Raw genomic sequence first — 56,475 nt, forward strand, 5'->3', positions numbered from 1 at the left:
GTGACCGCGTTGCGGCGTTCACGGATCCGCCGATGCAGCCCGGCCACCGTGGCATCGACATCGTGGCGCGGGGGTTCGGCGCCGAGGAGGTCTCAGTGGCCGACGTCGTGGTCGCCCGCTTCCACGAGGCCGCTCTCGTAGGCGAAGATCACGATCTGGATGCGGTCGCGCAGCCCGAACTTGGTGAGGATGCTCGACACATGTGACTTGACGGTGGCGGCACCGATGACGAACTGCTCGGCGATTTCCGCATTGCTCGCGCCGCGGGCGACGGCGGTCATGATCTCGCGTTCGCGGCCGGTGAGCCGTTCCAGGCGGGCCGCGACGGCGGTGTTGGGGATACGGCGCTCGGCGAACCGGTCGATGAAGCGGCGGGTGATCGAGGGCGCCAGCAGCGTCCCGCCCTCGGCCACCGTGCGGACGGCGGTGGCCAGTTGTTCGGGGGGAATGTCCTTGAGCACGAAGCCACTGGCGCCGGAGCGCAGCGCCTTGTACACGTACTCGTCCGGATCGAACGTGGTCAGGATCAGCACCCGAGGACCCCAGTCGGCCTCCTGAAGGATCCGGGAGGTCGCTTCGAGGCCGTCCATCTCGGGCATGCGGATGTCCATGAGGATCACGTCCGGGCGGTGCCGGCGTGCCGCCTCGATCGCCTCGAGGCCGGTGCCCGCCTCGGCCACGACCTCGATGTCGTGGTGGACCCGGAGAATCATGGCGAAGCCCCGGCGTACCAGTGCCTGGTCGTCGGCCACGACGACGCGGATGCTCACGTGGGCTCCCCCGTGACGGGCAGACACGCGGTGAGCCGGAATCCGCCGCCGGGGCACGGCTGAGCGTTGAGGCTTCCGCCGAGCAGGTGAGCGCGTTCCCGCATGCCGACGATGCCGTGGCCCGGTGGGCCCTTGTGTGCGGCCGGCAGGGCCTGGAAGGCGGCGCCGGGGCCGTCGTCGAGGACCTCGATGGTGATGCCGTCGCTTGCGTCGCGCAGGTGCACCTGGGTGCGGGTGCGCGGTCCGCTGTGCTTGAGGACGTTGGTCAGGGCCTCCTGGACGATGCGGTACGCCGAGAGATCCACGCGGGCCGGGAGAGGCGTGCGGATGTTGTTGGTGAACGAGACGTCCAGGCCCGCCTCGCAGATCTCGGCCACGAGCCGGGGCAGATCGGCCAGACCCGGCTGGGGCCCCAGACCGTCGCGCTCGGCGTCCGGCCGCAACACCCCCAGCAGGTGCCGCAGTTCGTCCAGCGCCTGGCGTCCCGCCTCCTCCACCGCCGCCATCGCCTCCAGCGCACCCTGCGGATCCTCGGCGGCCACCATCCGGGCCGCACCCGCCTGCACCGTCATCATGCTCACCCGGTGGGCGACCACGTCGTGCAGTTCACGGGCGATGTGAGTGCGTTCCTCGGTCACGATCCGCCGCGCCTCGGCGGCCTGCTCCTGGCGGAGCCGGGCTGCACGCCCGGCGCGCAGCCGCAGGCGCCGACCGAGGTACCAGACCCCGGACATGACGAAGGCGCCGAAGGCGATGTCCCCCCAGGGGACGGAATTCAGCATGCCGTCGACCGTGAGGGCGGCGACGGCCGCGACGACGCCGAAGGGGCCCCACCGGTTGTCCTCGGCGTGCCGCCCGACGCTGTACAGCGCGACGATCACGATGGGACCAAGCGTGGAGTAGCTGCTTCCCAGCGTCGGGGCCCATGCGAGAAGCGCCACGCACAGGACCGCGACCGGCGTGCGCCGACGCCAGTAGAGCGCCACGCCGGCCACCGCGAAAAGCAGGAGAACGGGCTGGAGGATGCCGGTGACCGGGCGGACGGCCATCGCGTCGCCCGGGGCTTCCTCCAGCAGAACGGCCGGCAGGAACATCGCCGCCGCGAGGACGGCGTCCGCGGTCCGCGGCCAGCGCGTGAACGGGCCGCGGAACCTGCGCGGCACGCTGCGGCCCGGCGGCTGGTCCTGCGGCGCCCTGCGGTTCATCGTCGCTCCATCAAAAGGCGTCCGGTGCCCTGGTGCAGGTCGCCGGGACGCACCGGCACGTCATCGTAAGTGCAGCTCGGCGGCATCGTCACCCGCCTGCCGACGGATCCGGACCTCCGCCGCCAGCAGGAGGCGCCGCCCTGTTCTCCCCCGCCGCGCGCGGGAGGGCCGAACCCGCCGCGTGGCGGGAGACGGCACCTGTCCCAGCGCCCACGCTGGGACAGCTCACTCCCGCTGCCGCCGAACACCCACCAGGTGCGGTCGGCCGGCAGCCAGCCCGAGGAGCCCGACCGGCCCTTGCCGTCCGTGGCCACCCGTCCCACAGGAGCCCACCATCATGAACCGACTCACGCGCCGTATCGGCGACGCGAGCGCCCGCCGGCCATGGGTGACCATCGCCGCCTGGCTGGCCGCCCTGGCCCTCGTGCTGCCCCTGGCCGGCCTGGCCGGTACTTCATTCGTCGACGACCTCGTCGCACCCGGCAGCCAGAGCGAACAGGCGATGGAACTGCTCGAAGAGCGCTTCCCCGAAGCGTCCGGCGGCAGCGCCATGGCGGTGTTCGCCGCCCCAGAAGGACAGCGGATCGATCGCCACCGGCCCGCCATCAAGGCCGCCGTAGCTCGGATCGCCGCAGTGGAACACATCGCCACGGCCACCGATCCCTTCACCGCCGGCACGATCTCGCCCGACGGACGGATCGGCTTCGCCACCATCACCTTCGACATACCGGCCATGGACGTGCACCCCGCGCAGATCGAAGCCCTCAGCGGCGCGGTAGCACCCGTACGCGGCAACGGTGTGGTCGCCGAACTCGGCGGCGACACCGTCTTCATCAACGCCGAAACGCCGACATCGGGCGCAGAAGCGGCGGGCCTGCTGGCCGCCCTGGTCATCCTGGTGGTCGCGTTCGGCACGATCGTGGCCGCGCTGGTCCCCATCGCGCTCGCCCTGGTCGCCGTCGCCACCTCCCTGGGCGGCATCACGCTGCTGGCCCATGCGATGGACGTCTCCACCGCCGCCCCCACGATCGGCGCGATGATCGGCCTGGGCGTCGGCATCGACTACGCCCTGTTCATCGTGGCCCGATACCGCGAAAACCACGCCGCCGGCCAGGACAACCCGACCGCGCTGTCCAACGCCATGGGATCGTCGGGCGCGGCCATCCTGTTCGCCGGCGGCACGGTCGTCGTCGCGATGGCCGCGCTCGCCCTGACCGGCCTGGGCTTTTTGACCTCGATCGGTCTGAGCACCTCGCTGGTAGTCCTGTGCGCCGCAGCGACCGCTCTGACCCTGCTGCCCGCGCTGCTGACCCTGCTGGGCGACCGCATCCATCCCCGACGCCGCCGGAACTCCCGTACCCGCCGGGTGAAAAGTCATAACAACCCCGACATCCCCGACAACCGCCAGGACCACGGCAGCCCCCAGAACACGGCATGGTGGCGCTTCGCCCATCGCGTCTCCCGCCGGCCGTGGCCCTACCTGCTGGCCGCGTCCGTAGTGCTGCTGGCGCTCGCCGTCCCGGCGCTGCGCATGGAGACCGGCTTCCCCGACGCAGGCAACGACGCCACTACCACCACGCACCGCCGTGCCTACGACCTCCTGGCGGAGGGCTTCGGCCCCGGCTTCAACGCCCCCCTGCTGATCGTCGCCGACCTGCGCAGCCCCGGCGTGGACGCGAAGGGCATCCCCGAACTGTCCCGCCGCCTCGCCAACGATCCCGGCATCGCGTCCGTCGGCGCCTCCCGGACCTCCGCAGCCGGGGACACCGTCGTCCTGCCCGCGATCCCCAACACCGCACCCGCCGACGCCGCGACCTCCCACACCCTCGACCGCATCCGCGACAGCGTCCCCGACAACGTCGCCGTCTCGGGCCTGACCGCCATGACCGACGACCTCACCCGGCAACTCGCCGACACTCTCCCGCTCTTCATCACCGCGATCATCCTGGTGTCGTTCCTGCTGCTGATGCTGGTGTTCCGCTCCATCACCCTGCCGCTGAAAGCCGCCGTGATGAACCTGCTGTCCATCGGCGGCGCCTACGGCGTTGTGGTCGCCGTCTTCCAGTGGGGCTGGCTCGGTGGACTCTTCAACGTCGACGAAACCCTGCCGATCGCCTCCCCCCTGCCGACGATCTTCTTCGCGGTCCTTTTCGGCCTGTCCATGGACTACGAGGTATTCCTCCTCTCCCGCGTCCGCGAGGAGTACGAAGCCACCGGAGACACCAAGGAATCGGTGGCCCGCGGCATGGCCGTCACCGGCCGCGTCATCACCTGTGCCGCGCTGATCATGACGGTGGTCTTCCTCAGCTTCGTCCTCAACCCATCGCCCCTCGTCAAAATGATGGGTCTGGGCCTGGCGACAGCCATCGTCCTCGACGCCACCATTGTCCGGATGGTGCTCGTACCCGCCGCCATGGCGCTGCTGGGCCGCGCCACCTGGTGGCTGCCCCGAACCCTCGACCGCCGCCTCCCCCGCATCACCACGCACGGCACCGGCACCCCAACCCGACCCACGCCCACACCCGCACCGGCCCCGGCACGTCCATAGCCACGCCACCCCACCGCACAACAAGCCGTCTGCAGGCCTTCGGGAACATCACGCGCGCACCCGTGTCACACAAGGACGGAGCAACGGGAAGACCGTCCTCGTGAAAGGACTTCTGCACACTGGTCTTCCAGGTGGTGCGCCCAGCCAGTTCTGGGCGCACCTGAACTGGATTTCCCCAACCTGGTTGGCACAGCGCGGATCGGCAAGAACGGGAACACCCTGCTCGATGGCATCAGTTCAGTTGGCAGGCACGTCAGCTATCGAAGGCAGCCTTACGCCGAGGGCGACCTGGCACATTCGACTCCGAACAAGCCGTACCCTCAACTGCCGTAACAGGTCCCAAGGTCGTTAGTCGCGCCCCTGGAGGGCGTGGCGCAGAGGTTCGTCGAGGGCGCGCGAGGGGACGCCCACTTGCGCTGCTCCCGTAGCGCGTCGGCGACGCCCATGCCCTCCGGCTCGCGGGGCAGCGCCGTCGTCGTCCACGAACTCTCGTACGGGCCGATGTCGATGCCGCTCGCCTGAAGCGTCTCCCGCCTCTCGCGCTCCCACAGCAGACGGCTCCGCTCCGCCGCACGGTCCATCCAGATCAGCCCCTCGAAGTACCCGCGGGCGAGCTCGAGTTCCTCGTCGTCGAGCACCGCGCGGTGTGTGATGAGAAAGCCGTTCAGCTCGGGGCTCGCGAGCCCTTGTGTCGAGCCCACCTCCATTCCAGCGCGACTCCAGCTCCATCTCCTTCAGCAACTGCGTCAGCCCCCGCAGCGCCGAGATCCGCTCATCCCGCCAGGCAGCCCGCGCTGCGCGCAACCGCTCGTCCTCGGCCAGCCTGAGATTCGCCGACTCGTGCTGCGCCTGCCGCCTGGCGGGACGGGCCGGGCACCGCTCGGTAGCAGGACTGGCCGCAACCACACGACCGTCGCATGATCAGCCGGACAGGCCTTGGGCCTTGTCGAGTTGGTCGGCCAGGTCAGCCAAGTCGTCGGCGCGCAGATCGAACCGGTCCGAGGAGGCGGGCGGGTCGCCGACGGGGCGGGCGACGTAGGCGGTTCGCAAGCCGAGGCTCTGCGCACCGCGCAAGTCCCAGGCGTGAGCGGCGACCATCAGCAGCCGCTCCGGCGGCCGTCCGGAGACGGTGACGGCCAGCCGGTAGACCGCTGCGTCCGGCTTGTAGGTCCGGGCGTCTTCGGCGGACAGGGCCTGGTGCCAGCGCAGTCCGGCGTGGGCGTTGAGTTGCAGCAGCGCCGTCCTGCTCGCGTTGGAGAGTCCGATCAGCGGGAACCGTTCGGCGAGTCGGGCGAGCCCTGCCACGGTGTCGGGCCACGGCGGGAGCCGGCGGCCTGACAGGGCCAGCGCCGCTACGGCACCCGGGTCGCCGACTCCGGCGGCGTCGGCGACGAGCCGGGCGGCTTCCCGGTCGAGGACGTCGCTGGTGACGTAGGGCCGGCCGCCGTCGAGGATGCGACGCTGCTCGCGGTCGATGTGCTGCTGCCACAGCGACAACAGCTCCTCGATCCTAGGATCGTCGAGCGACGGGGCGAGTTCACGAATGCCTGCGCGGATACCGGCGGGTTCGTCGACGAGCGTGCCGAGCACGTCGAACACGACGGCATCAATCTCCAGCTCTGACATGCGACAGGGTCTCCTGGACGAAACGGGGGCGTGACAGTGGCTGTTGGCCGAACGCAGCGGCAAGCCATCCTCATTCCCGACCCCGACCCGACCCGACCCGAACTACACCTACATCACTGACTGGGGCAACGCACGTGTTCGTACGGGACCCGCGCGCCTGGCATTGGGCACCGGAGCTCGCAACCTTCACTCAGTAGCGGACGGTGCTCTGCAGCAGCGGCGGGTACACAGCGGACGCTTCGCCGTCGACCGTGGCGCCCGCGAACTGAAGCATCGCGCGCTGCGCGCCGTGCATCGGGGCCGGGTAGTCCAGGGTCGGGGCTGATACCTCGTCGAGCCCTTGCAGCTGCTCGGGGGTCAGAGTCACCTCCAGGGCGACGAGGTTGATCTCCAGGTGCTCCCGGCGGCGGGCGCCGACGATGGGCACGACGGTGCCCTGGCGGGCGCGCAGCCAGGCGAGGGAGACCGCGGCGGACGTGGTCCCGAGTTCGTCAGCGATGGCGGCGACAGCATCGATGACGACGTACTCGTCGTCGGTGGGGCCGCCGACGTAAGCGGCGCGGGCGGAGTCGGTCACTTGGGCGTCGCGGCGGTACTTGCCGGACAGGAAGCCGTTCTTCAGGGGGCTCCACGGAACCAGCGAAATGCCCTGGTCGCGCGCGAACGGTGCGAGTTCGCCCTCGACGGTACGAGCCAGCAGCGAGTACTCGACCTGCAGCGCAATGAGCGGGGTCCAGCCCTTCAGCAGAGCCATGGTCTGCGCCTGGGCGGTGACCCACGCCGGCGTGTTGGAGAAGCCGATGTAGCGAATCTTGCCCGCGCGCACCAGGTCGTCCAGGGTGCGCATGGTTTCCTCGATCGGGGTGCTGCGGTCCCAATTGTGCAACCAGTACAGATCCAGGTACTCGGTCTGCAGGCGGCGCAGGGTCTCGTCGAGCTGGGCGATGATCGACGAGCGGCCGGCACCGCCGCCGTTGGGGTCGCCGGGGAACATGTTGCCGAAAAACTTCGACGCGAGCACGACGTGCTGGCGCCGTCCGGGATGGGCGGCGAAAAAGTCGCCGAGGATTTTCTCCGAGTGGCCGTTGCTGTAGAAATTCGCAGTGTCGACGAAGTTCCCGCCGCGATCCAGGTAGGCCGCCAGGATCTTCTCCGACTCCTCGACGCTGCACCCGGCGCTGCCCGGGTCCTCGCCGAAGGTCATCGCGCCGAGGGCGAACGGACTGACTCGCAGACCTGAGCGGCCGAGGGTGACGTAGTGATCGAGCATCATGACGAGGGCTCCAATGTGTGCCGGAATGGTCCTTCAATGCAACCGCCCGGCAAGCTTCACGCGGTAGACCGATCCTCGCGACCTCTTGCACAATCCTGTCAACTTCGCCACGATTGGGCTTGCATGATCGCCTCGCCGGTGCTTCCGTGAAGGGGTGCGCACCCTGGACGAGATCCGCGGCCTCATCACGACCCATGCCCGATCGGACCAGCAGACGTCGATCGACGGGCTGCTGTTGTCCAAAGTGGAGACCGACGCGCCGCACTATTCGCTGACCGAGCCCTTGCTCGTCCTGATGGCGCAGGGCGGCAAGCAACTCCTGCTCGGCGACCAGATCTTCGAGTACCGCTCCGGCCAGTACCTCGTGGTCACCACCGACCTGCCGGTCACCGGCCATTTCGTCGAAGCCAGCCCGCAGACTCCGTCGCTGGGCATCGGGCTGGTGCTGCGTCCATCCGTTGTCGCGCCGCTCGTACTCGAAGCCCCAGCCGGACGGCGGTCCCGCACAACGAACGGCCCGCCCGGGCTCGCCATCGGAGAGGCCGCCCCCGAACTACTGGACGCGTTCGCTCGCATGCTGCGGCTCCTCGACAACCCGGCGGATGCGCCCGTGCTCGCCCCGATGATCGAGCGGGAGATCCTCTGGCGGGTGCTCACCGGCCCGCACGGCGGCATGATCCGCCAGATCGGCCTGGCTGACAGCGGCCTGACTCACATCAACCGGGTGATCCGGTGGATCCGCGGCAACTACGCCGAACCAATGCGGATCGAGGACCTCGCCCGCCTGGCCGGAATGAGCCCATCGGCCTTCCACCGGCAATTCCGCGCCGTGACGACCATGAGCCCGCTGCAGTTCCAAAAACGCATCCGTCTGCAGGAAGCCCGCTCACTGCTGGTCGCCCGACCTCATGACGTCGCAGGCGTCGGTCACCTCGTTGGCTACGACAGCCCGTCCCAGTTCAACCGCGAATACCGACGCCTGTTCGGCGCCCCGCCGGGCCACGACGCCGCGCGCCTCCGCGAGGAGACCCAGCCACAGGGCGTCCGCCACCTGCCCTAGCCCTCGAGTCTGACTTCGCAAGCTTGCCGGGGCTGTAGCGCCTCAGCTGGCGTGAAGTCTCGTGCTGCACGTATATCGCGTTGTGGGTCCCGGGGCACCGCCACAGTTCACCGGCATGTCTCTGCGTCTTCGTATGCGTCAAGCACTGCCGGAAGCGATGCGGGCCACTGACAAGGCCGCGGTGAGCGCTCTGCGCGCAACGCTTGCCGCGCTGGACAACGCTGAGGCGGTGCCCGTGGACGAAGCCGATCTCCGCGGCGTGGCCCATGAGCAGTCGCCTTTTGGTGCCGGCGCCACCGAAGCAGCGCGGCGTGAGCTGAGCGAGCGCGGTGTGGTGGATGTCGTGCGCGCCGAGGCCGCCGAGCGGCTGGAGGTTGCAGCGCAGTTGACTGCGCTCGCGCACGCTGACCGAGCCGGGCGGCTCCGCGCGGAGGCCGCCGTGCTGCTTCCCTTCCTCGACGGTCCCGGCACCGCGTAGGACACGGACGTGGCGTCGCATCGCGCCCCTGAGCGACGCAGGAGCAGGTCTGGGAACAGGTACGGCGACCGCGGGATCATCGATGCGTGACCACACGTGGCGCCGATTCGCCAGCTCACTGAGCGGGGTGCACGTCGAAGGGGCCGTGGAAGATGGTGACGAAGAGGCAGTCCTCGTCGCGCGTCGGCCCGTGGTGCATGACCAGTCCCGCCGGGAAGTGGCAGTACGAACCCGGGCCCAGGATCTGCCCGTTGGCCTGCAGCCTGCCTTCCAGCACGATGATCGTGTGGGAGGCGGTGTGGGTGTGGGGTTGCGCGGCCGTCCGCGCGGAATAGCGCACGAGGTAGTGCTCGGCCCCAGTCGCGGGGTCCTGGAACAACAGCCTCAGCCCGATGGGGCGGTCGTAGATGGCGGGCTGCGACTGTTCCAGGGCCATCTGGGCCAGCGCCGGAAGAATCACGGCGCCCTGGCTCACCGACCCGGTCCCGGCCACACCCACCACATCCCTTCCGCGTCGTCCACCAGCACGGCCACGTACGCGCCGATCGACGGCACGGCCTCGCCCTCCAGCTCACCCAAGTCTTCCATCCGTCAGGACAGGGTGCGCATGGGCGACCAGCAGAAGACCCCGATTACCGGCCGCCGGGTACCCCGTACGACGCCGCCCCGGAGTGACTCGTCACCGCTGTGCGCACGTCCAGGCATCCATACCCTGCTGGGCAGCGAGTCTCCTGGCCGTGGCAATCTGCTCACTTCTCGTCGCCAGATCAGCCCGGGGCGCGTACTTCAGGCCACCGGCCGCCACCCAGCTCGACTGGCTGAACTGCAGACCTCCGTAGTGGCCGTTCCCCGTGTTGGCGCGCCAGTTCCCGGAGGACTCACACTCGGCGATGGCATCCCAGTCGACGCCCGCACCGGCCCAGGGCGCGGACGCCTGGGCCGATCCGGTGCCCAGCAGCAGGACCGGGGCAGAGGTCAGGGCCACCGCCAGCATCCTGACGGTCAGTCTGTACTGACGGGTCTTCGGGTGACGAGTCATCAGCAACGCCTTCGCTCGCGGGCCCGGCCGCGGACGCGGCAGAGCACTACCGAACGTAAACGGACCGCGTCGTTCCGGCACACGGTGTGCGTCCATCAGCGTCACACAAGCCCAGGCACGCAGCCCCGTCCCGACATGCCGCTCTTCGGCCCGCCCCCGCTCACCGGCACCGTATGAAGCGGCCGTCACCGGGGTGGTGGTAGGAGGACGCCGTACTGGGCGTGGCGTTGTGGGTCGGGCCGTACGCCTTGAGGGCTCTGCTACAGCGGTATGCGGACGTCAAGGACTGGCCCGGGGGTGCGGGTGCGCGGTGCGTCCAGACTCTCCAGGACGTGCAGCATCGGTGTGTTGCCCGCGGCGACTGCGGCGGTCAGGGTGTGGTGGCCGGCGCTGCGAGCCACATCGGCCGCGTGTGCGGCCAGCGCGGTTCCCAGTCCCTTGGACTGCCACTCGTCCTCGACCAGGACGGCGAGTTCGCCCACCCCCGGCCGGTCGGTGCGCATGACGTTGGTCATGGCGATGATGCGGTCCATGCACTCGGCGGTGGTGGTCACCAAGGTGGTACCGCGCTCCGGGTCGGACAGCAGCCGCCAGCCGGCCGCGGACAGCTCGGGCTTACCCGCGTGGTAGCGCAAGGCTCGGCTGCCCTGCGAACAACGGTGGTGCAGCGCCTGGATCGGTCCGAGGTCATCGGGCGTCACCTTCCGCGTCCGAGTGGTAGTCCCGTCGGTCAGAGTGATCGGGTGTGCGGCGTATCGAGGCCCGGACTCGGCCATTCGGCAGTCTCCCCACATCGCGAACCTGACTGATGTGCCACGGAGTAGACCGGAGCGCCGGCCCGCCGTTGGCACAAGGGAATTCTTTTGCCACTCCCCCGCCGCCTCAAGTGGGGTTCACGCCATACTGATTACACACAGCGCATTCCACGTTACGGAACGCAGTGGAAGCGCGTGAGACCACCGCGGCGACCAGACCCTGGCCGGATCGTACTGACCTCCTACCGCAGTGCCCAAGGGCGGGAATTCGACGCTTTCGTCCTGCACTACGGCTCGGCGGCACCGCACTCGCCGTATCGGTCCTGCTGATGATCCCGCGTGACGACAAACCCCCCACCCCAGCAAAGGAGTTGGCGGTCTTCCACGGACCGAAACGCGCAGGCCACGGACGCCGGCACGACTTGGCACGACGCAAAGGTCCGGGAGTACAGCGGCAGTTGGAAGGCCACCGTGCGGGGGCTGACACAAGGCGGGTCTCGCTGAAGGTGACGGGCGAGGACCGCGGGGGCGCTTCGCTGACCGAGACGCTCACCAACGCCTATCTGGGTCGGCTGCCCCGAGTACTGGTGCGAGTACGCACCTGAGGGGCCGCACTGGCCCGCAGGCTGATCCGCAGCGCTCACCGGACAGGGGCAGGCCGGGACTTGAGAGGTCTCGGCCTGCCCCTGGCCGGTCAGGCGGCGGGGGGCTCGGCCCTGACTGTGTCTGGAAGGGGCAGGCTGCGAGTGGAAGCACCGCCGTCGAATGGGGTACCGCCGATCCCGTCGGCGCCGCCGGGAACCAGCCCGACCCGGTACTGGCCCCAGCGCCTCCCGTGCGCAAACTGGGTGATGTCGCGGCGCTGATCTCGTGGGACTGCTCGTGGGGCGAGCGGGCGACGAGCGGACCCGCCCGAACAAGCTGGGAGCCTTTGCGTGCCGCTTCATGGGCTGCGGCATGCCCTCTGAAGTAGTTACGGAAAGTGCCCAACTTGCTGGTCATCGAGCTGTTGAGCCAAAGCATCGATCGTCCCCTGTGGAACGTCCCCGATTCCTTGTGCAGTCGGGCTCTGTGCGAGTCCGTTAGCCGCCTGGAACGATGTGAGAGCGTCACGCGTATCATTCCCGAAAACGCCGTCAAGTCCGTTCGGACTGAAGCCGAGCACCTCCAGCGCTGTCTGCAATCCGATCGCCAGGTTCAACGGAATGGGAAGGTTTCCCGATCTCATATTGGCATCGAGTTTCTGCCTGGGATCGAAGACGAGTTGCGCGAAATCACCTGGTGGCGGCGCGGCCATCCAGCCCGCGAGCGTGAAGAGCAGCCCGTTGCGGACATTCCGCGGCCTGACCCCTGGGTTGCCGGCCTCAGTCATCCGGCATTCGCGCGCCATGGTCAGCCAGTCCTCGACTGCCGCCGCGGCCTGGAACAACGGGAAGCGGAAATTGGGGCCCATGGCCCACGCCATACTGAAGAGGGCCATCTGCCCATCGGCAGGCCAGCTGTCCAGAGCGGCGAAAGGAGCCCGAGCCTTGAGCGAAGTCTCAAAGCTTTCCAACTTGCCCATGACCAGCTCGTCGATTGCCTGATCGGTGATCCGCAGGCGCGTAATCGCCTCTTTCTCCGCCAGCGACGCGAATGCCGTCCCGCTGAATTTCACTGTGTGATACTCGTCCTTGATTTGCTCACGGCTCGCCACCGAACCCGAACTGTTGTCGAACCAGTTCAAGGAGAAAATATCAGGGAGCGGTTGTGGGTTACTCCCAAATTGGCTGGGATCGTCAGCGTCGAGCAGATTCCCAACGCCCGTGGACACCAGGCTCTTGACGTCTAGATACATGAACCGCACACGGCCTTCCAACGGCTCATTGAACGGGATGAAGGCGTCCCGAATGCTGTCGTGCATCTCTGGCTCCGCTCTTTACGGCTCCGACCCGCGCCCGCCGGTTGCTGGCCCGCCGCGTGCTCAGAAGTGGACTTTGGGGAAGTAGCCGGCCCAGGGCCCGTTCAGATCGTGCGGTCGATGGGCGGTGCCTGCTGCGGCATCTGCAGTGCCGTCAGCCCGGACCTGACCTCATTCCGCTCAGTCGACGCAATCGTGATCATTCTCCTCTCACCTTGCCGCCCGGTCAGCGGGATTCGACCGCAGTCACGCATGGTTTGGCTGCGCGTCGGCATCGTGGCCGCGCCCCGGGCCGCGCTCGGGGGGCACCAGCAAGGGCGCCGTAGTCACCGCGAGGCTGAGAAAGGTCTCGCGGAGCCGAGCCGACGGTCCATCCGACGCTCCCTCCCGTCCTGCGTCAGGCATGGGCCGCCGAATCAGATCAACACCAGACTCCCCCACCGCCGTCGGACCGGCGTTCCCCGGATTGTTCAAACCACGTCCCGCAAACGTCGCTCGCTCATCTCCCCCGCGTTGTTCCTGGCCAAGGCGGGTGAAGAGCTGCTCGGCAAGCACGATCAGCAGGTGCGCGAGGCACATACCGGCTGCACAGTGGGGGATGTGTCGTGGAATAGCGCGTGCCTCGAGGTACTGAGTTCTTTCGAATTCACCAATGCCGGCGGCAGGATCGCCCTCCCCAAGGGAGCGCAGCGGCTGCTGGCGTTTTTGGCGCTGCAGAATGACGGCGCGCACCGAGCTGCGGCAGCCGAGCAACTGTGGCCCGACTGCACGTCCTTCCGAGCAGCAGCCAACCTACGGTCGGCCCTGTGCCAGGGCAGGCGTGTCGGGTCCGTGACCGCCATCGACTGTGTCGGCCAGCGCCTGGTGCTCTCCCCCTCAATACGCGTCGATCTGCACGGGGTGTGGGAGTCGGCGCGTCAGGTCGTTGAAGGGCAGGCACCGTTGCCATCCAAGTGGGACCGGCTTGTCGGCGACCTGAGCCGGGAACTGCTGCCGGGCTGGACGGAAGACTGGCTGCTGATGGAGCGTGAGCGCTGGGACCAGATGCGGGTGTACGCATTGGAGGGCCTGGCCCAACAGTTCCAGACCGCGGAGCAGTACCTTCCTGCGCTCCAGGCAGCGCTGGCTGTCATCGCCATCGACCCGATTCGAGAAACCGCGCACCGCATCGTCATAGGGGTGCACCTCGCCGAAGGCAATGTCGCTAGTGCGCTCAGGCGATATCGGGACTACCGAGCGTTCCTGCAGAGAGAGCTCAGAGTGGCACCATCGCCGCGGATGACTGAACTGGTACAGAATCTGACGCCCACGTAGCCGCAGGCTGGCACCACCAGAAGTCCGATTGCTGCTGCCCCGCCGTCGCCTGTACTTACGACCCCTATTCTCCTGTCGGGCCATCAGAAGGACGCAGGACGGGGCAGTTGGACCGTATATCCGCAGGTACTCAATGCAGATGTGCTGAGTACCGGCGGTCAGAGACGACGTGGTACTCCCCAGACAGGCGGCGCGGGCGGACGACGGCGAGCCGAAATGTGGGAGTGCTCGGTCTTGCGACCCTTGATGGCCGGGGGCGCGCATGCGGGGGTCGACAGCCTCCCCGGCGCACCGGCGAGGCCCAGTGCGCGCCGTAGTTCGGTAGTGCTTGAGATGCCGTACCACTGCCATCGGCAGGTACCCCAGGCACCGGATGTTCCTCTCGGTCGAAGTGCTCCGCACGCTCACCCTGACCAGGGAAAAGGCCAGTGCGAGAACAAGATTCGACACTTCCGCAACGCGTCCCCGACAGTCCCGGGAACACCGTCGCGACATGCCGGGGGGAGGCTCGTATCGATGGCTGTCCGTCTAATCCGGGAGAGGGAGAGGATGCTGAATGAACGTCCGGTCGATCCTTCGCAATCTTCCCGCTCAGGAGGAGATTCTCGGCGACCCCGAGGTGTGCGTTGCCGTGCTCGACGGACCGGTGGACCTTTCCCATCCCTGCTTTGCGGGCGCCGACGTCACAAGGATCCAAACTCTGGTGCAGGAACCTGCCGGCCAAGGACCGATGTCGGTGCACGGTACGCACGTGGCGAGTCTTCTCTTCGGACAGCCGGGAAGCTCAGTCGTTGGTATTGCACCCCGGTGCCGCGGCCTGGTCCTCCCCATATTCCGAGACGGTCAGGAAGGGCGGGTGTCCCAGCTTGATTTGGCGCGTGCCGTTGAGCGGGCCGTGGAGGAAGGGGCGCACGTCATCAACATCAGCGGCGGCGAACGCTCCGCGGACGGTCGCGCCGAGAGCATGCTGGACCGGGCTCTGCGACGGTGCGCCGACAACGGAGTTCTCGTGGTCGCGGCTGTCGGAAACGACGGGTGCGACTGCTTGCAGGCCCCCGCTGCCGCGCCGTCGGTGCTCGCCGTCGGCGCGACAGACACCAGCGGCAAGCCGCTGGACACCAACAACTGGGGTGTCGCCTACAGCACGAACGGTGTACTGGCTCCAGGACAGGAAATCGAGGGCGCCACACCCGGCGGAGGACGGCTGGCCCTGAGCGGCAGCAGCTTCGCCACCCCTGCGGTATCCGGTGTTGCCGCACTCCTCGTGGCGGCACAGCTCCGGGAGGGACGCAAGGCCGACCCGATCGCAGCAGGCAGGGCAATCCTCGAAGCCGCAACTGTCCCGCCGTGCTCCCCCAGCGAAGCCCCTGAGTGCCGTCGACACCTGGTCGGCCATCTGAACACCGCTCGGGCCTACGACCTGATCAGCCGAGAGAGCACCTCCGTAGACGATCTCGACTTGGCCACGGTCCCATCCCGGCCTGCGACACCAAGGGAACGGCAATCCGTGACCATCTCCTCCACGTCAGGGGTCAACGCCGCCGGCGAATCCTCATTGCTGCGGACATCTCACTCCGAATCGAACGAGGGAGCCAACGCCATGGACACCGATGACGCGCTCGTCACAGCGAGCGAAGCAGCAGCCGACGCCACAGGCGAGACGGCAGAGAACGCGGAGGCAGCTCCGCCCTCCTCCCCACATGCCCAGCCCATAGGCCAGCAAGCGGAGTCCGTTTCACCCGACCCGGGGGTGTACGCCGCCGGCGAACCCTCGCCGCTCGAAGCCAACCACTCTGAACCGAACGAGGGAACCCACGCCATGGAAGCGCACCACGCCCACGCCAGTGCACACGAGGGAGCCAGCATCACCGGAACGGAGCCAGGGGCTGCGCCACCTGTGTCTCCGTCAGGGCTGGCGACGCCCAGCGGCAGTGCCCACTTGCCTGGCGTACGACCCGCCTGCGGGTGCGGAGGGAGTGAATCGTCCGGCTGTCAGTGCGGGGGCAGCGGCTCAGGCCGCTCACTGATCTACGCGATCGGCACCATCGGGTTCGACTTCCAGACCGAGGCCCGCAGGGACAGTTTCCGCCAGCAGATGCCCTACGCCTTCATACCGGCGGACCAGTCGCCGGACGGCGTGGAGAGGGAAGTCCAGCCGAACATATACGACCCGGCTCAGCTGCACGCCTACCTGTCGAAGAACCCGTGGGCGTCCGACAAGCTGACCTGGACGCTGACCATGGACGCCACGCCGATCTATGCCCTGGAGGCCGAGATGCCGGCGGGCATGGACTGGCACCGGCCGATCATCAGCGACCGGAGAGCGACGACGGAACAGGTCAGGCAGGCCGCAGGAAGCGCTGCAGGTGCGGAAGACCGACTCGCTGAGCTCCTGGAGACGCTTTCGTACCCGCCGGTGTCCACGGTCTACAGGACCTTCCGGGACGCCATCCTGGGCCAGATTCAGGACACGGCAGATCCGAACTATGTCTCGCGCGTGTCGGTCCCGGGAGTACTGACGGACCGAACTGTTCGGCTGTACTCCGGGCAAGTCGTCCCCGTGGTCGAGGTCAAGAGCCGCGGTCTCTACACCTGGAACGAGGCCCTGCTGGTCGAATCTGTGGTGCGGGAGGTCACAGACGACTTCACGATTCGCAAGCTCACACTCGAAGAGGAAAGGCTTGACAAGCTCCGCACGACGATCCGTGCGCTCCTCGACAAGATCTACTGGCAGTTCCGCAACCTCGGGCAGAGTTCCGCCGACCGGGCACTGAACGCTGCCGGAACCAACGCATTCCTGGTCGGAAGCGAGATCAAGGACGGTGTCCTTTCCGCAAAGCACGTCCCGGGGAAGGACGACAACTTCTACACCTTGGACACCGTCAAGGTCTCCAAGAGTCCCTTCTGCCGCCCCGGTTCGGACTGCCAAGAGGTCATCCTCGACTTCTTCGACCCGGAGAACGAGCGACGAGCACGGGTGTCCTACCTGTTCACCTTCGACGTGAGTGACGAGCTTCCCGTCAGCCTCGCACCGGTCCACAAGTTCATCGGCGGCCTGTGAGCGCTCTACAACCGAGGAGATCAGCCATGAGTACCCCAGGAAGCCACGCGAACTTCAACGCTCCGGTCCAGGCACCGCCCGTGGATCGAGACAACTGGTCAGCGCCGGCAGACCGACACACAGCCGACGGCGTGGAAGCAGCCAGGTCAGGCTGCGGCCACCTGCCGGGTCCGGCTCGGCAGATGTGCTACGCGATGCGCAGCACCCCCGTGTGAGACAAGAGTCCGCCTGGGCGCTGCTACAGGCGGCTTCGTTCCCACCGCTTCCGGTAGGAACCGTCCTGCTGAAGGCGAAACGGTGAAAGGAGAACACCATGATCGACCAGACCACGCGAGACGAGTCCCGTCCGGTGTTTGCTTCCCTGCAGATGCCGCAGCAGGCCCCGCCGATCGACCGAACCTCAGCCAGGCCCGCAGGCACCAACGGTGACACCTCAGGCGTCGAGGCCAACGGCCTGTTCGACCTGATCGCCAAGGGCATCGGCGGCCTGATCGGCTGAGCCCCTACGCGTCGGCGACAGCGGTGCGCCCCAGTCGCCGACGCCCACTCGGCAGTCAGAAACCGAAGGGAGAACACAATGATCGACCAGACCACGCGAGACGAGTCCCGTCCGGTGTTTGCTTCCCTGCAGATGCCACAGCAGGCCCCGCCGATCGACCGAACCTCAGCCAGGCCCGCAGGCACCAACGGTGACACCTCAGGCGTCGAGGCCAACGGCCTGTTCGACCTCCTCGCCCAGGGCGTCGGAAGCCTGCTTGGCTGAGCCCCTACGCGTCGGCGACAGCGGTGCGCCCCAGTCGCCGACGCCCACTCGGCAGACATGAGCCGAAGGGAGAACACAATGAACGACCAGACCACACGAGACGAGTCCCGTCCGGTGTTTGCTTCCCTGCAGATGCCACAGCAGGCCCCGCCGATCGACCGAACCCCGGCCGGCCCCGCAGGCACCAACGGTGACACCTCAGGCGTCGAGGCCAACTTCCTCCCCCTGATCCCCCTGGTTGCGAGCCTGTTCGCCTGAGGCCCGCCCGTGCCGGGCGATGGTTCTACCGATTCGCCCGGCACGCCCGCCCCAGGCTCCTGAAGTTAGGACGCCGGGCAGACTGCGTCTCAGACGCTCACCCATTCAGACAATGGGAGCAACCATGCGACTCAACATGCCGGTTCAGGGAACGATCGAGCGCCGCTGGGATCTCTACCAGCCCTACTTGGAAGTGGTGGCCACCTACAAGACTCAAGAAAACCCCGAGATACTCGGCAATCGGGTGGAACAGCCCCTGCCGGCATCCAATTACGGTTCGGATGTTGGGGACCCTGGCCCTGCAGCGGGTGCCGACTCCCGCGGCTGGCACTGCCAGCCGGTGTCGGGCTGCGCGTGGAGTGGCCTGGTCTGAGCCCGGACAGTGGCATTCATCGCCGCACGTCCCTCCAACTGGGCGAGCCAAATCCCGCCCAGCAGCCGGAGCCAGCCGAACAGGTGTCATCGAACCCAGCCAAGGCACCCAAGGCCATCGTCAGCGTGCGGCTGAGCGCCATGCCCAACTGGTCCCCGATATCGACTGAACGGGCAAGAGCGCGCCGCCCCACGTCAGCCTCGAAACGAGGCACCGCGTCGGGCGGGGGCCCTCGTCAGGAAGGGAGTGTTCATCGTGGTGGCTCTCAAAACGGCAGTCGCGTGGCCGAATGACAAGGTGTATCTCTTCTTCGACGACGACACCTATCACCGTTACAACGCGGTCACTGGCGCCTTCGAACAAGGCGGCCTGAATGTCGTTGATAACTGGCCGGGGCTCACAGCCTCGCCTGACGCGTTCGTGTGGTGGGGTGCCAGCAAGGCCTACGCCTTCATCGGCTCCACGTATGTGCGCTACGACCTGGTAGCGGACGGTGTCGATCCGGAGTACCTGCCGCCCAACGCCCCGTTCGCTCTGGCGGGCAACTGGCCGGGGCTCCCCGACGGCTCCAGCGGTGGCATGAATTGGCAGGCGGGCATCGACGCCGCAGTGAACTGGGGTACAGGCAAACTGTTCCTTTTCAAAGGCGACTCGTACGTGCGCTACGACATCACCGCGGACCGGGTCGACCCCGGCTATCCCGTAAAGATCGCCGGCCGCTGGCCCGGGTTGTTCACCCAAAACCTCGGCGCTGCCGTCTACTCCGGTGGACGGTACGCCTACTTCTTCCGCGGCAACGACTACCAGCGCTTCGACGTGGACACTGACCAAGTCGACCAGACCGGCACGTTGTCCCCCTCGGTCCCATTCGAACCGACACCACCCGGTGCGCTGGTTCCAGCCCGCTTGCTGCAACTGACGCAGGCCAACCAGCTGATGGCTGATCTGATCAGGCGAGGCAAACTCAGTCTGAAGAGCCCTGCCTTCGTCGACGGGCCGGGCGGGATCGTGTCCCCCACCCCCAGCCAGCGTGTGGCCGTCCAGCCCGCCACCATCGACGGAATCAGGTACACCAACGCTCTGAACCCCACTGCCGACTTCTTCACCAACGTCGACCAGCGCATGCTCATCGCCCTGTACCGGCTGACCAGGTGGATCAACTCCTCGGCTCCCGACGTGAGGGAACTGCGCCACCTCGGCATCGGGCAAGGCTCCGGCCCGCCGAACGACTGCCACAACCAGGGGCGCGCACTCGATCTGTCCGGTATCGCCGGGGCGGACGGGGGTACCGCCTTCCTCAAGTCGATCCTCAGTAACTGGGGAAATCTCCCGGCGCTTGTGGGGAGCAACGTCCGCATCGACCCGTCCGTCGACCCACTGGCGTTCGCACTGTTCAGCACAGCCTTCCGCTGCGCGACGTACGAATGCGAAGCCAACGGAATCGGCACCGGCAACAAATGGCCCATGCCCAAACTCGGTGGAAGCGGCTTCGTCATCTATCCCGACTACGGCGGCGACCCCGCGCTGCGAGCCGCCCACCAGGACCACATCCACTTGCAGGTTGGCAAGACCCGGATCTGAAAGGCTGTCACTTCGCAGGCGCAGGCGCCTCCTGGAGCAGCCCCCGACCGGTGACAAACGCCGGCCGCCCGCACTCACGCATTCGCGGCCCGCCTCAACTGAGCGCAGACGAAGCGCTCGGGTTCTCTCCCTCCTCCGGCTGTGCCGGGATGCTGGACTCACCAGCCGGCGGCAGCGATGCTTTTGCCCTGATCATGTCCGCACGCGCCTGCACAAGTAGCGCGTATGCCTTGAGGATGGAAGCAATCCCTGCCCCGACAGCAGTAGCCAAGGCACTAACCGCAGTGACCATCTGGGCCGTGTCGGACGGCTGAAACCCTTGGCCGGGGACTCGCTCGAAGAGGCCCCGGGCCACAAAGTAAGCAATCGCGTAGCCAACAACGGCCAGCAGGGCCAGTCCTATGACATCCCGGGCCTCAGCCCGTCGGGCCTGACTGCGCACTTGATAGAACCTGTCCCAAGTCTCCTTATGTTCGGGACGTCTGACCACGCTCGCCTCAGGCAAGCGGTGCGCCTCGGACCGTTCCCGTTCGAGCGCCTTCCCCGCTTCAACAAGCTGAAGGGCAGCTTCGAACTGCACTCGCCCGTCGAACGACTCTCCCTCTCCACCGCTCATGGTCAAACATCCTGCCGCTTTGACCACTTCGACGGGTCTCACTCACACAGAACAACCTTCAACTATGCGCAGCTCATGGCTACCGCACTCTCCCGTCCCCAGGAGGCAGCCTCACGGCGATCACCCTCGCCGACGCCAGGTCAGTCAGGCAGTGCCGCGTTCTTCACCACGAAGGGTGGACACAGAGCTTCAACAAGCTGGAGAACCGGATGTCGTCGGCTGCGTCGCACTGAGTTCGCTCCGGCTCTGGATCAGCGTGCACCGATCCTCGGCGCAGGCCGGTCGCCGCGTCACGCACCGCGTCCACCGGCACCGTCACCCCTGCGGCACAGCCGCTGCCCCGTGCCGTCGTCGGCCGACGGAGGGCAGTGCCCGGGTGACGCGTGCCGCCACCGTGGCGTACGCGACGCCGAAGGCGACGGAGGCGAGCAGGGCCAGCCAGCCGGAGAAGTCCTCGATGTGCGGGAAGACCTGCCAGTGGGTCAGGTAGATGTACAGCGAGCTGCCAGCCAGAACGCCTGCCACGCGGTTGACCGGGCCGAGGCTCGGCACGCTCGGCACCCACACCAGCAGGACGAAGCCGGCCATGATCAGCCCTTCGCGCGCCGGCTCGCCGGGGAAGAAGCCGGGGACGGTGACCAGTGCGGCCGCCGTGACAAGCAGGCGTTGGCGCACGGTGCTCGCCTTCGCCGCGGCCCAGCCCAGGGCGAACAGCCACGGCACGACGACAGCCGATGGCAAGTGCATCCGTTCGCGGAGGCCGAACACGTCGTATCGGCTGAGCAACCCGATGGCCATGAGGGTCATGGGCAGGCCGAACGGGAAGCGTCGCTCCAGGCGGTCGACGACCCGCAGGCCCAGCAGGGCGACGACGGCGATCAGGATGCAGACGAGGGCCTCGATGAACCAGTAGGGCGCCACGTGCCCGTCGCGCGGGGTGAGGAAGCTCTCGAACAGGAAGAGCGTGGAGAGTCCGTAGTCGTCGGTGACGATGAGCAGCAGGGCGATCCAGGCCAGGCTCGGTACGACGATGCGCGCGATGCTGTGCCAGCCGTGGCGGATGCGCTCCCGGCGTTCGGCGGACGTGAGATGAAAACGCGCCAGGTTGAAGCCCGCGACGGTCAGCAGCAGGTGGGCGCCTCCCTTGATGTGGAAGACGTGGATGTGCGAGCCGACGATGAAGACGATCGCGAGGGCACGCAGGGCGATGCTGGTTTCCAGGGTGCGCCGACGGGCGGTTGCCCACTGGCGGGCCTTCGTCGGCGGTGGCTGGAGCAGATCGCGGATCGGAAGGGTGTGCCAGTTGGGCGGCAGGTGGCCGAGGACCTGCTCGAGGTTGAGGGACATCTCGACGTACGACAGTGAGTCGCCGCCGAGACTGACAAAGCTGCTGTCCTCGGTGACGTCGGGCCTGTCGAGGATCTCGGCGTAGAGAAGGCACAGGTCCGCCGGGCCGACCGGCCCCGGCTGGGCTGCGGCACGGGATGGGGATGCGGCATGGGATGGGGCGGCCGACTTGGCACGACCGTCGACGGGCGTGCCTATCAGGTCCCGTACAGCCTGGTAGTCAGGCTTTCCACTGGCCAGCCGGGGAAGTTCGGGCAGGACGTGGACATGCACTGCCCTCGGCGGCAGCCCGCACTCGCCCGCCACCAGCCGCCGGACGCGCTTGGCATCCGCGCCGCTGTCCCCGCCAAGGTCACCGCCGATGTCCCTGCCCGTGTCCGTGGATCGGGCGACAGCCACCACGAGTTGGTCGTCGGCGGCCGCGCACTGAGCGATGACGCCGTGTGCCGCCAGCATCGACTCGATCCGCTGGGGATCGATCCTGAGGCCGAGGATCTTCGCGAACCTGCTGACGCGGCTCACCACTTCGTACAGGCCGTCCTGCGTGGCGCGTGCGATGTCCCCGGTGTGCAGTTCGTCGACAGTGCGGCCGAGACCGAGGTCCGAGGGGGCCTCGGCGTAGCCGAGCATGACGTTCGGCCCCGAGTAGACGAGTTCGCCGGTGTCCGGCTCGGGCCAGTCGGGATGGGGCCGCAGGCGGAAGGACCCGCCGGGGATCGGGACGCCGATTGCCTCGGGCCGATCTGCCGCCCGGTTCGGAGGCAGGTACGCCATCCGGGCCGTCGCCTCCGTCTGCCCGTACATGACGAAGAGCTGCCAGCCGTCGCGCTCGCCGAGGGCGGCGTACTGCGCGACCCGCTCGGGCGCCAGCCGTCCTCCGGCCTGGGTGACATACCGCAGGTGGGGAAGGTCCATGGCGTCGAAGCCGACTCGGTCGAGCAGGTCGAAGGTGTACGGGACACCGGCGAACGTCGTGCCACGGCCTTCGCGGAACAGGTCCCAGAAGCAGCTGTCGGCCACCGAGAGGTCGGTCAGGATCAGCCCGGCGCCGCTCAGCAGGTTGCTGTTGATGACGGACAGGCCGTAGCAGTAGTGCATCGGCAGGGTGGTGGCCGCCCGGTCGCCGTCGCGAATACCCAGGTACGCGGCAATGGACTCGGCGTTGGCCTGCAGGTTCTCGTGCGAGAGGCGCACCAGCTTGGGCGAGCCCGTGGAGCCTGAGGTGCTCAGGAGCAGGGCGAGTTCGGGGTGCAGAGTGTGTGCCGACACGGCTCGCCGCTCATCGAGTACCCACTCCCCCGCTCGGTCCGGCCCGGCTACGACGTCGGGGTCGTACGCGGCGGTCAGCGACCGCACGGCTTCGCCGTTGTCACCCGGTACCAGCAGGACGGGGTGGCCGGCGGCGAGCGCCGCGAGATAGGTGACGACCGCGTCGACGGTGTTGGCGCCGGCCAGCAGCACCAGACGCCGTTCCCGGCCGAGGCGCGCGGCGGTCTCCGCCACCCGCGCGGCGAGCTGACGGTACGACAGTTCGCCGTCGCGGGTCAGCAGAGCGGTCCGGTCGCCGAACTCCGCGAGGCGGCGGGCGAACGGGACAGTCGTGGTGGCCGAAAGCAGGTCAGGGGTGATGAGCACTTGGCGCATCTTAGGCATGCCTTACCTCATTGGAAAGGCACAGAAATGTCACAGACCGAGCGACCCCGACCCTTGCGAACCTCGCGTAGTCCGTTATCACGCCGTTGTTGACGGTGAGGTTAGCTTTACCTTATCTATTAGTGGTTCACAGGTTCGCCGCTCTCCCTCACCGACATCGCCCGGCCAGGCGTGGGGGCGGGCATTGTCAGGAAGGCACCACAATGCGACGCCCCTTGGCCCGCCGTCTCGCCTCGCTCGTCGCGGCAGGCATGCTTGTGCCAGCTCTTGCCGCCTGCGGCAGCGACGAACCCGCCGGACTCGTGATCTACTCCGGCCGCAACGAGAAGCTCGTCAAGCCGCTGATCGAGAAGCTGGAGAAGTCGCTCAAGACGAGGGTCGAGGTCCGCTACGGCGACAGCGCCGAACTCTCCGCCCAGATCCTGGAGGAGGGCGACAAGACCGAGGCGGGTCTGTTCCTCTCGCAGGACGCCGGCGCCCTCGGCGCCCTGTCCAAGGAAGGGCGCCTGGCGCCGCTGCCCAAGGCGACGCTGGACAAGGTCGCCCCCGCGTACCGCGGCACCGCCGGTGACTGGGCCGGCGTCAGTGGCCGCGTCCGCGTCATCGCGTACAACCCCGAGAAGGTCCCGACGCCGCCGGACACCGTGCACGACCTGGTGAAGCCCGAGTGGAAGGGCAAGGTCGGATACGCCCCGACCAACGCCTCCTTCCAGGCGTTCGTCACCGGCATGCGGGTCCTGGAGGGCGACGACGCCACCCGGACCTGGCTCAAGGGCCTGAAAGCCAACGGCGTGAAGGCGTACGACAACAACCTCAACGTCCTGGACGCCGTGGACTCCGGCGAGGTCTCGCTCGGCCTGCTCAACCACTACTACTGGTACGAGAAGGTCACCGAGGAGGGCGAGGGCAAGATCGACGCCAAGGTCCACTTCCTGCCCAAGGGCGACCCGGGCGGCCTGGTCAACGTGGCCGGAGTGGGCAAGCTGAAGGGCGCCGACGCCAAGCAGAACGCGTACGCCCAGCAGGCGGTCGACTTCCTGCTCTCCTCCGAGGCGCAGACGTACTTCGCCGACGAGACCAAGGAGTACCCGCTGGCCGCCGGAGTCAAGACCACCACCAAGGGCCTGCCGCCGCTCGACTCCCTCCAGGCACCCGCGATCGACCTCGGCAAGCTCGACTCGCTCAAGGAAACCCTGGCCATGCTCCAGGACGTCGGAATGGTCTGACCCTCGTGACCACACCGGATTCTCCCGTCCGGACGCGTCATGACCCCCGCCCGGCAGGCGCCCCCGCGCCCGCCGGGCGTCGGCGCGCCGGAGGCCGCCCGTCGTGGGTCCTGATCGTCCCCGCCTGCCTGGCCGCTGCCCTCGCCGTGCTACCGCTCGGCTACTTGGCGATCCGCGCACTGGAGCGGGGCCCCGGCTACGCGTGGGACATCGTCGCCGACGACCGCACCGCCGTCCTGCTCGGCCGCAGCCTCGGCCTCACCGCCGTCGTCGTGGCGGCCTGCCTGGCCCTCGGTGTTTCCCTGGCGTGGCTGGTCGTACGGACCGCGCTGCCCGGCGCGCGGGCCTGGTCGGTGCTGGTGACACTGCCGCTGGCCGTGCCCAGCTACGTGGCCGCGTTCGCCTGGCTGTCCGCCGCACCGGAGTTGGCGGGCTTCACCGGGTCCGCCCTGGCGCTGACCCTGGTGAGTTTCCCGTACGTGTATCTGCCGGTCGCCGCCGCGCTGCGCGGCATCGACCCGGCCCAGGAGGAGGTGTCCCGCTCACTCGGGCACGGCCCGATGCGCACCTTCTTCCGGGTCACGCTTCCGCAGTTGCGTCCCGCCGCGGCCGGCGGCGGGCTGCTGGTCGCGCTGTACGTCCTGTCCGACTTCGGCGCGGTGTCGCTGATGCGGTACGACACGTTCACCCGCGGCATCTACACGTCGTACCGGGCGAGTTTCGACCGTACTCCGGCCGCGGCGCTCAGCGCGGTCCTCGTCCTCATGACCATTGCCCTGGTCGCGGGCGAGGCACGCACCCGCGGTCGCGCCGGCCACTCGAGGACCGGCACCGGCACCGCACGCCCGGCCGTCCCCGCGTCCCTGGGACGGTTCCGCGCACCCGCGCTCGCGTGGTGCGCCGCAGTCACCGCGGCCGCCGTCGCCTTCCCGCTGGCCACGCTGGGCTACTGGCTAGCCGTCGGCAACTCCGCGACCTGGGACCCCGGCACGCTGGCCGACACGGCGCTCACCACTCTCGGCATCGCCGCGGCGGGCGCCGCCCTCACGACCCTGCTCGCCGTTCCGGTCGGCGTCATCGCCGCACGCCACCGAGGTCACGCCGCCCGCCTGTTGGAACAGGCCGCCTACGCGGGCCACGCGGTGCCCGGCATCACCGTCGCGCTCTCGCTCGTCTTCTTCGCCGTGCGCTACGCCCATCCTCTGTACCAGGAAACGCCGCTGCTGATCGGTGCGTACGCCGTGCTGTTCCTGCCGGTCGCGGTCGCGGCCACGCGCGCAGCGGTCATCCAGGCTCCTCCCCTGCTGGAGGATGTCGCGCGCTCGCTCGGCCGCTCGCCGCTGCGGGTCCTGCGCGAGGTGACTGTGCCGCTGGCCGCTCCCGGCGTCGCCGCCGGTGCGGCGCTGACGTTCGTGGTCTGCATGAAGGAACTTCCCGCCACCCTGCTGCTCCGCCCCACCGGCATGGACACTCTCGCCACCCGGCTGTGGACAGAGACAGGCGCAGGTTCGTTCGCCGCGGCGGCCCCCTACGCCGCCGCACTGATCCTCCTCGCCGCAATCCCCTCGTACCTCCTCGGGAGGCATCGCACATGAACGACCTTCGGATCGAGGCGCTGACCAAGGCGTACGGGCCGGACGCAACCGTCCTCAACAGCCTTGAACTCACCGTGCCCGGCGGCTCGTTCGCCGCCGTACTCGGCCCTTCCGGCTGCGGCAAGACGACCCTGCTGCGGATCATCGCCGGCTTCCTCCGCGCCGACGCGGGAACAGTGACCGTCGGCGGGCACACGCTCAGCGGCCCCGGCCTGCACCTCCCCCCGGAACGCCGCCGCATCGGCATCGTCCCCCAAGAAGGCGCGCTCTTCCCTCACTTGAGCGTCGCCCGCAACGTCTCCTTCGGCCTCACCGGCCTCGACCGCGGCGCACGAAGGCGCCGCACGGACGAGATGCTCGAGCTGGTGGGACTCGCCGGATACGGCAACCGCATGCCGCACGAACTCTCTGGCGGCCAGCAGCAGCGCATCGCCGTGGCCCGCGCCCTGGCCCCCAAGCCCCAACTGGTGCTGCTCGACGAGCCGTTCAATGCACTGGACAGTGCCCTGCGCGCCGGAGTCCGCGCCGATGTCCGGGCCGCTCTGCGGGCCAGCGGTGCCACAGCTGTCCTCGTCACACACGACCAGCAGGAGGCCCTCTCCACGGCCGACCTCGTCGCGGTCGTACGGGACGGCCGCGTAGCCCAGTGCGACACCCCGCAGGAGGTCTACGGCCGCCCGACGAACCCCTGGGTAGCCAGCTTCGTCGGTGACGCCGTCCTCCTCCCGGCCTCGGCGCAGGACGCCACGGCCACCACCCCACTCGGCAAGGTCGCGCTCGCCGGACCCGCCGGCACCCACGCCGGCACGGTGCTGCTGCGGCCGGAACAACTCCGCCTGACCGAGCCCGCTTCGCCGGCCGCGCGCGGCACGGTCGTCGACGTGTGCTTCTACGGCCACGACGCCATGATCACCGTTGATGTGGAGGGTCTGGACATGCCGGTCGACGTCCGCACGGCCGGACCGGTCGCCGTTCGTCCCGGCGAGCAGGTCGGCATCCGCGTCACCGGCGAAGCGACGATGCATCCTTAGCCGGGCGGAGAAGTCGGCCGGAGTCGTCAGCCGCCGCGGCGGCGATCAGCTGACGTGGGCGGCGATGTTTCGCGCGCACTGCAGGGACTCGGTGCGCGTCGTGTCCACCTCCACGTCGTAGAACACCCCCTCGTGAACCACATCCGCCTGCAACGCGGCCATCCCCTGGACGCGATCTCCTCGCGCGACCTCACGGCCCGCGGCGACCGCACGCTCACACCTGACGCCGACCCACAACACGGCCAGTCCGCCAAGGGCCTTCTGCCATCGCTGCTGGGACGCCGCTCCGCCAAGGAAGACGTCATCGATGATGACCCTGGCGCCTGCACGGGCCATTGCCACGACGCCCTCCATCCACGCCGCCTCCAGCGCCCGGAAGTCCGCCCCGACGCTCACTCCGCCCTCCGCAGCGAACGTGATCCCCTCGTCCGCCGCCTGCATCTTCGCGGGCATGGCGTCGACGAACGAGTCGCACCCGAACACCAGCCACGGATCCGGCAGTACGGCCTGCAGGCACCGTACGATCCCGGACTTCCCCGAACTGGAACCGCCGTTGAGAATGATCATCTGAGTCGTCACCGCGCCACACTAGGGCGCTTCCCACACGGCACGAAACGACTTTCGGCACACGCTGCTCCGCTGCCGCAACCCGGTGAACGTTCCTGGCCACGGCACGTGCCGTGACCAGGAGACCCCGCCGGGGGGCCGACGCTCAGGCCGCCGCGACTGCTTCGATCTCCAGCAGCCAGGCTTCGTCGTAGATGCCCGTGATGATGACAGTCATAGCGGGACTGTGGTCGCCGAGGACTTCGTGGCGGATCCGGGCGTTGGCCTCCCGGTAGCGCCGGTCGGACCGGAAGACGGTGACCTTCGCAAGATTGCGCACGGTCACGTCTGCTGCTTCCAGCACGGACAGTACGTTGCGCCAAGCCAGCCGGCACTGGCCGTCGAAGTCATCCGGGACGCGTCCGTCGTTGTCCTCCGGGACCTGGCCGCTGATGAACACCAGCCTCGCGACATCGGTGACCAACGCGCCTTGGCCGTAGGACCGTGGCTGAGGATCCAGTGTGGTGATCTGCACGGCAGGCACGATAGGCGGTTCGGCTGCATGGGGAGGACCGGTTTCCGTGCCGCCGCTACGACCCGACGTGGGGCCGGCACAAGGCGCGCACCAAGCCGGCGCCGGACAACCACGACTACAACACCCCGGCGCCACCGGCTACTTCGGGTGAACCCGTGAGGCCAGCTCGACACCGCCCGCGCCTACGGCACTTCGTCGCCGGTATGGGCGGCGCCGGCCACTACAGCTTCGGCACCATCCTGCCCAACAGCCAAGCCCGCAACAGCGACACCCATGGCATGGCGTGGTGAAGTTCACGGTGCACACCAACAGCTACGACTGGGCGTCGTGCAGAGTGCTCCGAACGCAGCCCGGTCGGCGAGCCGTTGACCCGGTGACGCGGCATGAGTACGCGGAACAGCCTCGAACAGTGGTCGCGCCGCACACCCTCACATGACATCGCTGAGCGTGTCCGCCAGCCTGCGTCGGGATGCGCGCGCGGCCGGCAAGGTTGAGACTGCGATCGCCCCGGCGACGGCGGCTCCGCCGAGCAGGAGCAGCACTGCCGGGGAGGGAGGCTGGGCAACGCCCGCGCCGAGCCCGCTCGATCTCCCCTGCAGGTCGATCAGCCACGTCGACGCGCGGACGCCCAGGAGGGTTCCTGTCAGGGCTGCTGCCGCCGCGATGAGCCCCGTGCTTGTGACGATTACTGCGGTGATCTGACGGGGGGTGAGCCCGATGGCTTTGAGGGCGAGAAGGTCGCGGCCATGTTCGCGAAGTCCGGCGGCGATGACGGTGGACAGTTCCGCCAGACCGATGAAGGCGAGCACTCCGACGAGTCCGATGATCACCCCGCGGGCGGCGGAGAGTTGGTCGGTGGGATTGGTGTTCTTCCGGACCTCAAACCCACCGTCGGAGGACTCGGCCAGGGCGGTGCTCACCGCATCGGGATCAGCCGCACGTGTCAGGACCAGGTTGTAGAACTCGGGCCGCAGCGAGGCGTCTCCCTCCCGAAGCGTGTCGACGGTCGTGGAGATCACCCGGCCGCCGTCCTGTGGCTCGATACTGCGGCCTACGATGTGGAGGACTTGCGGGCTGCCTCCGACGGTCATGCGGACCCAGTCACCGACCTGCGCTCCCATGAGGTCAAGAAGCCCCTGGCCCGCCACTGCTTCGTCCGAGTTCTGGATGGTGCGGCCCTCAGCGATGGTGAAGGGGTAGGGGTGCTCCGGGGTGCCCAAGCCGCGGAGCGTGATCGTCCTGGTCTGGCCAGGGACCAGCGCCGCGACTTCTACACCCGGGTGGGCCGCTGTGACGCCCGGTTGATCGGCCAGCAGCCTGCGTGCAGTCGCATCGTCGATGCCCTCCGGCTTGGCGCGAAGTTCTGCGGCGAGTCCCACGTCCTCGGGCCGGCTTTCAAAGCGGTCGAGGGTCGACCAGGCCCCCAGAGCGATCGTGATCATCAGCAGCGGGAGCGCGAGCCGCCCCACGGCCGCAGCGGCGCGCGCCGGCCGGTGGAAAGCGCCGCGCCAGCCGAGTACGAGTGCGGGCGGTGTTCTCAGCTGCAGAGCGAATCTGGCAGTTCTTGACAGCCGGCGGCCGCTCTTGACGGCTCCTCGGGCGACGGGAACAGGTGAGACGCGACCAGCACGCCAGGCGGCCAGGCCGGTCGCTGTTGCGATGACGAGAACCGCCCCGAGTGATGTGGCGAGGAGTCTCCAGGCATGCTCGGGCAGGTCGCGCCACAGCACCATCGCGTCCCCGATGCGGCCGGGAATCCGGGGGCCCAGCATCTCCGTGACAATCGCCCCGAAGGCAACTCCGATGAGCGCGAAGGCCACATGCTCGACCAAGAATGCGCGCACGACCTGACCGGGTGTGAACCCGATGGCCTTCAGGACGGAGATGTCCCGCAGATGGCCGCGAACGCGGGTACTGATTGCTCCGGTCACCGCGAGAGCGGCAGCCAGCAATGCCCCCAGACCGAAGGAGCCGAGCAGCAGTCCCAGGAGGCGGTTGTCGCCCTCAGCTTCGGACCGCGCCTCGTCCCACGTGGACACCCTGGCAACCTGGTCGGCACCGATCAACGTAACCGCCTGCTGCACGGCGAAATCGGTGTCCTGGGGATCGGCCAGCCGGAGTCCGACCGTCTGCCCGACACGACGGGTGTCGGGTTCGACCCGGTGAAGCTGTGAGGGCAGCAGCCAGGCGACGCCGGGCCGCACCCCACGGACGAACCGCGGTTCCGCGCTGTCCGCCACCCCCACGACCCGAAGAGTCGTATATCTGCTGTCGCTGCCGCGGACCCGCAGAGCGTCACCTGGCTTGGCCCACAGCGCATCGGCGGCCGACCGCTCGAGAACGATCCCATTGGGGACGCCGGCTTCCAGCCAGTGTCCGGAGTCAACCAGTGGGCGAGCCGCATCGGGGGGTTCGGGTTCGGCACCGCGCAGCTCCAGTGACACCCTCGTGCCGCGGATTTCGGCGGTGGCCGGGGCAGTTGGGAAGGGTCCGGAGAAGGCTGCGACACCGTCGATGTCAGTCAGCTTCTCGGTGCGCTCGTTTGCCCTGGTGTGGATCCATACGTGTGCGCCGGAGGACTCGGTGAAGACGCGCTGCCATGGGTTGGCCGCATATTGCAGGAGCGCGCCCGCCAGCAAGAGGGCGGCGATGATCCCTGCGGTAGCCAGGACGATGAAAAGTGCCTCGCCGCGGTTGGCACGAAGGTCGGCGTGTGCCCACCGCAGTGTGGCCCGCATTGGTCAACCCTTGATTCTCAAGACGTCGGCGACACTCCTCGGCACATGCTCAGGCCCGCCGAGGACCGCGTCGTCGACTACTTGGCCGTCGAAGAAACTGATCACTCGGTCCGCCGTGCTGGCAGCCCTCGCGTCGTGGGTGACCAGCAGGATGGTTTGGCCGCGCTGGTGGAAGCGGGTGAGCAGTCGCAGGACATCGCGGCCTCCCTTGCTGTCCAGGCTGCCGGTCGGCTCGTCGGCGAGGAGCAGGCGCGGGTGGTTGACCAGGGCACGAGCCAGCGCCACCCGCTGCTGCTCGCCTCCAGACAGCTCGCCGGGCATGCTGCGCATCTTGCCTTCCAGGCTCAGCTCGGCGAGCAACTCCTCGCAGCTCGCCCTCGCCTGTCGTGGACTCTTGCCGGCCAGCAGTGCCGGGAGTTCGATGTTGTCGGCCACGGTCATGTTGGAGACCAGGTTGAAGAACTGGAAGACGATGCCGATGCTGCGTCGGCGCAGCACTGCCCAGCGAGCCTCGCTCAGCGAGTCGACTTGTTGACCGTCCAGCCAGATTTTCCCACTGTCCGGGCGGTCCAAGCCACCCAGCAAATGCAGCAGCGTGGACTTACCCGCTCCAGAGGGCCCGGTGACGGCAACGAATTCGCCTGGCTCTATATGCAGATCGACGCCACGCACGGCTTGCGCCTCGACGCCTTCCGCCCTGTACGTCTTGACCAGACCCTGCGCCTTCACCATCGACTGAGGAACAGGGGCAGCAGACGAGGCGTCGCGGCTCATTCCAGCTCCTCCTGACAGCGTTCCAGCCAGTCGAGGTCAGCCTGTAGGTGCAGCATTGCACCCTCGATCAGCAAATGCGAGATGCGCTTGTCACGGTCTTCCGAGGCCGCGAGCTTGGACAGGTCACGCATGGCATTCAGGCAGTAACGACGCTGTTTGTTGATCAACCCGATCTGGTCGGCCGCGCCCGTCTCGTGGGCGAGCGCGAGCTTCATGAAGAAGTTGTCCCTCACCTTTGGCTCGGCCGGCTCCTCAAACCAGTCGGCCACTGCCTCTCGCCCGGCTTCGGTGAGCTCGTAAATGCGCTTGTTCGGCCGACTGGACTGAGCGACGTCCTTTCCCTGGATCAGGCCTGCGTTCTCGAGGCGACTGAGGGTGACATAAACCTGTCCGATGTTGGGCTGAGAGTAAGCTGCACCCATGAGCTTCTCGAGAGCTTGCTTGAGCTCATAGCCATGAGCTGGTCCCTTGAACAAGAGCACCAGCAGGGCGAGACGCACTCCGCATCTTCCCCTCGCCGCGGACCGCGGAGGCGATTTTGACTTCCTCCGGCTTTGTATCCCTTTTCTGCCAGCTCTGGTATCCGTAATGGCTAACAGGTATGCATAGAGCATACGCCGGGAGAGCGACGAACGCGTCACACGAAGGAGGCATCCATGCGGTGGGCGCGAGCCGCTGCTGGAGGGCTCGCCGTCGGAGCCCTACTGCTCGCAGGTTGCACCGGGGATGGCGGCAGCGCACAACGGCCCCCTGAGACCGGTCCGATGACGTTCGTGACTGGCGGTGACCTGACCGATTACCTGCGCAACGTGCTGAGCGAGTGGAACCGCTCGCATCCTGCCGAGAAGGTGAAGGTCATCGAGCTGCCGGAAGCCGCGGACGAGGTGCGCGCACAAATGGCAACCGGCCTGCGTTCAGGCAGCGGCCGTTTCGACGTGCTCAACATCGATGTCACGTGGACCTCGGAATTCGCCGCCGCCGGCTGGATCACCCCGCTCGACGCCGAACGGTTCCCGCTGGACGATTTCCTGCCTCCCGTTGTGGACACCGCCACCTTCCAGGGGGAGCTCTACGCCGTCCCCTACGTCACCAACGCGGGACTGCTCTATTACCGCAAGGATCTACTCCAGCGAGAGGGCCAGCAGCCGCCACGCACCTGGCGCGAACTCGAGAGTCAGGCGAAGTCGATCGCGCCGAAATACGGCCTCGACGGCTATGCCGGCCAATACCTTCCCTATGAGGGACTGACCGTCAACATCGCCGAGGTCATCCAATCTGCCGGGGGCCAGATCCTCAGCAACGAGGGCACACGGGCCACCGTCGACTCCCCCGCCGCCCGCGAGGGCCTGGACTTCCTCGCCCGCGGCGTTCGCGACGGCTGGATACCCAGGGACGCCCTTACGTTCAAGGAAGAAGAATCCCGGCGCGCCTTCCAGAACGGCGACCTGCTCTTTCTGCGCAACTGGCCATATGTGTATGACCTGGCCAACGAGAAAGGCTCCGAGATCGCCGGCAAGGTCGGCGCCGTCCCGCTACCCGGACCGAACGGCCAAGGCTCGAGCATCCTCGGAGGCTCCAACCTCGCCATCAACGCCGACTCACGGCATCAGAAGTCAGCAACCGAGCTGATCGCCTACCTCACCAGCGAGCGCGTCCAGCGCCAGGTGCTCACGCAAGGGTCACTGCCACCGGTACGGGCGGCCTTGTACTCAGACCCCGCTCTGGTGAACAGGTTCCCCTATCTGCCAACGCTGAAGCAGAGCGTCCTGACGGCCAAACCTCGCCCCAAGAGCCCGCGCTACGAGCAGGTGAGTCTGGCCGTCCAGGCGATCGCACACGATGCCCTTGCAGGTCGCCAGACCTCCGATGAAGCCGTCGCCCGCCTGGCACGAGAGCTGCAGGCCATCGTCCACCGTGGCTGAGCCCCCACAAGGGCGGCCGGCGGCACACGCGCTCCTGTCGGCAGCGCCGGCCGGTTACAGTGCCCGACATTGCCGGACATAACACCTTGATCCTTCCCGTGAAGTCATTGACACACCCCCCACACACCTACTTAACATGTATGCATAACTCCAGTCAGCGGCGAAAGAGGTTCCCCTCCACCGCCGACGCCCCACAGTCGCAGCCTCGCTCCTCTCCGCGGGACATCAGGCCGATCCCAATCCATCACTCCAGTCCGACACAAGTCAGGACGGTCACTGGAAATGAATACAACCCAGGTTCAAAGTGGCCGCGCAGACGGTGTGGTGGCGCCCGAGTCCCTGATCCAGGTCCTCAGCGCCCCCCAGTTCCGCTACGAAATGACTTTCCAGACCGACGCGCATTCGGTCCCCGCTACGCGTCGCGCGGCCAAAGCCATCCTCGTAGGGGGCACTCCGGGCATGGAGGAGGACTGCCTCGACCGTGCACTGCTGATCATCACCGAACTGGTGGCCAACACGGTCAAGCACGCTGCCCGGCTGTCCCCCCGCGCCGAGCTCACGCTGGTGACCGACGACCGCTCTCTGACGATTGCCGTCCACGACCGCGACCCGGGTCTCCCCCGTGTACTGCCCCCCGCGCACCCCGATGCCATCGGCGGGCGAGGCCTGCGGCTGGTCCACGACCTCGCTACCGAGGTCGATGGCACCCTCGAAGTCCGCTCCGACCCTGATCGACGGGGCAAGGCCGTGCGCGTCTCGCTTCCCCTCTGACCCGCCTCTCCTCAAAAGCCGTTACGACGGCACACCGCTGTCGTACGTCCTCTGCTTCGGCGTCACGCAGGACGAGCCCGGACGGCAGGGGCCGCCAGGGCCCCGTTCGGGACCGTACGGCCCATGCCGCACCGGTCGGCGTCCCCTCAGCCGACAGTCGCCTCAGCTGATGTGCGGGAGCGGCTCGCCGAGAGCACGGGTCCACCGAGGTTCAGGCCGATCCCTTGGAAGCCCACGTGACCGGATGGTCGGTGGTCTCAGGCGGCCGACCGGCCCCAGGACTGGACTGATCGGCCCCTGTGCCAGGAGTGGCACCGGACGCAGGGTCGAGGTGAGGGAACTGGGCCACGGAGGAGTGAGCATCATGCAGCATCGGACCGTCCACGACATGATGACGAAAGAGGTCGTCACCGCGCGGCCGACGACGTCCTTCAAAGAAGTGGTCGGGCTGTTCCACCGCTACGACATCACCGCGGTTCCGGTCGTCGACAACCGGAACCGCCCGCTCGGAATGGTCTCCGAGGCCGACCTCCTCCGCAAGGAAGCCGTCCTGCCGGACCCCGAGGGACACCACCCCGAACAGACGATGCCCGGCTCCGACCGCGGACGTGCCGAGGCGGAAACCGCGGGCGGGCTGATGACGAGCCCCGCGATCACCGCGCGAGCCGGCTGGAGCATCCCGGAGACAGCCCGCGTCATGTACAAGCAGCGGGTCAAGCGCCTTCCGGTCGTCGATGACGTCGGCAGGCTCGTCGGCATCGTCAGCCGCCGCGATCTGCTCCAGGTCTTCCTGCGGAACGACCGTGCCATCCACGACGAGGTCGCGCACGACGTGCTCCGGCAGACACTCCGGCTTGCTCCGCAGGACGTGAATGTCATCGTCCACGCAGGAGTCGTGACGCTGACCGGACGGGTCCCGCAGAAGAGCACGATCGCGATCGCGGAGAAGCTCTGCCGGTCGGTGGACGGCGTTGTGTCGGTCCATCAGATCCTCGACTTCACGGAGGACGACACCGACCTCGAACTGGAACAGCCCACGGCCACGGGACCCGGAGCTGATCGAGGTTCCGGAGCCGCTGGTGTTGGCACGAGGAGGTACTGAAGATGAAGCACAGCAGCGTGGGACACCTGATGGTGGGCGAGGTCGTCTCGGTCACGCCGTCGACGCCGTTCAAGGACGTCGCCAAGCTCCTCGCCGAGCACGACATCACCGGCATGCCGGTCCTCGACGAAGAAGACCGGGTGCTCGGCGTGATCTCCGAGAGTGACCTTCTGGTCCGGCAGGCCTCCGACGGGAGCTCCGGTCCTGAGGACCAGAGGCGCGGTGCAGGCGGAGGGGCGGGCGCCGTCAAGCGGGACGCCCTCACGGCCGCACAGCTGATGTCCGCACCCGCCGTCTGCGTACATGCGCATGACACCGTCGCCGAAGCCGCCCGGACGATGCTCGGGCGCAGGGTGCAACGGCTGCCCGTGGTCGACGAGGAGGACCGTCTGGTCGGCATCATCACCCGCCGCGACCTCCTCCAGGTCTTCCTCCGCCCTGACCAGGAAATCCGGCGTCGGGTGATCGAGGAAGTGGTCGTGGACGCGATGGGGTCGACGCCGACCGCCGTCGAAGTCCACGTGGTCGACGGGGTGGTGACTCTGGAGGGAGTGCTGGAGAGGCGCAGCGAGATCGCGGTCGCGCTGCGACTGACGCAGCAGCTGGACGGAGTGGTGTCGGTGGTAGACCGTCTCACCTCGCGCGTCGACGACTCGCGGCTGACACCGCCCGAACGGACGCCGCACGCCCTGCCCTGGTGACGGCCACGTCCGCGGTACAGCGGTTCGCCGACCTCTTCCGCTGCCCCGGCCACAGCGCGCCTCGGACCCGTGCTCGGCTGTCACACGTCGGTGTCCGGGCGGACGATGACCACCGGGCACGTTGCATGCTGGGCACACTGCTGGCTCACCGAGCCGAGCAGTGCGCTGACAAAACCGCCCCGGCCCCGGCTGCCCACCACAAGTGCATCTGCGCCGTTCGCCGCGGCCAGCAGCACTTCTGTCGGGTTGCCACGCACCAGGCGCTTTTGCAATTCGACAGGAGTCTGCTCGCCGAGCACCGTTCGGATCTCCTCGCCGAATCTGTCCCGGGCGACTTCTTCGTCGAGGTCTGCGTCCGCCGCGGGGGCCGACCATCCGTACATGCCCGGAAGCTCCCACGCGCAGACCGCTTCCACGGATCCACCGATCAGTGCGGCGTGCCGTACCGCCCAGCGCAGGGCCGCCTGTGACGACGGTGAACCGCCGACGCCGACCACGACACGGTGAGCCGAATCGCTGCTGGCCATCCCGCTAGCCTCTCTCTCGGTCCCCCCGTCCCGGCAGGCCCCCGCAGTCCACGCTGCACGCCCCGAGGACAGTCCGCCGGGCGAGGGCTTCCACACGATGCCGTCGGCCCGAAGGGGTACGTAGCCCCGCCGTTGGAGAGGGCCATACGGGCCCAGCCTGTTGCCCCTTGCAGCCCTGTGCCGGTCCCCGCGTTCGGCCGGAAGCTGAGTGAGTCGAGCGAATGAGGCAGGCGGTCGACGGCATGGACACACGGCATGGACACCGTCGCCGACGACTCACCGCGCCGGATCTGACGAGGACGTGATCACCATGACACGTACGGCACTTGTCGCCTACGGAACCAAGAACGGCTCGACGGCGGAGATCGCCGACCACATCGCCACCGTCCTGCGCGGCATCGGTCTTGACGCCGATGTGCGGCCGGCGGCAGAGGTCAGCGATGTCGGCCCGTACGACGTCGTCGTGCTCGGCGGCGCGCTCTACATGGGGCGCTGGCACCGGGACGCGCGGCGCTTCGCCCGGCGCCACTGCCGTGCTCTGGCCGACCGTCCGGTGTGGCTGTTCAGCAGCGGGCCGCTCGACCCGTCGGCATCGGAGCGCGACATACCTCCGGTGCCGGGTGCCCGGCGCGCTGAGCAGCGGCTGGGCGCCGAGGGACATGTCACCTTCGGCGGCCGGCTGGAGGCCGGAGCACGGGGACGGATCGCCCGCGCGATCCTGAAGCAGGGGCGCGGAGGAGACTTCCGCGATTTCGACCGTATCGCCGCCTGGGCCACAGGCATCGCAGCCGGTCTGGCGGCCGAAGCGGAACGGCGCTGAGCCGATGAGTCCCACCCGACGAGGACAGCGGCCGCGGGCCTGGCCGCAGGCTGGTCGGCGTACGCGCACGACAAGGCGGCGGCCGTCGAACAGGCGGCGTCGAGAAGTACCGGGTCCCGGTTCGCTGGGCCACCGCCGGAACCGGCATCCGCACCGGCGTCGACCTGGTGGACGCGGGCCTGGAGCGAGGAGACCGTACGAACGTCTGGCTGGAGGGCCGGGTCGCCTCGCCGCCCAAGCCGGACGCCGACATCTGGCTGGCCGCCGTCGTCATCGTGCGGCTGGCCGTCCGCCGGACAGCCGACCGGCACCGCATGGCCGAGTGGGAACAGGATTGGGCGCTATTCGGACCCAAGTGGAGCGGCCATCGAACCTGACCGGCCACAGGCGTAGGCCCACCCGGCCCCTCCCCCGCGGGCACGGCCCGTCGGACGCTGAGATCGGAAGAACGCGTCGGACCCGCACGCCAAGCAGGCGACGTATTGAGCCCCCAGGGAGGCCCGCCATGCCTGATTCCCCGCACACGGTGAGCGATGTCATGACCCACACTGCCGTCGCCGTGGGCCGCGAGGCCGGCTACAAGGAGATCGTCGCGCTGATGGAACAGTGGAAGGTCAGCGCGCTGCCGGTGCTGGAGGGCGAGGGTCGCGTCATCGGTGTCGTCTCGGAGGCCGATCTGCTCCTCAAGGAGGAGTACCGGGGCCAGGACCCCCGGCTGACGGACCCGCCGCTGCTCGACCTGGCGAAGGCCGGCGCGGTGTCCGCAGAGGAGCTGATGTCCAGCCCTGCCGTCACCGTCCACGCGAACGCCACCATCGCGGAGGCCGCGCGGATCATGGCCAGGCGCAGGGCGAAGCGGCTGCCCGTGGTCAACGACACCGGCATGCTGGAGGGCGTCGTGAGCCGCAGCGATCTGCTGAAGGTGTTCCTGCGACAGGACGAGGACATAGCCGATGAGATCCGGCGCACCGTCCTCGACACGCTGCCGGCCGCGGCACAGGTGACCGTGGACGTGACGGACGGCGTGGTCACTCTCGGCGGCGACCTCCGCGACCGGGCTCTCGTACCACTTCTGGCGAGGGCCACGCGTGCGGTCGAAGGCACCATCGACATCCGGGTGAACCTCACTGGCCCGATGGACGCCGCGAACGGTCCGGCGGCGGCGTCGCCGTGAATCGCCGGCGCCGAGGTGGCCAACGGATCGCGATGGGGACCATTCGGCCCTGTTCCGGCAGCCCGGCGATGGTCATGATCGAGTGGGACGCGAGAGCTTCAGGGGGCTGACATGTCCGAGGTACCGGCCTTTTCTGCGGAGGCCCCGATCCGGGTCTTCCTCCTCGACGATCACGAGGTCGTCCGTCGCGGACTGCACGACCTCCTCGACGGCGAGCCCGACATCGAAGTGGTCGGCGAAGCGGCGACCGCCGAACAGGCTCTGACGCGCGGGCCCGCGCTCCGTCCCCATGTCGCGGTCCTCGACATCCGCCTCCCGGACAGCGACGGCATCACCGTCTGCCGCGAGCTGCGCTCACGCATGCCGGAGCTTGCCTGTCTGATGCTCACGTCCTTCGACGACGAGGACGCTCTGCTGGACGCGATCATGGCCGGAGCTGCCGGATACGTCCTCAAGCAGATCAAGGGGTCCGACCTCGTCTCCGCCGTACGTACGGTGGCGACCGGCCAGTCGATGCTTGACCCGGCGACGACCGCGCGGCTGATGCATACGCTGCGCGCTCCCGAGGCCGCGCAGCCGGCCGAGGACGAACGGCTGGCGGTGCTCTCGGAGCGCGAGCGAGCCGTTCTCGAGCTGATCGGAGAAGGGCTCACCAACCGGGAGATCGGCAAGAAGCTCTATCTGTCGGAGAAGACGGTCAAGAACCACATCTCCAGGCTGCTGTCGAAGCTCGGTGTGGAACGCCGCGTCCAGGCCGCGGTCATCGCGGCACAGGTGCACGGACACGAGGATCCAACGCACTGACCCTCGTGACGCCCGCCCCGGCATCCGGCCGCCGTCACGGCCGTCGGGCCAGCGGCACCCGCCACGTCAGTCGCGTCCCGCCGCCGGCTGCGCCTGCCACCGTCAGCTCACCGCCGAGATTCGCGGCGCGTTCGGCCAGATTGCGAAGGCCGCTGCGACGGCCGTCCTCCGTGATACCGACACCGTCGTCGACGACCGATACAGCCAGCGTTCCGGCCTGCGCCACCAGCGAGACCTCCGCCTTCGACGCCTGCGCATGACGGGCCACGTTCGTGAGCGCTTCGCCGAGCACCGCGACGACGTCATCGGCGACCGGGCGCGGTACGTCGGTGTCGATCAGGCCTTCCATCCGCAGCGCGGGCGCGAAGCCGAGCACCTCGGCCGACTTCTCGAGGGTCCGTACGGCGCGAGTCCTGAGCCCCGGCGCCGCGTGCGGCGTCTCGTGCTCACGGAGCCCGAAGATGGTCGACCGGATGATCTTGATGGTGGCGTCGAGGTCGTCGATCGCGCGCACCAGGCGCTCGGAGGCCTCCGGGTGCTCGACGAAACGCTGCACGCTCTGCAAGGTCATACCGGTCGCGAACAGCCGCTGAATCGCAAGATCGTGCAGATCGCGCGCGATCCGGTCACGGTCGGCCAGCAGGCTCATCTGCTCGGCGTCCCGCCGCCGGTCGGCCAGCTCCAGTGCGAGCGCCGCCTGGCCCGCGAAGCCGGACAAGGGTGCGGTCTCCGCCTCGGTGAACGCGGGACGTCCCGCGCGGCGCCCCAGCATGAGTACGCCCCGGACCTTGTCCTTCGTGCCGATCGGGACGGCCGCGACGGGACCGAATCCGTCCCAGCGGCTCCGCTCGCCCGTCACGCGCTCGTCCGTGGCCACATCCACCGAGGTGATCAGGCCCCCCTCGGCGAGCGCGGCGGCGGCCAGCGTTCCTTCCCCGGGCAGGACCAGGCCCCGATGCGATTCGGCGCCTTCGCCGAGCGCGAGCGCCCCGCGCAGCTCGCCGCCCCGGCCCAGCAAATACACCACTCCCAGCTCGGTCGAGGTGATCTGGCGGGCCCGTTCGGTCATCACCTCGAGCACCTGGATCTCGGACGAGCCGGACAGCAGAGCGCTGGTGAACTCCGCGCTCGCCGCCAGCCAGCGCTCTCTGAGCCGCACTTCCTCGAAGAGCCGGGCGTTCTCGATGGCGATTCCGGCGGCGACGGCCATCGTCGAAAGCACCGCCTCGTCCTCGGCGTCGAACTCGGCCCCGCCCCGCTTCTCCGTCAGATAGAGATTGCCGAACACCTCGTCGCCGACCCGGATAGGGACCCCGAGGAACGAGTGCATGGGCGGATGGTGCGGTGGAAAACCGGACGAGGCCGGATGTTCGGACAGCTCGCCGAGGCGCAGCGCTTGAGGATGCCGGATCAGTTCGCCGAGCAGACCGTGTCCGGACGGCAGGTCGCCGATCTGTGCGCGCAGTTCGTCGCTGATGCCCACCGGCACGAACTGGGAGAGCTTCTTGCCGTCCTCGATGACGCCGAGCGCGCCGTAGCCGGCGTCCACCAGCACGACGGCGGCCTCCACGATCTCGCGCAACACCTGCGGCAGATCGAGCCCCTGGCCCACCGAGAGAACTGCTTCCAGCAGGCCGTTCAGCCGGTCCCTGGTTACCCGCACTTCATCGATCCGGGAGTGGAGCTCGTCCAGCAGTTCGTCGAACCGCAGCCGCGGGACACGGTCCCCGTCGCCCCGGTCATCCCCGCCCATGAGCCCTCCGCCAAGGTCGAGCGAACACGGCACGCCACCCGCACCCTCACGGTATCGCCCGTGGAGTCCCCTGGCCCCCCGTCCTGAGCAGAAGGCATAACGTCTTGTGACCGGAAACATCCTGTCGGTCACGGCCGAAACGGGGAGCTGGTGCCGTTCGGTCCCACGCGGGGACCCTTGGCCCCTCCTGCCGCGGCTGCCGCGCGGCGAGGCTGGAAGGGCGCTGCCGTCGCGCACGACCGCTCACCGCCAGGAGGCTCCAGTGTCTGCATCACTACTCGACGCAACCTCCGTGGCAGCCCTCGTCGAGGACGCCGCGTCGGCCCCGTCCATGCACAACGCCCAGCCGTGGAGGTTCCGCTTCCTGAGCGAGAAGGGGACGCTGCAGGTCCGAGCCGACCGGGCGCGTGCCATGCCGAAGGCCGACCCGGACAACCGCGCCCTGCACCTCGGCTGCGGCGCCGCGCTGTTCAACCTCCGCGTGGCCGCGGCTCACGCGGGCAGGGAGCCGCTCGCCACACTGTTGCCCGACCCGGCCGACCCGTGGCTGCTCGCCGAGGTTGACCTCGGCCGGCCCGCGCGCCCCGACGACAGCCTTGCCGTCCTCCACCCCGCGATCCGCCGTCGGCACACCAGCCGCTTCCCCTTCACCGACGAGGAGATCCCGGCGGAGATCCTCGACGGTCTGCGAAGCGCCGCGATACTCGAAGGCGGTCGGCTCTATGTGCCCGACGAGTGGCATGTGCAGTCAGTGCTGAACCTGATTCACGACGCCGAAGGCCGGGAGGCGCTGGACCCCGGCCGGGGAGAGGAAACGGCCCGTTGGACGGGCACAGGGGCGGAGGAGGACGCCACGCGTGTGGAGGGAATTCCCGCCCATGCCTTCGGTCCTCGTCAGCACGATGTAACCGCTCCAGTACGGGACTTCGCCGGGCGCCGCCCCATTCCCGGTCGCGGCTCGGCAACCTTCGAGAAACGGCCACGGATCGCGCTGCTGGGCACGGCAACCGACCGTCCGGCGGACTGGCTGCGAGCCGGGCAGGCGATGGAACGAGTGCTGCTGCAGGCGACGTTGGACGGGCTGGTCACGTCGCTGACCTCGCATGCGCTGGAATGGCCCGAGCTGCGGTGGGCGGTACGGGATCCTGAATCGGCCATGTCGCACGTACAGATGGTGATCCGCCTCGGCTATGGCCCCACCGGCCCGGCGACCCCGCGCCGACCGGTGAGCGACGTGCTCGACATCGTGTGACTCGGTGCTCGACATCGTGTGAGGCGCCTGCACACACAAGGCCGCTTCTCCATAGGGCGCAGGGCCCGCGGTGCCTACCCGGCGGCGCTCACCCGGCGGCCGGTGATGCGCGCGGGCTCGATCGCCACCCACAAGTTCCGCGCTCCGCCCGCCCACGGCAGACTGCGCGCCTCCCGCTCCAGCCGCCGGACGTCGTCCTGGCCGGTGACGGCCCGGGCCTGTCCGACGACAAGGACGCTCCAGCCCTGGCTGAAGGCGTCGTCGATACGGTCGACCTCGAAGGCGACCTCGGTTCCTGCCGCCGCCGCCAGAACGGTGTCCGGCGCTGTGCGGAACGCGATCTCCCCACCGGCGACGAGGTAGTTGACCGGCAGGACGGAAGGGCCCTCGGACGAGAAGACGGCCACCCTGCCCACGCCGTGCGTCGAGAGCAGGGCGAAGCAGTCCTCTTCGTCGAGTTCGAGCAGTTGCGCGGTGCGGAGACCGGAACTCCTGCCCGGCGGCTGGTCGACCGTGCCTCCGGTGAGGTCAGGGACCGTGGTTTCCAGCGCGTCGGCCAACCGGAGCATGATGCCGATGCCCGGCATGGCCGACCGTTGCTCGATGTATTCGATGTAGCCGGGTGCGGCACCGGAGCGCGTGGCCAATTCCTCCCGGCTGAGGGCCAGTTCCTCGCGGCGGGCCGCGACCCGCCGGCCTACGTCCGTGCGCTGGCCGTGCACACTCTCGCCACCGGCGTCGCCGGGTGTCGTCCTTCGCATCTTCCTCACCTCACAGCGTGGTGCCGCTATGCGCGCACCACAGTGGTGTGCTGGGGTCCGCCGAGCACCACCTTGAGCGCGCCGGTGTCGGCGGCGCGGGAGAAGACGTCGTACGCCTCCTCCATCTGCTCCAGCTCGAAGCGGTGCGTCACCAGCGAGGAGGTGGGCAGCCGGCCGGCCGCCATCATGCGCAGCAGCAGCGGTGTGGAGTACGTGTCGACGAGGCCGGTCGTGATCGTCACGTCCTTGATCCACAGGTCTTCGAGGTGAAGGGCCGCGGGTTTGCCGTGGACACCGGCATTGGCGACGCGTCCGCCGGGGCGCACCATGCGCGTGCACATCTCGAAAGCCTCGGGCACGCCGACGGCTTCGATCACCACGTCGGCCCCGAGGCCCTCCGTGAGGTCCTCGACCAGCTTCTCCGGGCCTTCGGCCGCGTTCACGGTTGCGTCGGCGCCGATGGCGCGGGCTGCGGTCAGCCGCGATTCGGCCAGGTCGACCGCGATGATCCGCCCGGGCGTGTAGAGCTGGGCGGTCGCTATCGTGGCAAGCCCGATCGGACCTGCGCCGACCACCACGACGGTGTCGCCGGGACGCACCTGGCCGTTGAGCACACCCACTTCGTACGCGGTGGGGAAGATGTCGGCGAGCAGAACCGCGTCGTGGCTGTCCACCTTGCTGGGCAGCGGATGTACGGACAGGTCGGCGAACGGCACACGGACGTACTCGGCCTGGGTGCCGTCGATCAGGTGGCCCAGCACCCAGCCACCGCCGCCCTGGCACTGCCCGTACCGGTTCTCCCGGCAGAAGCGGCAGCGTCCGCAGGATGCGATGCAGGAGACCAGGACTCGGTCGCCGGGCCGCACGGAGCGGACGTCGCTGCCGACCTCCATGACCTCGCCGACGGCCTCGTGCCCCAGGATCCTTCCCGGGGTCACCTCGGGCACGTCGCCCTTGATGATGTGCAGGTCGGTGCCGCAGATGGTGACCGCGTCGACGCGGACGACCGCGTCCGCGGCATCCTTGATGCCTGGATCCGGTACGTCCCGCCAGGACGTCTGTCCTGGGCCTTCGAAGACGAGTGCCTTCATGACGTCGTCCTTCTTCCTCGGGCTTCGTGGGTTGCCGGTGGTCACCTCCAGCGTGTCCCGGGGCCGGACGGCTGCGCTTGGGCCGGACGGTCCCGTGGCGGGACCTTTGGGCCCGTGCGCGACAAGAGCCGGTCCGGCCGCGGCTGTGCCCGGTCGGCACTGTCCGGCCGCGCCACGGCCGTCCCACGCTGAGGCTGAGCTACCGCTCCGGCCCACGTCAGATGGGGATCCCGTCATGGCCAGCAGCCCGTACACCGTGAACGACGTCATGACCACGACCGTCGTGGCTGTCGCGCCCGACGCCCGGTTCAAGGAGATCGTCGCCGTCATGCGGCAGTGGAAGGTCACGGCCGTTCCGGTCCTGGAAGGCGAGGGCCATGTGGTCGGGATGGTCTCCGAGGCGGATCTGCTGCACAAGGAGGAGTTCCACGAAGACGATCCGGAGGTCATCGAGCAGATGCAGCGGCACGGCGACACGGCGAAGGCCGGTTCGGTGAGCGCCAAGGACCTCATGACCACACCCGCGATCACCGTCGGCGCGGCCGCCACGCTCACGCAGGCGGCCCGGATCATGGCGCTCCACAAGGTCAAGCGGCTGCCGGTGATCGACGAGGCCGGCGTCCTGCAAGGCATCGTCAGCCGCGCGGACCTTCTCAAGGTCTTTCTGCGACCGGACGACGACATCGAGGCCGCGGTGCGCCATGAGGTGGTCGAGCGACTCTTCCCGGTGTCCCGTCAGAGCATCGACGTCACCGTCGCCGAGGGAGTGGTCACGCTCAGCGGGGCCGTCCGGGACAGCGGGCTCATTCCGGTCGCGGCCCGCCTCGCGCACACGGTCGAGGGCGTGGTCGGCGTGACATGCAACCTGACCGGTCCGCCGGCACGTTAGGCGTGCGGCACCACCGCCACCGGACACAGCACATGATGGACCACCGAGTGCGTGGTGGTCCCCAGATGCCCGCCCGGTGTGATGCGGCGGCCGATGACCATCAGGCTCGCCTTGGTGGAGGCCAACAGCAGATGGTGACCCGCCCGGCCGTGGAACAGCTGCTCCCGCACCGGGACGTCGGGGTACTTGCGCCGCCACGGGGCCAGCGCAGCCGTGAGCGCACGAGCCTTCTCCTCCTCCGGGTCGTCGGCGGATGCCGACGGCACCAGGGGCACCATCCAGGTGTGCACGACGTGGAGAGGCGCACGGCGGAGAGCCGCGGCGTCGAAGGCGTACTCCAGCACCTCGTCGCACGCATGGTCCAGGTCGAGGCCGAGGACGACCGGGCTGTACGGGCCGGACGCGGAATCCTCGTGTTCGTCCTCGGGTCGCTCCCCCGCGCGTACGAGCACAACCGGTCGTGAAGCCCCGGCGGTGACCCGCAAGGCGACGGAGCCGACCATGAAGGCGGCGAAGCCGGTGTAGCCGCGCGAGCCGAGCACCAGGGTCTCGGCGGACTCGGCGGCGGCCAGCAGCGACGGGACCGGCGGGCCCGGGACGCGGCTGGGACGGATGTTCAGCGCCGGATGGCGGCAGGACAGCCGCAGCGCGGTGCGGTCCAGGGCGTTGCGCTCGCGCTCGGCGGGAGCGTCGAGTTCCGGGAGGCGGGTTCGCGACGCGGGTTCGTCGACAGCGTGGACAAGATGAAGCGGCAGGCCGCGGCGGAGGGCTTCCCGGGCCGCCCAGTCGGCGGCGTCGACGCTTTCGCTCGATCCGTCGATGCCTGCGGTGATGTGGCGTTCCATGGTGAGTCTCCTTGTGCGGCGGCGTACGGCGTGAGCCGGTCCGCGGCTGCGGTCATTCGTGCGGGACGACGGCCACCGGGCAGGCCGCGTGGTGCAGCACGGCGTGGTTGACCGGGCCGAGTTGCATGCCGAGACTGCCGGTGCGGCGGCGGGCGCCGACGACCAGCAGGTCCGCCGTGAGCGCCGCGTCCAGCAGGGCCGGGCGTGCGTGACCCTCGACGGCCTGACGCTGGATGTCGGCCACACGATCGGCGCCGTCGCCCAGGCGCAGAGCGGTTGCCAGCAGCTCGTCGGCGCGGCGCTCGTGCTGCCGGGTGTCGTCCCGGTGGTCCGGATGGTCAGGGTTCTCGCGGGCCGGGCAGCGCCATGCGTGCACCACGGTCAGTGCAGCGCCGTGCGCCTCGGCCTCCCGCATCGCGAACTCCAGGGCCGCACGGGACTTCTCGGGCTCGTCGATGCCTACGACGATGCGGTCGAAGCCGCGCCGCCGGTTCGCCTCCTCGCCCCGTACGACGATCACCGGCGACACAGCGCGTGCGGCGACCGCGAGGCTCACCGAGCCGAGCAGCAGACCGGCCAGCTCTCCGCGTCCACGGTTGCCGAGCACGACGGCCCACGCCTCCCGGCTCGCCTCGATGAGCGCGGTCGCCGGGTCGTCGACCTTCAGTTCGCTGTTCGCCTTCAGCGCGTAATTACGGCGTTCCGCGCGGGTCAGCGCCGAGCCGGCGATGTTCTCCGCGAGGACCTGCGCCGAGGATCGCTGGAGTCCGAAGGACGGCTCATGGCTCTCGTACTGCTCCCAGCGCGAGGCGTGGAGGACGGTCAGCCGCACTCCGCGCGCCACCGCTTCGTCCACCGCCCAGTCGAGCGCCCGCAGGCTCGGATCGGAGCCGTCCACTCCTACGCACAGAACCCTGTCCACGGGTCACCGCCTTCCGGACACGCCCCACTCTGGAGCGTCAATTCGGACAGTTCCACCGCAGCGGGCGGCCGGGGAGGGGCGAACCGGCCCCGACCCGGGGACATTCGGCCCATGCCGAGCCGGCCCGGATTCCACACGCCGCGCCGCCGCGTGACTCGTGCGCGCCGTGACCTTCACACACAGGGCCGGTCGGCCCCCTGCCCTGCCCTGGCGGCCCCTGGGCAGTTCGATGCCACGGCGGTGCGGCTGATGTGCGAGGAGGACCCGTCCTTCGACTCCGCCCTGAGCCGCTGGGTCGGCAATGTGCTGGCCCACCGGCTTCAGGCGGCCCGGACGCGGCTGCTCGATCTGTACGCGCCCTACGGCAGCGGAACGGGAGTCCGCGGGTGACGAGGACATCCGGTCAGCTGTCTGGCAGAGTGAGCGCGCAGGATTCGCCCGGTGCCACCGAGACCGCGCGGTCCGGCAGTTGGATGCCGATCGGCGGCCGGTCCGAGTACGGAACAGTGACCACCAGCCGTCCCGTGCTCAGTCGGAGCCGTACGCCCCAGTGGCCCTGGTAGTGGATCGCGAAGCCGTACTCGGACAGCTCCGGGACGGGGACGGGATCCAGGCGCAGCATCCCGGCCCGCGTCTCGAGGCCGGTCAGTCCGCGTTGTACGAGGTCCAGCGTGCCGGCCATCGCGCCGAGATGGATGCCCTCGCCCGTGGTGCCGCCCTGGAGATCCGCGATGTCACCCGCGAGGGCCTCCTGGCAGAAGGTCCATGCCTCCGCGCGCCGAACCCGGGCCAGTACCCAGCCGTGGACCAGGCTGCTGAGCGTCGAGCCGTGGCTGGTGCGGCGCAGGTAGTAGTCGACGGTGCGCTGCCAGGTGGTGTCGTCGAGTTCGTGGCCGAGCTGGCGGAACAGGCCCTGGAGTTCGGCCGGTGAGAAGAGGTAGCCGAGCATCAGGACGTCGGCCTGCTTGGACGCCTGGTAGCGGTTGACCGTGTCGCCCTCGGCCTCCAGGATCCGGTCGAGGCGCCGGATGTCGCCGTAGCGGTCCCGGTAGGCGTCCCAGTCGAGTTCGTCGAGGCGGTCGTAGCCGTCGAACTGACTGATGATGCCGGCGTGGAAGGGGACGTACAGCCGCCGCGAGACCTCAGTCCAGAGTTCCAGTTCGGCGCTGTCGAGGCCGGCGCGTTCGTAGAGTTCGCGGCGTCGCGGTTCCGGAAGCCCGCGCAGCACCTCAACGGCGCGGCTGAGGACCCAGGCGGCGGTGACATTGGTGTACGCGTTGTCGTCGAGTCCCGGCGCGGAGGCTCCGGGATAGGCGTCGTGGTATTCGTCGGGTCCGACGACGCCGCGGATCCGGTAGCGGCCGAGCGCCTTGTCGTAAGCCGCCGCGCCGGCCCAGAACCGGGCGATCTGGAGCAGCATCTCCGCGCCTTTGGTGTTCAGGAACTCCCGGTCCTCTGTGGCCTCGCAGTACTGCCACACGTTGTAGGCGATCGCCGAACCGACATGGTGCTGGAGCCGCGAGTGGTCGGGGAGCCAGCGGCCCGAACGCGGGTTGAGGTGCACCTTCTGGGTTTCCTCGCGGCCGTCGCTGCCGCTCTGCCACGGGTACATGACCCCGGCCCGGCCGGCGTCGCCGGCGGCGAACAGGGCCCTCTCCAGCCGCCGGTGTCGATAGCCGAGCAGAGCCCGGGAGACCTCCGGGAAGTGCAGGTTGAGATAGGGCAGTACGAACAGCTCGTCCCAGAACACATGGCCGCGGTAGGCCTCGCCGTGCAGGCCCCGTGCGGGCACGCCGACGTCGAGGTCGGCGGTGTGCGGCGAGAGTGTCTGCAGGACATGGAAGAGGTGCAGTCGCAGGATCGGGCCCGCCTTGCCGGGCACGTCGAGTTCGGCGTTGCGCCACAGCTGCTGCCAGGCAGCGCGGTGTGAGTCCAGCAGTGTGTCGACGTCGGGTGCGCGGCCGACCCGGTCGACCGCGGCATGCAGCGGGTCGCTGATCGCCGGGTCCTTGGACGTGTGCAGAGCGACCGTCTTGTCCACGGTCACGGTTCGGCCCGGGGCCAGCTTGATGCGCAGGAGGTGCGCGGTCCGTGAGCCGTCGTGCGCGGTGGTGGCTTCCCTCTTGGTGTCGGTGGTGGTTCGGGCGGCCATGCCGATACGGATGTCGGACGTGGTGGTCCGGCAGCGCAACCACGTCGTATCGGGGCTCGCGGTGCCGGTCTCGACGTGTGTGAGGTGCCGCGTGGCCAGTTGCCGGTAGCGCTCGACTCCGGCATTGGTGACCGTTCCGTCGAGCGCCGATTCGACCTCGATCTCGCCGGACCAGCCCTCGGCGGTGAACTCGGTGCGCAGCAGGGCCAGATGGGGCAGGGCCATGTGGACCAGGCGCAGCTGCCGTACGGCGAGACGCCGGCCGCCCTCCTCGTAGCGCACTGTACGCTCCAGGATTCCGGAGCGCAGGTCCAGGATCAGCCGGTGATCGAGCAGCGTGTGCGTGTCCGGGGTCAGCCACGCCGGGTCGACGACGTTCGCGGAGTGGATACGGAAGCGCAGGGGCAGCCAGTTGGGCAGATTCACCATGTCCTCGTTCTCGACCTGGCGTCCCGACACGTCCGACGTGAGCCGGTTGTAGCAGCCGGCGGCGTAGGTGCCCGGGTAGTGGACGGAGTCAGCCGCGCACTCGGGCGCCGCGCCGCGGGTCGCGAAGTAGCCGTTGCCAAGGGTGCACAGGGATTCCCGCAGCCGCTCCTGCGCCGGGTCGTAACCTTCGTACTCCCAGGTCCACTCGAGCATCGTCAGTCCTCCGGGACCAGTAGTTCGGCCAGGTCGTCGACGACCAGGTCCGCGCCGCGTTTCAGGAGTTCTGCACGGGTCTGGGGGGTGCCTGCCCGGTCGACGCCGACGACCAGCCCGAAGCCCCCGCGCAGCCCGGCCTCGACGCCTGCCAGCGCGTCCTCGACGACGGCGGTGCGCTCGGCGGCGACGCCGAGGCGGCGGGCGGCCTCCAGGAAGAGCGCGGGATCGGGTTTGCCCGGCAGGCGCAGCCGGGCCGCTTCCCCGCCGTCCACCAGGGCGTCGAAGAGGTTCAACACTCCGGCGTGTTCGAGCAGTTCACGGGCGTGCCGGGAAGCGGATGCGGCGGCCAGCGGAATCCCGGCGGCGCGCAGCGTACGCAGCAGCCGGACGGTGCCCGGGTAGGCATCGATGCCGCCTTCGCGCAGCCTGGCGGTGAACAGCTGCTCCTTCTGCGCGGCGACGGCCCGCACGTCCACTTCGGGCAGCCGCAGACCGCGGGACTCCAGAAAGGCCTCGGCTCCGTCCAGCCGTGACTTGCCGTCGACGTAGCGCAGATAGTCCTCCTCCATGTCGAAGGGCCGTCGCTGTGTGACATCCGCGGGCGGGTGGTCGCGCAGGAAGTCGTCGAAGGCGGCCTTCCAGGCGGCGGCGTGCACCCGGGCGGAGTCGGTGATGACTCCGTCGGTGTCGAAGACCACGGCCGCTGTGCCCCGCAGCGCGCGGGGCACGGCGGCCGGTTGGGGGTCCGGCGGGCTCATCGGCCGTCCCCCACCAGGGCGGTGACGGCGTTGCGTACGGTCATGGTGGAGAGCCCTTCTCGTGGAGGAGCCGAGTTCAGCCGGTCCAGGTCCAGTCCGCGACCTCGGGCAGGTCGGTGCCGTGTTCGCGGATCCAGGCGTGGTGTCGGGTGCGGGCGTCGGCCATCCGCTGACGTACGGCGGCGGCACGCACAGCGAGCCCGGGGACGCGGTCGATGACGTCCATGACGAGCCGGTAGCGGTCCAGGTCGTTGCGGACGACCATGTCGAACGGAGTCGTGGTGGTGCCCATCTCCTTGTAGCCGCGGACATGCAGGTTGGGGTGGCCGGTGCGGCGGTAGGCGAGCCGGTGGATCAGCCAGGGATAGCCGTGGTAGGCGAAGATCACCGGCTTGTCACGGGTGAACAGTCCGTCGTACTCGAAGTCGCTCATCCCGTGCGGGTGTTCCTCGCGCGGCATCAGCCGGGCGATGTCGACGACGTTGACGACCCGCACGGCGAGCTCGGGCAGATGACGGCGGAGCATCCCGGCCGCGGCAAGGACCTCCTGGGTGGGCACGTCGCCGGCGCAGGCCAGGACGACGTCCGGCTCGCGTTCGTGGTTCGTGCCCGCCCACTCCCAGATACCGGCGCCGCGTGCGCAGTGGGCCTTGGCCTGGTCCATGGACAGCCAGTCGAAGCAGGGCTGTTTTCCGGCGACGATCACGTTGACGTAGTCGCGGCTGCGCAGGGCGTGGTCGGCGACGGAGAGCAGTGTGTTGGCGTCCGGCGGCAGGTAGACCCGTACGACCTCGGGGCTCTTGTTGAGCACATGGTCGACGAAGCCGGGGTCCTGGTGCGAGAAGCCGTTGTGGTCCTGCCGCCACACGTGCGAGGTGAGGAGATAGTTCAGGGAGGGAACCGGGGCCCGCCAGGGCAGTTGGCGGGAGGTCCTCAGCCATTTGATGTGCTGGTTGACCATGGAGTCGACGAGGTGGACGAAGGCTTCGTAGCAGGAGAACAGGCCATGCCGGCCGGTGAGCAGATAACCCTCCAGCCAGCCCTGGCAGAGGTGTTCGGAGAGGATCTCCATGACCCGGCCGTGCCGGGCGAGGTGTTCGTCGGTCGGCTCGATCCGGGCCTGCCAGACCTTGTCGGTGGCGCCGAAGACCGCTCCGAGCCGGTTGGATGCGGTCTCGTCTGGTCCGACCAGCCGGAAGTTGCGGCGGTCGCCGGTGTCCTCCATGACCAGTTCGATCAGGTCGCCGAGGACCCGGGTGGGTTCGTGCACCGTCGCCCCGGGCTTGTCGACGGGGACGGCGAAGCGCTCCAGCGGCGGGAGGGGCAGTTCGCGGACGAGCAGGCCGCCGTTGGCGTGCGGCGTGGCGCCCAGCCGGCGCACGCCTTCGGGCACGCAGGCGAGTACCTCACCGGTCGGGGCGCCGTGCGCGTCGAAGAGTTCGTCCGGCCGGTACGAACGCAGCCAGGCCTCCAACTGTCGCAGGTGGTCCGGGTTTTCGCGCACGCCGGCCAGCGGCACCTGGTGCGAGCGCCAGGTTCCCTCGACCGGCACTCCGTCGACCACGGCCGGCCCGGTCCAGCCCTTGGGCGTGCGCAGCACGATCACCGGCCAGCGCGCCCGTTCTGTCCTGCCTTCCTCGCGGGCCGTGCGCTGCATGAGCGCGATCCGGTCCAGCGCGTGGTCGAGTGCGGCGGCCATGTCGCGGTGGACCTGGAGTGGGTCGTCGCCGGTGACATGGATCGGCTCGTGTCCGTAGCCGCGAAGCAGGTCGTCGAGTTCGGATTCCGGCAGGCGGGCCAGGACCGTCGGGTTGGCGATCTTGTAGCCGTTGAGGTGGAGGATGGGCAGGACGGCCCCGTCGTGGACGGGGTCGAGGAACTTGTTGGAGTGCCAGGACGCGGCCAGCGGACCGGTTTCGGCCTCGCCGTCGCCGATGACGCAGGCGACCAGCAGGTCCGGGTTGTCGAGGGCGGCTCCGTAGGCGTGGGCGAGTGAGTAGCCCAGTTCACCGCCCTCGTGGATGGAGCCCGGGGTCTCCGGGGCGACATGGCTGGGCACGCCGCCCGGGAAGGAGAACTGGCGGAACAGACGCTCCATGCCCGTCGCGTCCCGGCTGACATCCGGATAGATCTCGCTGTAGCTGCCCTCCAGCCAGGAGTTCGCGAGGACCGCGGGCCCGCCGTGGCCCGGGCCCCAGACGCACAGCGCGTCGAGACCGCGTTGCCGGATGACGCGGTTGAGATGGGTGTGGACGAGGTTGAGCCCCGGCGAGGTGCCCCAGTGGCCGAGCAGCCTCGGCTTGATGTGCTCGGGGTGCAGAGGTTCGTGCAGCAGCGGGTTGGCCATCAGATAGATCTGGCCGACGGCCAGATAGTTGGCGGCCCGCCAGTGGGCGTCCAGGGTGCGCAGTTCCTCGTCGGTCAGTACGGTCGATTCCGTCCGTACGGTGCTGTCCTGCTGCTGGGCCTCGGGCATGGGTGACTCCGTAGTGTCAACGAACTGGGGAGGCGGCATGGCCGGCAAGAAGGAGCGGCCGGTGGCGACGCCGTCGCGTGCCGCGTACGAGCGGGAGCTGCTGAGGTTGCAGACGGAGCTGGTGAAGCTCCAGGAGTGGGTACGGGCCGAGAACGCCCGGCTGGTCGTGGTGTTCGAGGGCCGGGACGCGGCGGGCAAGGGCGGCACCATCAAGCGGGTGTCGGAACATCTCAATCCGCGCGTCGCGCGGACCGTGGCCCTGCCCAAGCCCACGGAGCGCGAACGCACCCAGTGGTACTTCCAGCGGTACGCCGAGCACCTGCCGGCCGCCGGAGAGATCGTGCTGTTCGACCGGAGCTGGTACAACCGCGCCGGCGTCGAGCATGTGATGGGTTTCTGCACGAAGGAGGAGCACCAGCGGTTCCTCCACCAGTGCCCCATCTTCGAGCGGATGCTCGTCGAGGACGGGATCCTGCTGCGCAAGTACTGGTTCTCGGTGAGCGACGCCGTGCAGGAGCAGCGGTTCCGGCGCAGGCTGGAGGACCCGACGCGGCGCTGGAAACTGTCGCCGATGGACCTCGAGTCGATCACCCGGTGGGAGGCATACTCCCGCGCCAAGGACGAGATGCTGGTGCACACGGACATCGCGGAAGCGCCGTGGTTCGTCGTCGAGAGCGACAGCAAGCGCCGGGCACGGCTGAACATGATGGCCCATCTGCTCGGCTCCGTTCCGTACCACGAGGTGTCGCCGCCGGTGCTCGAGCTTCCGGCCAGACCGCCGTCCAGCGGCTATGTCCGCCCGCCGCGTGATCTGCAGACCTACGTGCCCGATCATGCGGCCGGTCTGACGGAGTGAGACGGCGGCCATCGCGGTCACACCTGCTGCGGCACGACGGCCACCGGGCAGACGGCACGGTGCAGCACCGCGTGGGCGACCCGGCCGAGCTGGAGCCCGAGGTGCCCGTGGCGGCGCTGAGCGCCGACGACCAGCAGATCGGCGGTGGCCGAGGCGTCCACCAGGATTTTGCCGGCGGGGCCTTCGACGGTCCGGCGGCGCAGCTGGACGGACGGATGGTCCGCAACGGCCTCGCCCAGCGCTGCTTCCACGGTCTCCGCCGCCCGAGTCTCGTGGTGACCGGCGGGCTCACCCGCGGTCTGGGGGTGGTCCGTGCTCTCGTGGGCGGGACGGCGCCAGGCCCGTACGGCGTGCAGGTCGGCGTACCGGGCCTCTGCCTCCTGGAAGGCGAACCGCACGGCGGCCGACCCTTGCGGCGGTTCGTCGACGCCGAGGACGATGCGCTGACGGATTCCTCGGCGGCGCCGCTGATCCTGAGGGCCGCGCAGCACGATCACCGGGCAGTCGGCGCGGGCCGCGACGGCCAGGCTCACCGAGCCGAGCAGCAGCTCGGTGATGCCGCTGCGCCCGTGCGAGCCGACGACCAGCGCGAAGGCGTTGCGGCCCTCGCGCAGGAGCGCGGTCACCGCGTCCTCAGGCAGGATTTCGGTGGAGATCTTCACGTCCGGGTTGCGGCGCCGGGCGCGTTCCGCGGCCGAGGCAACGATGGTCTCGGCGAGCACCTGCTCCGACGGCTTGCCCAGATCGTCGGCGAGGGCGGCGCCCTCGTACCGCTCCCACAGCGAGGCGTTCACCAGCCGCAGCGGCACCCCGTGCAGACCTGCCTCGGCAGCCGCCCAGTCCACGGCCCGCAGACTCGGCTCGGAGCCGTCCACGCCCACGACCAGGGGCAGCTCCATCGAACTCACACTCCCTCCGGGAATCCGAACACGGCCCGGGCGTCGGCCTGGCCCCGCACTCCGTCATCGAAGCACTCGTCGACCGAGGCCGCTGAACAGGACACGGCGATCTGCCCTTCCGACGTCACAGGTGGGGGATCACCGCGACGGGTGCGGTGGCGTGGTGCAGTACGGCATAGGTGACGGGTCCGATGTGCGCGCCCACCGGAGAGCGGCGGATGCGGCGCCCGACGACAACCAGCGAGGCGTCGCGGGAGGCGTCCACCAGCCGGTTGGCAGCCTTGCCGGAATGGGACTCCTCCACGACCTCGACGTCCGGGAACTTCTGCCGCCACGGCCGCAGCACCTCGGTGAGCGTGGCGGACTCACCGACCGCAAGTCGGGCGTTCAGGTCGAGGTCGGCGGGCAGTCCGTAGACGAAGTAGGGCGGCAGATTCCAGCCGTGGACGACACGCAGCGCCGTGCCACGACGGACCGCGGCGTCAAAGGCGAACGCGATCACCGCGTCGTCGGGACTGGTCGTGTCAATGCCCAGCACGACGGGCCGGTACGCACTGGTGCCGGACGCGGCCATGTCGGGATCAGGAGCGTCCTCCTCCGCGGCGGCCTGGTCTCCGGCGCGTACGAGAACGACGGGCCGCTCGCAGTGCGCCACGACGGCCAGCCCCACAGAACCGACCAGGTAACCGCCGAAGCCGCTCAGTCCCCGGGACCCCAGAGCCAGCAGCTCGGCATCCTCAACCGCAGCCGGCAGTACCTCGCCGGGCCGTCCGGCGAGCTGCTCCACAGTGATCTCCACATCCGGGTGCCGCAGCCGGAGGACCTCGGCCGCCTCGCGCGGAATACGCTCGGACCAGTGCTGCTGCGTCTCTCCGCCGAGCAGCGGGGCCTGCCCCATGGGCGGCACCGGTTCCCAGACGTTGACCAGCCGCAGCGGCAGACCGCGCAACTTCGCTTCGCGGGCCGCCCATTCCGCGGCGGCCCTGCTCTCGGGTGATCCGTCAAGGCCCACGGTGACAGTGCGGGTCATGGTGCACACCTCCAGGGGAGCGGGGTGGATCCATCCGGGTATCCGGCTTCCAGCGTGGTAGTCGCGGCCGCCGAGCAGGAGGGGCCGCAGGTCCCGGACAGGGGCCGACCGGCCCCTGTCCGGGGGGCCGGTCAGCGCAGCCATTGGTTGTCGCGCACGAACGGCAGCCGTGCCCAGGCCCTGCCGAGGCCCCAGGTGTCGCCGGCCGAAGCCAGGGCGAGGGCGATCAGCACGGCCGCGTAGATGACGTGGTACTCCAC

Annotated in this window: 52 protein-coding genes and 1 pseudogene (1 of these 53 only partly in view); 25 read left to right on the forward strand and 28 right to left on the reverse strand. The window is 68.9% G+C overall.

Annotation, left to right across the window (positions count from 1 at the left end):
* Positions 1 to 92: 92 nt before the first annotated feature.
* Positions 93 to 770: a response regulator gene (locus ACH4YL_RS27460; RefSeq protein WP_398510111.1), complete on the reverse strand. Its 678-nt coding sequence runs from the start codon at positions 768 to 770 to the stop codon at positions 93 to 95.
* Complete coding sequence (locus tag ACH4YL_RS27465; protein ID WP_398510112.1) at positions 767 to 1,975, reverse strand: sensor histidine kinase; 1,209 nt, start codon at positions 1,973 to 1,975, stop codon at positions 767 to 769. The genes ACH4YL_RS27460 and ACH4YL_RS27465 overlap by 4 nt, the downstream gene beginning before the upstream one ends.
* A 337-nt stretch (positions 1,976 to 2,312) precedes the next feature.
* Between ACH4YL_RS27465 and ACH4YL_RS27470 the strand changes: the two genes are divergently transcribed.
* Positions 2,313 to 4,523, forward strand: coding sequence for an MMPL family transporter (locus ACH4YL_RS27470; protein WP_398510113.1), 2,211 nt, complete (start codon positions 2,313 to 2,315; stop codon positions 4,521 to 4,523).
* Positions 4,524 to 4,843: 320 nt separating this feature from the next.
* On the opposite strand, the gene ACH4YL_RS27475 is transcribed toward ACH4YL_RS27470, so the two are convergent.
* The 3 genes from ACH4YL_RS27475 to ACH4YL_RS27485 form a co-directional block, all read right to left on the reverse strand.
* On the reverse strand, positions 4,844 to 5,230 hold the full coding sequence (locus tag ACH4YL_RS27475; RefSeq protein ID WP_398510114.1) for a hypothetical protein: 387 nt from the start codon (positions 5,228 to 5,230) through the stop codon (positions 4,844 to 4,846).
* Positions 5,231 to 5,444: 214 nt separating this feature from the next.
* Complete coding sequence (locus ACH4YL_RS27480) at positions 5,445 to 6,149, reverse strand: haloacid dehalogenase type II (RefSeq protein ID WP_398510115.1); 705 nt, start codon at positions 6,147 to 6,149, stop codon at positions 5,445 to 5,447.
* Between the two features lie 190 nt (positions 6,150 to 6,339).
* A complete protein-coding gene (locus ACH4YL_RS27485) occupies positions 6,340 to 7,422 on the reverse strand; it encodes an aldo/keto reductase (protein ID WP_398510116.1) in 1,083 nt (360 codons plus the stop codon).
* A gap of 154 nt (positions 7,423 to 7,576) precedes the next feature.
* Between ACH4YL_RS27485 and ACH4YL_RS27490 the strand changes: the two genes are divergently transcribed.
* Both ACH4YL_RS27490 and ACH4YL_RS27495 read left to right on the forward strand, forming a co-directional pair.
* Complete coding sequence (locus ACH4YL_RS27490; RefSeq protein WP_398510117.1) at positions 7,577 to 8,482, forward strand: AraC family transcriptional regulator N-terminal domain-containing protein; 906 nt, start codon at positions 7,577 to 7,579, stop codon at positions 8,480 to 8,482.
* Between the two features lie 157 nt (positions 8,483 to 8,639).
* On the forward strand, positions 8,640 to 8,960 hold the full coding sequence (locus tag ACH4YL_RS27495) for a hypothetical protein (RefSeq protein WP_398510234.1): 321 nt from the start codon (positions 8,640 to 8,642) through the stop codon (positions 8,958 to 8,960).
* A gap of 115 nt (positions 8,961 to 9,075) precedes the next feature.
* On the opposite strand, the gene ACH4YL_RS27500 is transcribed toward ACH4YL_RS27495, so the two are convergent.
* The 4 genes from ACH4YL_RS27500 to ACH4YL_RS27515 all read right to left on the reverse strand — a co-directional run bounded on the left by ACH4YL_RS27500 (position 9,076) and on the right by ACH4YL_RS27515 (position 12,657).
* Positions 9,076 to 9,435, reverse strand: coding sequence for a cupin domain-containing protein (locus tag ACH4YL_RS27500; protein ID WP_398510118.1), 360 nt, complete (start codon positions 9,433 to 9,435; stop codon positions 9,076 to 9,078).
* Between the two features lie 204 nt (positions 9,436 to 9,639).
* A complete protein-coding gene (locus ACH4YL_RS27505) occupies positions 9,640 to 9,999 on the reverse strand; it encodes a transglycosylase family protein (protein ID WP_398510119.1) in 360 nt (119 codons plus the stop codon).
* A gap of 260 nt (positions 10,000 to 10,259) precedes the next feature.
* Positions 10,260 to 10,700, reverse strand: coding sequence for a GNAT family N-acetyltransferase (locus tag ACH4YL_RS27510; RefSeq protein ID WP_398510120.1), 441 nt, complete (start codon positions 10,698 to 10,700; stop codon positions 10,260 to 10,262).
* Positions 10,701 to 11,727: 1,027 nt separating this feature from the next.
* Positions 11,728 to 12,657, reverse strand: coding sequence for a peptidoglycan-binding protein (locus ACH4YL_RS27515; protein ID WP_398510121.1), 930 nt, complete (start codon positions 12,655 to 12,657; stop codon positions 11,728 to 11,730).
* A 510-nt stretch (positions 12,658 to 13,167) separates the two neighbouring features.
* Here ACH4YL_RS27515 and ACH4YL_RS27520 point away from each other — a divergent pair.
* The 7 genes from ACH4YL_RS27520 to ACH4YL_RS27550 all read left to right on the forward strand — a co-directional run bounded on the left by ACH4YL_RS27520 (position 13,168) and on the right by ACH4YL_RS27550 (position 20,004).
* Positions 13,168 to 13,968, forward strand: a complete 801-nt coding sequence (locus ACH4YL_RS27520) for a BTAD domain-containing putative transcriptional regulator (RefSeq protein ID WP_398510122.1) — start codon at positions 13,168 to 13,170, stop codon at positions 13,966 to 13,968.
* Positions 13,969 to 14,524: 556 nt separating this feature from the next.
* Entirely contained in the window at positions 14,525 to 17,029 is a 2,505-nt protein-coding gene (locus ACH4YL_RS27525; RefSeq protein ID WP_398510123.1) for a S8 family serine peptidase, read from the forward strand.
* A 313-nt stretch (positions 17,030 to 17,342) separates the two neighbouring features.
* Positions 17,343 to 17,528 (forward strand): hypothetical protein, encoded by a 186-nt coding sequence (locus ACH4YL_RS27530; protein ID WP_398510124.1) that lies wholly within the window; start codon positions 17,343 to 17,345, stop codon positions 17,526 to 17,528.
* Positions 17,529 to 17,606: 78 nt separating this feature from the next.
* Positions 17,607 to 17,792: a hypothetical protein gene (locus ACH4YL_RS27535; RefSeq protein WP_398510125.1), complete on the forward strand. Its 186-nt coding sequence runs from the start codon at positions 17,607 to 17,609 to the stop codon at positions 17,790 to 17,792.
* A gap of 78 nt (positions 17,793 to 17,870) precedes the next feature.
* On the forward strand, positions 17,871 to 18,050 hold the full coding sequence (locus tag ACH4YL_RS27540; RefSeq protein WP_398510126.1) for a hypothetical protein: 180 nt from the start codon (positions 17,871 to 17,873) through the stop codon (positions 18,048 to 18,050).
* Between the two features lie 124 nt (positions 18,051 to 18,174).
* Positions 18,175 to 18,423: a hypothetical protein gene (locus ACH4YL_RS27545; protein ID WP_398510127.1), complete on the forward strand. Its 249-nt coding sequence runs from the start codon at positions 18,175 to 18,177 to the stop codon at positions 18,421 to 18,423.
* Positions 18,424 to 18,669: 246 nt separating this feature from the next.
* The gene (locus tag ACH4YL_RS27550; protein ID WP_398510128.1) at positions 18,670 to 20,004 is read left to right on the forward strand and encodes a hemopexin repeat-containing protein; all 1,335 of its coding nucleotides are present in this window, start codon (positions 18,670 to 18,672) and stop codon (positions 20,002 to 20,004) included.
* 94 nt (positions 20,005 to 20,098) lie between these two features.
* On the opposite strand, the gene ACH4YL_RS27555 is transcribed toward ACH4YL_RS27550, so the two are convergent.
* Both ACH4YL_RS27555 and ACH4YL_RS27560 read right to left on the reverse strand, forming a co-directional pair.
* Complete coding sequence (locus tag ACH4YL_RS27555) at positions 20,099 to 20,620, reverse strand: hypothetical protein (RefSeq protein WP_398510129.1); 522 nt, start codon at positions 20,618 to 20,620, stop codon at positions 20,099 to 20,101.
* A gap of 315 nt (positions 20,621 to 20,935) precedes the next feature.
* Positions 20,936 to 23,620 carry an AMP-binding protein gene (locus tag ACH4YL_RS27560; protein WP_398510130.1) on the reverse strand — a complete coding sequence of 895 codons (2,685 nt, stop codon included), beginning with the start codon at positions 23,618 to 23,620 and terminating at the stop codon, positions 20,936 to 20,938.
* A 203-nt stretch (positions 23,621 to 23,823) separates the two neighbouring features.
* Here ACH4YL_RS27560 and ACH4YL_RS27565 point away from each other — a divergent pair, with 203 nt between their 5' ends.
* The 3 genes from ACH4YL_RS27565 to ACH4YL_RS27575 are packed head-to-tail and all read left to right on the forward strand — an operon-like array spanning position 23,824 to position 27,472.
* Positions 23,824 to 24,846, forward strand: a complete 1,023-nt coding sequence (locus ACH4YL_RS27565) for an iron ABC transporter substrate-binding protein (RefSeq protein WP_398510131.1) — start codon at positions 23,824 to 23,826, stop codon at positions 24,844 to 24,846.
* A 5-nt stretch (positions 24,847 to 24,851) separates the two neighbouring features.
* Positions 24,852 to 26,441, forward strand: a complete 1,590-nt coding sequence (locus ACH4YL_RS27570; protein WP_398510132.1) for an ABC transporter permease — start codon at positions 24,852 to 24,854, stop codon at positions 26,439 to 26,441.
* Entirely contained in the window at positions 26,438 to 27,472 is a 1,035-nt protein-coding gene (locus ACH4YL_RS27575; RefSeq protein ID WP_398510133.1) for an ABC transporter ATP-binding protein, read from the forward strand. The genes ACH4YL_RS27570 and ACH4YL_RS27575 overlap by 4 nt, the downstream gene beginning before the upstream one ends.
* A gap of 45 nt (positions 27,473 to 27,517) precedes the next feature.
* On the opposite strand, the gene cpt is transcribed toward ACH4YL_RS27575, so the two are convergent.
* From cpt to ACH4YL_RS27600, 5 genes are all read right to left on the reverse strand, one after another.
* Entirely contained in the window at positions 27,518 to 28,051 is a 534-nt protein-coding gene (gene cpt, locus ACH4YL_RS27580) for a chloramphenicol phosphotransferase CPT (protein WP_398510134.1), read from the reverse strand.
* A 133-nt stretch (positions 28,052 to 28,184) separates the two neighbouring features.
* A complete protein-coding gene (locus ACH4YL_RS27585; RefSeq protein ID WP_398510135.1) occupies positions 28,185 to 28,553 on the reverse strand; it encodes a RidA family protein in 369 nt (122 codons plus the stop codon).
* Positions 28,554 to 28,981: 428 nt separating this feature from the next.
* Entirely contained in the window at positions 28,982 to 31,291 is a 2,310-nt protein-coding gene (locus tag ACH4YL_RS27590) for an FtsX-like permease family protein (RefSeq protein WP_398510136.1), read from the reverse strand.
* A gap of 3 nt (positions 31,292 to 31,294) precedes the next feature.
* A complete protein-coding gene (locus ACH4YL_RS27595) occupies positions 31,295 to 32,065 on the reverse strand; it encodes an ABC transporter ATP-binding protein (RefSeq protein ID WP_398510137.1) in 771 nt (256 codons plus the stop codon).
* Positions 32,062 to 32,565 (reverse strand): PadR family transcriptional regulator, encoded by a 504-nt coding sequence (locus tag ACH4YL_RS27600; protein WP_398510138.1) that lies wholly within the window; start codon positions 32,563 to 32,565, stop codon positions 32,062 to 32,064. Before ACH4YL_RS27600 ends, ACH4YL_RS27595 begins: the two co-directional genes overlap by 4 nt.
* Positions 32,566 to 32,721: 156 nt before the next feature.
* Here ACH4YL_RS27600 and ACH4YL_RS27605 point away from each other — a divergent pair, with 156 nt between their 5' ends.
* The 4 genes from ACH4YL_RS27605 (at position 32,722) to ACH4YL_RS27620 (ending at position 36,561) form a co-directional block, all read left to right on the forward strand.
* Positions 32,722 to 33,987, forward strand: a complete 1,266-nt coding sequence (locus tag ACH4YL_RS27605) for an ABC transporter substrate-binding protein (RefSeq protein WP_398510139.1) — start codon at positions 32,722 to 32,724, stop codon at positions 33,985 to 33,987.
* A gap of 324 nt (positions 33,988 to 34,311) precedes the next feature.
* On the forward strand, positions 34,312 to 34,758 hold the full coding sequence (locus tag ACH4YL_RS27610; RefSeq protein WP_398510140.1) for an ATP-binding protein: 447 nt from the start codon (positions 34,312 to 34,314) through the stop codon (positions 34,756 to 34,758).
* Between the two features lie 364 nt (positions 34,759 to 35,122).
* Positions 35,123 to 35,860 carry a CBS domain-containing protein gene (locus ACH4YL_RS27615; protein WP_398510141.1) on the forward strand — a complete coding sequence of 246 codons (738 nt, stop codon included), beginning with the start codon at positions 35,123 to 35,125 and terminating at the stop codon, positions 35,858 to 35,860.
* A gap of 2 nt (positions 35,861 to 35,862) precedes the next feature.
* Positions 35,863 to 36,561, forward strand: a complete 699-nt coding sequence (locus tag ACH4YL_RS27620) for a CBS domain-containing protein (protein ID WP_398510142.1) — start codon at positions 35,863 to 35,865, stop codon at positions 36,559 to 36,561.
* Positions 36,562 to 36,641: 80 nt separating this feature from the next.
* Here ACH4YL_RS27620 and ACH4YL_RS27625 read toward each other — a convergent pair whose 3' ends face one another.
* On the reverse strand, positions 36,642 to 37,088 hold the full coding sequence (locus tag ACH4YL_RS27625; protein ID WP_398510143.1) for a universal stress protein: 447 nt from the start codon (positions 37,086 to 37,088) through the stop codon (positions 36,642 to 36,644).
* A 310-nt stretch (positions 37,089 to 37,398) separates the two neighbouring features.
* Between ACH4YL_RS27625 and ACH4YL_RS27630 the strand changes: the two genes are divergently transcribed.
* The 4 genes from ACH4YL_RS27630 to ACH4YL_RS27645 all read left to right on the forward strand — a co-directional run bounded on the left by ACH4YL_RS27630 (position 37,399) and on the right by ACH4YL_RS27645 (position 39,886).
* Entirely contained in the window at positions 37,399 to 37,908 is a 510-nt protein-coding gene (locus ACH4YL_RS27630) for a flavodoxin domain-containing protein (protein ID WP_398510144.1), read from the forward strand.
* A 167-nt stretch (positions 37,909 to 38,075) separates the two neighbouring features.
* Positions 38,076 to 38,285, forward strand: coding sequence for a hypothetical protein (locus tag ACH4YL_RS27635; protein ID WP_398510145.1), 210 nt, complete (start codon positions 38,076 to 38,078; stop codon positions 38,283 to 38,285).
* A gap of 128 nt (positions 38,286 to 38,413) precedes the next feature.
* Positions 38,414 to 39,082: a CBS domain-containing protein gene (locus ACH4YL_RS27640; protein ID WP_398510146.1), complete on the forward strand. Its 669-nt coding sequence runs from the start codon at positions 38,414 to 38,416 to the stop codon at positions 39,080 to 39,082.
* Between the two features lie 111 nt (positions 39,083 to 39,193).
* On the forward strand, positions 39,194 to 39,886 hold the full coding sequence (locus ACH4YL_RS27645; protein WP_398510147.1) for a response regulator: 693 nt from the start codon (positions 39,194 to 39,196) through the stop codon (positions 39,884 to 39,886).
* 34 nt (positions 39,887 to 39,920) lie between these two features.
* Here the strand turns inward: ACH4YL_RS27645 and ACH4YL_RS27650 are convergent, their stop codons facing one another.
* Positions 39,921 to 41,639, reverse strand: coding sequence for a GAF domain-containing protein (locus ACH4YL_RS27650; RefSeq protein WP_398510148.1), 1,719 nt, complete (start codon positions 41,637 to 41,639; stop codon positions 39,921 to 39,923).
* A 262-nt stretch (positions 41,640 to 41,901) separates the two neighbouring features.
* On the opposite strand from ACH4YL_RS27650, the gene ACH4YL_RS27655 reads away from it, so the two are divergent.
* Positions 41,902 to 42,891, forward strand: a complete 990-nt coding sequence (locus ACH4YL_RS27655; protein ID WP_398510149.1) for an Acg family FMN-binding oxidoreductase — start codon at positions 41,902 to 41,904, stop codon at positions 42,889 to 42,891.
* 74 nt (positions 42,892 to 42,965) lie between these two features.
* Here ACH4YL_RS27655 and ACH4YL_RS27660 read toward each other — a convergent pair whose 3' ends face one another.
* Positions 42,966 to 43,652 carry a helix-turn-helix domain-containing protein gene (locus ACH4YL_RS27660; RefSeq protein WP_398510150.1) on the reverse strand — a complete coding sequence of 229 codons (687 nt, stop codon included), beginning with the start codon at positions 43,650 to 43,652 and terminating at the stop codon, positions 42,966 to 42,968.
* A 26-nt stretch (positions 43,653 to 43,678) separates the two neighbouring features.
* Positions 43,679 to 44,743 carry a zinc-dependent alcohol dehydrogenase family protein gene (locus tag ACH4YL_RS27665; RefSeq protein WP_398510151.1) on the reverse strand — a complete coding sequence of 355 codons (1,065 nt, stop codon included), beginning with the start codon at positions 44,741 to 44,743 and terminating at the stop codon, positions 43,679 to 43,681.
* 235 nt (positions 44,744 to 44,978) lie between these two features.
* Here ACH4YL_RS27665 and ACH4YL_RS27670 point away from each other — a divergent pair, with 235 nt between their 5' ends.
* Positions 44,979 to 45,632 carry a CBS domain-containing protein gene (locus ACH4YL_RS27670; protein ID WP_398510152.1) on the forward strand — a complete coding sequence of 218 codons (654 nt, stop codon included), beginning with the start codon at positions 44,979 to 44,981 and terminating at the stop codon, positions 45,630 to 45,632.
* Here ACH4YL_RS27670 and ACH4YL_RS27675 read toward each other — a convergent pair.
* Positions 45,629 to 46,477 (reverse strand): universal stress protein, encoded by an 849-nt coding sequence (locus ACH4YL_RS27675; protein ID WP_398510153.1) that lies wholly within the window; start codon positions 46,475 to 46,477, stop codon positions 45,629 to 45,631. The two genes, ACH4YL_RS27670 and ACH4YL_RS27675, sit on opposite strands and share 4 nt — an antisense overlap.
* A 52-nt stretch (positions 46,478 to 46,529) precedes the next feature.
* A complete protein-coding gene (locus tag ACH4YL_RS27680; RefSeq protein ID WP_398510154.1) occupies positions 46,530 to 47,399 on the reverse strand; it encodes a universal stress protein in 870 nt (289 codons plus the stop codon).
* A 183-nt stretch (positions 47,400 to 47,582) separates the two neighbouring features.
* On the opposite strand from ACH4YL_RS27680, the pseudogene ACH4YL_RS27685 reads away from it, so the two are divergent.
* Positions 47,583 to 47,789, forward strand: a pseudogene (locus ACH4YL_RS27685) (regulator); the annotation flags it as partial.
* Positions 47,790 to 47,802: 13 nt separating this feature from the next.
* Here ACH4YL_RS27685 and ACH4YL_RS27690 read toward each other — a convergent pair.
* The 3 genes from ACH4YL_RS27690 to ACH4YL_RS27700 form a co-directional block, all read right to left on the reverse strand.
* A complete protein-coding gene (locus ACH4YL_RS27690) occupies positions 47,803 to 50,193 on the reverse strand; it encodes a glycoside hydrolase family 65 protein (protein ID WP_398510155.1) in 2,391 nt (796 codons plus the stop codon).
* A 2-nt stretch (positions 50,194 to 50,195) separates the two neighbouring features.
* Positions 50,196 to 50,954 carry an HAD family hydrolase gene (locus tag ACH4YL_RS27695; protein ID WP_398510156.1) on the reverse strand — a complete coding sequence of 253 codons (759 nt, stop codon included), beginning with the start codon at positions 50,952 to 50,954 and terminating at the stop codon, positions 50,196 to 50,198.
* Positions 50,955 to 51,030: 76 nt separating this feature from the next.
* Positions 51,031 to 53,430 (reverse strand): phosphoketolase, encoded by a 2,400-nt coding sequence (locus tag ACH4YL_RS27700; protein WP_398510157.1) that lies wholly within the window; start codon positions 53,428 to 53,430, stop codon positions 51,031 to 51,033.
* A 37-nt stretch (positions 53,431 to 53,467) separates the two neighbouring features.
* Between ACH4YL_RS27700 and ppk2 the strand changes: the two genes are divergently transcribed.
* Positions 53,468 to 54,286 (forward strand): polyphosphate kinase 2, encoded by an 819-nt coding sequence (gene ppk2, locus ACH4YL_RS27705; RefSeq protein WP_398510158.1) that lies wholly within the window; start codon positions 53,468 to 53,470, stop codon positions 54,284 to 54,286.
* 17 nt (positions 54,287 to 54,303) lie between these two features.
* Here the strand turns inward: ppk2 and ACH4YL_RS27710 are convergent, their stop codons facing one another.
* The 3 genes from ACH4YL_RS27710 to ACH4YL_RS27720 all read right to left on the reverse strand — a co-directional run.
* The gene (locus ACH4YL_RS27710; RefSeq protein ID WP_398510159.1) at positions 54,304 to 55,185 is read right to left on the reverse strand and encodes a universal stress protein; all 882 of its coding nucleotides are present in this window, start codon (positions 55,183 to 55,185) and stop codon (positions 54,304 to 54,306) included.
* Positions 55,186 to 55,309: 124 nt separating this feature from the next.
* Positions 55,310 to 56,215: a universal stress protein gene (locus ACH4YL_RS27715; protein WP_398510160.1), complete on the reverse strand. Its 906-nt coding sequence runs from the start codon at positions 56,213 to 56,215 to the stop codon at positions 55,310 to 55,312.
* 131 nt (positions 56,216 to 56,346) lie between these two features.
* Positions 56,347 to 56,475 carry the 3' portion of a hypothetical protein gene (locus tag ACH4YL_RS27720; protein ID WP_398510161.1) on the reverse strand. The gene runs 501 nt beyond the window's last position, so only the last 129 of its 630 coding nucleotides appear in the window; its start codon lies beyond the right edge, outside the window — the gene reads right to left on this strand; it ends in the stop codon at positions 56,347 to 56,349.

Source organism: Streptomyces sp. NPDC020681, assembly GCF_044334895.1.
Taxonomy (GTDB): domain Bacteria; phylum Actinomycetota; class Actinomycetes; order Streptomycetales; family Streptomycetaceae; genus Streptomyces.

Bases quoted from the DNA above. Each gene is read 5' to 3' on its own strand.
- ACH4YL_RS27465 (WP_398510112.1), bottom strand. From the start codon at position 1,975: ATGAACCGCAGGGCGCCGCAGGACCAGCCGCCGGGCCGCAGCGTGCCG.
- ACH4YL_RS27470 (WP_398510113.1), top strand. From the start codon at position 2,313: ATGAACCGACTCACGCGCCGTATCGGCGACGCGAGCGCCCGCCGGCCA.
- ACH4YL_RS27475 (WP_398510114.1), bottom strand. From the start codon at position 5,230: ATGGAGGTGGGCTCGACACAAGGGCTCGCGAGCCCCGAGCTGAACGGC.
- ACH4YL_RS27480 (WP_398510115.1), bottom strand. From the start codon at position 6,149: ATGTCAGAGCTGGAGATTGATGCCGTCGTGTTCGACGTGCTCGGCACG.
- ACH4YL_RS27485 (WP_398510116.1), bottom strand. From the start codon at position 7,422: ATGATGCTCGATCACTACGTCACCCTCGGCCGCTCAGGTCTGCGAGTC.
- ACH4YL_RS27495 (WP_398510234.1), top strand. From the start codon at position 8,640: ATGCGGGCCACTGACAAGGCCGCGGTGAGCGCTCTGCGCGCAACGCTT.
- ACH4YL_RS27505 (WP_398510119.1), bottom strand. From the start codon at position 9,999: ATGACTCGTCACCCGAAGACCCGTCAGTACAGACTGACCGTCAGGATG.
- ACH4YL_RS27515 (WP_398510121.1), bottom strand. From the start codon at position 12,657: ATGCACGACAGCATTCGGGACGCCTTCATCCCGTTCAATGAGCCGTTG.
- ACH4YL_RS27525 (WP_398510123.1), top strand. From the start codon at position 14,525: ATGAACGTCCGGTCGATCCTTCGCAATCTTCCCGCTCAGGAGGAGATT.
- ACH4YL_RS27530 (WP_398510124.1), top strand. From the start codon at position 17,343: ATGATCGACCAGACCACGCGAGACGAGTCCCGTCCGGTGTTTGCTTCC.
- ACH4YL_RS27535 (WP_398510125.1), top strand. From the start codon at position 17,607: ATGATCGACCAGACCACGCGAGACGAGTCCCGTCCGGTGTTTGCTTCC.
- ACH4YL_RS27540 (WP_398510126.1), top strand. From the start codon at position 17,871: ATGAACGACCAGACCACACGAGACGAGTCCCGTCCGGTGTTTGCTTCC.
- ACH4YL_RS27545 (WP_398510127.1), top strand. From the start codon at position 18,175: ATGCGACTCAACATGCCGGTTCAGGGAACGATCGAGCGCCGCTGGGAT.
- ACH4YL_RS27555 (WP_398510129.1), bottom strand. From the start codon at position 20,620: ATGAGCGGTGGAGAGGGAGAGTCGTTCGACGGGCGAGTGCAGTTCGAA.
- ACH4YL_RS27560 (WP_398510130.1), bottom strand. From the start codon at position 23,620: ATGCCTAAGATGCGCCAAGTGCTCATCACCCCTGACCTGCTTTCGGCC.
- ACH4YL_RS27565 (WP_398510131.1), top strand. From the start codon at position 23,824: ATGCGACGCCCCTTGGCCCGCCGTCTCGCCTCGCTCGTCGCGGCAGGC.
- ACH4YL_RS27575 (WP_398510133.1), top strand. From the start codon at position 26,438: ATGAACGACCTTCGGATCGAGGCGCTGACCAAGGCGTACGGGCCGGAC.
- ACH4YL_RS27590 (WP_398510136.1), bottom strand. From the start codon at position 31,291: ATGCGGGCCACACTGCGGTGGGCACACGCCGACCTTCGTGCCAACCGC.
- ACH4YL_RS27595 (WP_398510137.1), bottom strand. From the start codon at position 32,065: ATGAGCCGCGACGCCTCGTCTGCTGCCCCTGTTCCTCAGTCGATGGTG.
- ACH4YL_RS27605 (WP_398510139.1), top strand. From the start codon at position 32,722: ATGCGGTGGGCGCGAGCCGCTGCTGGAGGGCTCGCCGTCGGAGCCCTA.
- ACH4YL_RS27615 (WP_398510141.1), top strand. From the start codon at position 35,123: ATGCAGCATCGGACCGTCCACGACATGATGACGAAAGAGGTCGTCACC.
- ACH4YL_RS27620 (WP_398510142.1), top strand. From the start codon at position 35,863: ATGAAGCACAGCAGCGTGGGACACCTGATGGTGGGCGAGGTCGTCTCG.
- ACH4YL_RS27625 (WP_398510143.1), bottom strand. From the start codon at position 37,088: ATGGCCAGCAGCGATTCGGCTCACCGTGTCGTGGTCGGCGTCGGCGGT.
- ACH4YL_RS27630 (WP_398510144.1), top strand. From the start codon at position 37,399: ATGACACGTACGGCACTTGTCGCCTACGGAACCAAGAACGGCTCGACG.
- ACH4YL_RS27640 (WP_398510146.1), top strand. From the start codon at position 38,414: ATGCCTGATTCCCCGCACACGGTGAGCGATGTCATGACCCACACTGCC.
- ACH4YL_RS27645 (WP_398510147.1), top strand. From the start codon at position 39,194: ATGTCCGAGGTACCGGCCTTTTCTGCGGAGGCCCCGATCCGGGTCTTC.
- ACH4YL_RS27650 (WP_398510148.1), bottom strand. From the start codon at position 41,639: ATGGGCGGGGATGACCGGGGCGACGGGGACCGTGTCCCGCGGCTGCGG.
- ACH4YL_RS27660 (WP_398510150.1), bottom strand. From the start codon at position 43,652: ATGCGAAGGACGACACCCGGCGACGCCGGTGGCGAGAGTGTGCACGGC.
- ACH4YL_RS27665 (WP_398510151.1), bottom strand. From the start codon at position 44,743: ATGAAGGCACTCGTCTTCGAAGGCCCAGGACAGACGTCCTGGCGGGAC.
- ACH4YL_RS27670 (WP_398510152.1), top strand. From the start codon at position 44,979: ATGGCCAGCAGCCCGTACACCGTGAACGACGTCATGACCACGACCGTC.
- ACH4YL_RS27675 (WP_398510153.1), bottom strand. From the start codon at position 46,477: ATGGAACGCCACATCACCGCAGGCATCGACGGATCGAGCGAAAGCGTC.
- ACH4YL_RS27690 (WP_398510155.1), bottom strand. From the start codon at position 50,193: ATGCTCGAGTGGACCTGGGAGTACGAAGGTTACGACCCGGCGCAGGAG.
- ACH4YL_RS27695 (WP_398510156.1), bottom strand. From the start codon at position 50,954: ATGAGCCCGCCGGACCCCCAACCGGCCGCCGTGCCCCGCGCGCTGCGG.
- ACH4YL_RS27700 (WP_398510157.1), bottom strand. From the start codon at position 53,430: ATGCCCGAGGCCCAGCAGCAGGACAGCACCGTACGGACGGAATCGACC.
- ppk2 (WP_398510158.1), top strand. From the start codon at position 53,468: ATGGCCGGCAAGAAGGAGCGGCCGGTGGCGACGCCGTCGCGTGCCGCG.
- ACH4YL_RS27710 (WP_398510159.1), bottom strand. From the start codon at position 55,185: ATGGAGCTGCCCCTGGTCGTGGGCGTGGACGGCTCCGAGCCGAGTCTG.
- ACH4YL_RS27715 (WP_398510160.1), bottom strand. From the start codon at position 56,215: ATGACCCGCACTGTCACCGTGGGCCTTGACGGATCACCCGAGAGCAGG.